The organism is Citrobacter sp. BDA59-3 (assembly GCF_015167655.1).
Taxonomy (GTDB): domain Bacteria; phylum Pseudomonadota; class Gammaproteobacteria; order Enterobacterales; family Enterobacteriaceae; genus Phytobacter; species Phytobacter diazotrophicus.
In genome coordinates this window covers 4,080,517-4,138,187 of sequence record NZ_CP063427.1, presented here as the reverse complement: position 1 = coordinate 4,138,187, position 57,671 = coordinate 4,080,517, and the positions used below count along the sequence as shown (strand labels likewise).

At 50.4% G+C, this 57,671-nt stretch carries 55 protein-coding genes, 1 tRNA gene, 3 rRNA genes and 1 other annotated feature (2 of these 60 only partly in view); of the genes, 24 read left to right on the top strand and 35 right to left on the bottom strand.

Annotation, left to right across the window (positions count from 1 at the left end; genetic code table 11):
• Both IP582_RS19385 and IP582_RS19380 read left to right on the top strand, forming a co-directional pair.
• A protein-coding gene (locus IP582_RS19385; RefSeq protein WP_193794160.1) for a terminase ATPase subunit family protein crosses the window boundary here: on the top strand, positions 1-425 show its 3' portion. The gene continues 1,342 nt to the left of window position 1, outside the view; only the last 425 of its 1,767 coding nucleotides appear in the window; its start codon lies off the left edge, out of view; the stop codon is at positions 423-425.
• A 47-nt stretch (positions 426-472) separates the two neighbouring features.
• Positions 473-1,465, top strand: a complete 993-nt coding sequence (locus IP582_RS19380; RefSeq protein WP_255520055.1) for a phage portal protein — start codon at positions 473-475, stop codon at positions 1,463-1,465.
• Here IP582_RS19380 and IP582_RS19375 read toward each other — a convergent pair.
• The 16 genes from IP582_RS19375 to IP582_RS19305 all read right to left on the bottom strand — a co-directional run bounded on the left by IP582_RS19375 (position 1,462) and on the right by IP582_RS19305 (position 12,151).
• Positions 1,462-2,106, bottom strand: coding sequence for a DUF1659 domain-containing protein (locus IP582_RS19375; RefSeq protein ID WP_193794158.1), 645 nt, complete (start codon positions 2,104-2,106; stop codon positions 1,462-1,464). The genes IP582_RS19380 and IP582_RS19375 overlap by 4 nt on opposite strands.
• Complete coding sequence (locus IP582_RS19370) at positions 2,103-2,516, bottom strand: STAS-like domain-containing protein (protein WP_193794157.1); 414 nt, start codon at positions 2,514-2,516, stop codon at positions 2,103-2,105. Before IP582_RS19370 ends, IP582_RS19375 begins: the two co-directional genes overlap by 4 nt.
• Positions 2,517-2,530: 14 nt before the next feature.
• Positions 2,531-3,679 carry a hypothetical protein gene (locus tag IP582_RS19365; RefSeq protein WP_193794156.1) on the bottom strand — a complete coding sequence of 383 codons (1,149 nt, stop codon included), beginning with the start codon at positions 3,677-3,679 and terminating at the stop codon, positions 2,531-2,533.
• A gap of 236 nt (positions 3,680-3,915) precedes the next feature.
• Positions 3,916-4,179, bottom strand: coding sequence for a hypothetical protein (locus tag IP582_RS19360; protein ID WP_193794155.1), 264 nt, complete (start codon positions 4,177-4,179; stop codon positions 3,916-3,918).
• 179 nt (positions 4,180-4,358) lie between these two features.
• Complete coding sequence (locus IP582_RS25410; RefSeq protein WP_228007913.1) at positions 4,359-4,541, bottom strand: hypothetical protein; 183 nt, start codon at positions 4,539-4,541, stop codon at positions 4,359-4,361.
• A gap of 223 nt (positions 4,542-4,764) precedes the next feature.
• Positions 4,765-5,103 carry a hypothetical protein gene (locus IP582_RS19355; RefSeq protein ID WP_193794154.1) on the bottom strand — a complete coding sequence of 113 codons (339 nt, stop codon included), beginning with the start codon at positions 5,101-5,103 and terminating at the stop codon, positions 4,765-4,767.
• 17 nt (positions 5,104-5,120) lie between these two features.
• Positions 5,121-5,822, bottom strand: coding sequence for a DNA adenine methylase (locus IP582_RS19350; protein WP_193794153.1), 702 nt, complete (start codon positions 5,820-5,822; stop codon positions 5,121-5,123).
• A 175-nt stretch (positions 5,823-5,997) separates the two neighbouring features.
• Positions 5,998-8,301, bottom strand: coding sequence for a replication endonuclease (locus tag IP582_RS19345; protein WP_193794152.1), 2,304 nt, complete (start codon positions 8,299-8,301; stop codon positions 5,998-6,000).
• Positions 8,298-9,485 carry a DNA cytosine methyltransferase gene (locus IP582_RS19340; protein ID WP_193794151.1) on the bottom strand — a complete coding sequence of 396 codons (1,188 nt, stop codon included), beginning with the start codon at positions 9,483-9,485 and terminating at the stop codon, positions 8,298-8,300. The genes IP582_RS19345 and IP582_RS19340 overlap by 4 nt, the downstream gene beginning before the upstream one ends.
• On the bottom strand, positions 9,482-10,339 hold the full coding sequence (locus IP582_RS19335) for a DNA adenine methylase (protein ID WP_193794150.1): 858 nt from the start codon (positions 10,337-10,339) through the stop codon (positions 9,482-9,484). The genes IP582_RS19340 and IP582_RS19335 overlap by 4 nt, the downstream gene beginning before the upstream one ends.
• Positions 10,336-10,560, bottom strand: a complete 225-nt coding sequence (locus IP582_RS19330; RefSeq protein WP_193794149.1) for a TraR/DksA family transcriptional regulator — start codon at positions 10,558-10,560, stop codon at positions 10,336-10,338. The genes IP582_RS19335 and IP582_RS19330 overlap by 4 nt, the downstream gene beginning before the upstream one ends.
• Positions 10,560-10,796 carry a DUF2732 family protein gene (locus IP582_RS19325; RefSeq protein WP_193794148.1) on the bottom strand — a complete coding sequence of 79 codons (237 nt, stop codon included), beginning with the start codon at positions 10,794-10,796 and terminating at the stop codon, positions 10,560-10,562. The genes IP582_RS19330 and IP582_RS19325 overlap by 1 nt, the downstream gene beginning before the upstream one ends.
• Before the next feature lie 70 nt (positions 10,797-10,866).
• Positions 10,867-11,214 (bottom strand): hypothetical protein, encoded by a 348-nt coding sequence (locus tag IP582_RS19320; protein ID WP_228007912.1) that lies wholly within the window; start codon positions 11,212-11,214, stop codon positions 10,867-10,869.
• Entirely contained in the window at positions 11,195-11,410 is a 216-nt protein-coding gene (locus IP582_RS19315; protein WP_193794147.1) for a phage filamentation protein Fil family protein, read from the bottom strand. The genes IP582_RS19320 and IP582_RS19315 overlap by 20 nt, the downstream gene beginning before the upstream one ends.
• A 10-nt stretch (positions 11,411-11,420) precedes the next feature.
• Positions 11,421-11,930 carry a phage regulatory CII family protein gene (locus IP582_RS19310; RefSeq protein WP_193794146.1) on the bottom strand — a complete coding sequence of 170 codons (510 nt, stop codon included), beginning with the start codon at positions 11,928-11,930 and terminating at the stop codon, positions 11,421-11,423.
• A 35-nt stretch (positions 11,931-11,965) separates the two neighbouring features.
• Positions 11,966-12,151, bottom strand: a complete 186-nt coding sequence (locus IP582_RS19305) for a hypothetical protein (RefSeq protein WP_223878774.1) — start codon at positions 12,149-12,151, stop codon at positions 11,966-11,968.
• Positions 12,152-12,315: 164 nt separating this feature from the next.
• Here IP582_RS19305 and IP582_RS19300 point away from each other — a divergent pair, with 164 nt between their 5' ends.
• The 7 genes from IP582_RS19300 to IP582_RS19270 all read left to right on the top strand — a co-directional run bounded on the left by IP582_RS19300 (position 12,316) and on the right by IP582_RS19270 (position 20,077).
• On the top strand, positions 12,316-12,894 hold the full coding sequence (locus IP582_RS19300; protein ID WP_108702295.1) for a phage repressor protein CI: 579 nt from the start codon (positions 12,316-12,318) through the stop codon (positions 12,892-12,894).
• A 7-nt stretch (positions 12,895-12,901) separates the two neighbouring features.
• Positions 12,902-13,927, top strand: a complete 1,026-nt coding sequence (locus IP582_RS19295) for a tyrosine-type recombinase/integrase (protein WP_108700809.1) — start codon at positions 12,902-12,904, stop codon at positions 13,925-13,927.
• Between the two features lie 39 nt (positions 13,928-13,966).
• A complete protein-coding gene (locus IP582_RS19290) occupies positions 13,967-15,445 on the top strand; it encodes an AAA family ATPase (RefSeq protein WP_193794145.1) in 1,479 nt (492 codons plus the stop codon).
• A 5-nt stretch (positions 15,446-15,450) separates the two neighbouring features.
• Complete coding sequence (locus IP582_RS19285; RefSeq protein ID WP_193794144.1) at positions 15,451-16,338, top strand: HNH endonuclease; 888 nt, start codon at positions 15,451-15,453, stop codon at positions 16,336-16,338.
• A 597-nt stretch (positions 16,339-16,935) separates the two neighbouring features.
• On the top strand, positions 16,936-18,006 hold the full coding sequence (gene aroF, locus IP582_RS19280) for a 3-deoxy-7-phosphoheptulonate synthase AroF (RefSeq protein ID WP_039077557.1): 1,071 nt from the start codon (positions 16,936-16,938) through the stop codon (positions 18,004-18,006).
• 9 nt (positions 18,007-18,015) lie between these two features.
• Positions 18,016-19,137, top strand: a complete 1,122-nt coding sequence (gene tyrA / locus IP582_RS19275; protein WP_193794143.1) for a bifunctional chorismate mutase/prephenate dehydrogenase — start codon at positions 18,016-18,018, stop codon at positions 19,135-19,137.
• 67 nt (positions 19,138-19,204) lie between these two features.
• Entirely contained in the window at positions 19,205-20,077 is an 873-nt protein-coding gene (locus IP582_RS19270; RefSeq protein ID WP_193794142.1) for an SMP-30/gluconolactonase/LRE family protein, read from the top strand.
• On the opposite strand, the gene pheA is transcribed toward IP582_RS19270, so the two are convergent.
• From pheA to bamD, 4 genes are all read right to left on the bottom strand, one after another.
• A complete protein-coding gene (pheA, locus tag IP582_RS19265) occupies positions 20,074-21,234 on the bottom strand; it encodes a bifunctional chorismate mutase/prephenate dehydratase (protein WP_039077554.1) in 1,161 nt (386 codons plus the stop codon). The two genes, IP582_RS19270 and pheA, sit on opposite strands and share 4 nt — an antisense overlap.
• Positions 21,235-21,256: 22 nt before the next feature.
• Positions 21,257-21,382 (bottom strand) — a sequence feature (Phe leader region).
• Positions 21,334-21,381: a pheA operon leader peptide PheL gene (pheL, locus tag IP582_RS19260; RefSeq protein WP_103245904.1), complete on the bottom strand. Its 48-nt coding sequence runs from the start codon at positions 21,379-21,381 to the stop codon at positions 21,334-21,336. Its footprint overlaps the feature before it by 48 nt.
• A gap of 104 nt (positions 21,383-21,486) precedes the next feature.
• A complete protein-coding gene (gene raiA / locus IP582_RS19255; RefSeq protein WP_039077553.1) occupies positions 21,487-21,819 on the bottom strand; it encodes a ribosome-associated translation inhibitor RaiA in 333 nt (110 codons plus the stop codon).
• A 266-nt stretch (positions 21,820-22,085) separates the two neighbouring features.
• On the bottom strand, positions 22,086-22,823 hold the full coding sequence (gene bamD, locus IP582_RS19250; protein ID WP_039077552.1) for an outer membrane protein assembly factor BamD: 738 nt from the start codon (positions 22,821-22,823) through the stop codon (positions 22,086-22,088).
• A 130-nt stretch (positions 22,824-22,953) separates the two neighbouring features.
• Here bamD and rluD point away from each other — a divergent pair, with 130 nt between their 5' ends.
• The 9 genes from rluD to IP582_RS19205 all read left to right on the top strand — a co-directional run bounded on the left by rluD (position 22,954) and on the right by IP582_RS19205 (position 34,866).
• Positions 22,954-23,934 (top strand): 23S rRNA pseudouridine(1911/1915/1917) synthase RluD, encoded by a 981-nt coding sequence (rluD, locus tag IP582_RS19245; RefSeq protein WP_039077551.1) that lies wholly within the window; start codon positions 22,954-22,956, stop codon positions 23,932-23,934.
• Complete coding sequence (gene yfiH, locus IP582_RS19240; RefSeq protein WP_193794141.1) at positions 23,931-24,662, top strand: purine nucleoside phosphorylase YfiH; 732 nt, start codon at positions 23,931-23,933, stop codon at positions 24,660-24,662. The genes rluD and yfiH overlap by 4 nt, the downstream gene beginning before the upstream one ends.
• A gap of 129 nt (positions 24,663-24,791) precedes the next feature.
• Complete coding sequence (gene clpB, locus IP582_RS19235) at positions 24,792-27,365, top strand: ATP-dependent chaperone ClpB (RefSeq protein WP_193794140.1); 2,574 nt, start codon at positions 24,792-24,794, stop codon at positions 27,363-27,365.
• A gap of 458 nt (positions 27,366-27,823) precedes the next feature.
• Positions 27,824-29,365: ribosomal RNA gene (locus IP582_RS19230) — 16S ribosomal RNA — on the top strand.
• Positions 29,366-29,450: 85 nt separating this feature from the next.
• Positions 29,451-29,526 (top strand) — tRNA-Glu (locus tag IP582_RS19225).
• Between the two features lie 187 nt (positions 29,527-29,713).
• Positions 29,714-32,616 (top strand): 23S ribosomal RNA (locus IP582_RS19220).
• A gap of 99 nt (positions 32,617-32,715) precedes the next feature.
• Positions 32,716-32,831: ribosomal RNA gene (rrf, locus tag IP582_RS19215) — 5S ribosomal RNA — on the top strand.
• Together the 16S, 23S and 5S rRNA genes with 1 tRNA gene alongside form the textbook arrangement of a ribosomal RNA operon.
• A gap of 154 nt (positions 32,832-32,985) precedes the next feature.
• Positions 32,986-33,441, top strand: coding sequence for a DUF4385 domain-containing protein (locus IP582_RS19210; RefSeq protein WP_193794139.1), 456 nt, complete (start codon positions 32,986-32,988; stop codon positions 33,439-33,441).
• Between the two features lie 123 nt (positions 33,442-33,564).
• Positions 33,565-34,866: an MFS family transporter gene (locus IP582_RS19205; RefSeq protein ID WP_193794138.1), complete on the top strand. Its 1,302-nt coding sequence runs from the start codon at positions 33,565-33,567 to the stop codon at positions 34,864-34,866.
• On the opposite strand, the gene IP582_RS19200 is transcribed toward IP582_RS19205, so the two are convergent.
• From IP582_RS19200 to trxC, 5 genes are all read right to left on the bottom strand, one after another.
• A complete protein-coding gene (locus IP582_RS19200) occupies positions 34,863-35,186 on the bottom strand; it encodes a YfiM family lipoprotein (RefSeq protein ID WP_039079773.1) in 324 nt (107 codons plus the stop codon). The two genes, IP582_RS19205 and IP582_RS19200, sit on opposite strands and share 4 nt — an antisense overlap.
• A 47-nt stretch (positions 35,187-35,233) precedes the next feature.
• Positions 35,234-36,589, bottom strand: coding sequence for a CDP-diacylglycerol--serine O-phosphatidyltransferase (pssA, locus tag IP582_RS19195; RefSeq protein WP_193796310.1), 1,356 nt, complete (start codon positions 36,587-36,589; stop codon positions 35,234-35,236).
• 114 nt (positions 36,590-36,703) lie between these two features.
• Entirely contained in the window at positions 36,704-39,364 is a 2,661-nt protein-coding gene (pat, locus tag IP582_RS19190; RefSeq protein WP_193794137.1) for a protein lysine acetyltransferase, read from the bottom strand.
• Positions 39,365-39,396: 32 nt separating this feature from the next.
• Positions 39,397-40,095, bottom strand: coding sequence for a tRNA-uridine aminocarboxypropyltransferase (locus tag IP582_RS19185; RefSeq protein WP_193794136.1), 699 nt, complete (start codon positions 40,093-40,095; stop codon positions 39,397-39,399).
• A gap of 67 nt (positions 40,096-40,162) precedes the next feature.
• Complete coding sequence (gene trxC, locus IP582_RS19180) at positions 40,163-40,582, bottom strand: thioredoxin TrxC (protein WP_039079547.1); 420 nt, start codon at positions 40,580-40,582, stop codon at positions 40,163-40,165.
• A 203-nt stretch (positions 40,583-40,785) separates the two neighbouring features.
• Between trxC and IP582_RS19175 the strand changes: the two genes are divergently transcribed.
• On the top strand, positions 40,786-41,865 hold the full coding sequence (locus IP582_RS19175; protein ID WP_193794135.1) for a tRNA/rRNA methyltransferase: 1,080 nt from the start codon (positions 40,786-40,788) through the stop codon (positions 41,863-41,865).
• A gap of 84 nt (positions 41,866-41,949) precedes the next feature.
• On the opposite strand, the gene IP582_RS19170 is transcribed toward IP582_RS19175, so the two are convergent.
• The 8 genes from IP582_RS19170 to IP582_RS19135 form a co-directional block, all read right to left on the bottom strand.
• On the bottom strand, positions 41,950-42,366 hold the full coding sequence (locus tag IP582_RS19170; protein WP_223878775.1) for a desulfoferrodoxin family protein: 417 nt from the start codon (positions 42,364-42,366) through the stop codon (positions 41,950-41,952).
• A gap of 142 nt (positions 42,367-42,508) precedes the next feature.
• Positions 42,509-44,179, bottom strand: coding sequence for a medium-chain fatty-acid--CoA ligase (gene fadK, locus IP582_RS19165; protein WP_193794133.1), 1,671 nt, complete (start codon positions 44,177-44,179; stop codon positions 42,509-42,511).
• Between the two features lie 29 nt (positions 44,180-44,208).
• Complete coding sequence (locus IP582_RS19160; protein ID WP_193794132.1) at positions 44,209-45,540, bottom strand: aromatic acid/H+ symport family MFS transporter; 1,332 nt, start codon at positions 45,538-45,540, stop codon at positions 44,209-44,211.
• A gap of 62 nt (positions 45,541-45,602) precedes the next feature.
• Positions 45,603-45,887 carry a ferredoxin family protein gene (locus tag IP582_RS19155; protein ID WP_193794131.1) on the bottom strand — a complete coding sequence of 95 codons (285 nt, stop codon included), beginning with the start codon at positions 45,885-45,887 and terminating at the stop codon, positions 45,603-45,605.
• Positions 45,884-47,176 carry an FAD-dependent oxidoreductase gene (locus IP582_RS19150; RefSeq protein WP_193794130.1) on the bottom strand — a complete coding sequence of 431 codons (1,293 nt, stop codon included), beginning with the start codon at positions 47,174-47,176 and terminating at the stop codon, positions 45,884-45,886. Before IP582_RS19150 ends, IP582_RS19155 begins: the two co-directional genes overlap by 4 nt.
• A 42-nt stretch (positions 47,177-47,218) precedes the next feature.
• The gene (locus tag IP582_RS19145) at positions 47,219-48,154 is read right to left on the bottom strand and encodes an FAD-binding protein (protein WP_193794129.1); all 936 of its coding nucleotides are present in this window, start codon (positions 48,152-48,154) and stop codon (positions 47,219-47,221) included.
• Positions 48,155-48,174: 20 nt separating this feature from the next.
• Positions 48,175-48,939: an electron transfer flavoprotein gene (locus IP582_RS19140; RefSeq protein ID WP_193794128.1), complete on the bottom strand. Its 765-nt coding sequence runs from the start codon at positions 48,937-48,939 to the stop codon at positions 48,175-48,177.
• Between the two features lie 11 nt (positions 48,940-48,950).
• A complete protein-coding gene (locus IP582_RS19135; protein ID WP_039079555.1) occupies positions 48,951-50,096 on the bottom strand; it encodes an acyl-CoA dehydrogenase in 1,146 nt (381 codons plus the stop codon).
• Between the two features lie 494 nt (positions 50,097-50,590).
• Between IP582_RS19135 and IP582_RS19130 the strand changes: the two genes are divergently transcribed.
• From IP582_RS19130 to IP582_RS19115, 4 genes are all read left to right on the top strand, one after another.
• A complete protein-coding gene (locus IP582_RS19130) occupies positions 50,591-51,757 on the top strand; it encodes an acyl-CoA dehydrogenase family protein (RefSeq protein WP_039079556.1) in 1,167 nt (388 codons plus the stop codon).
• Between the two features lie 124 nt (positions 51,758-51,881).
• Positions 51,882-53,240: an MFS transporter gene (locus tag IP582_RS19125; RefSeq protein WP_193794127.1), complete on the top strand. Its 1,359-nt coding sequence runs from the start codon at positions 51,882-51,884 to the stop codon at positions 53,238-53,240.
• A complete protein-coding gene (locus IP582_RS19120) occupies positions 53,237-54,451 on the top strand; it encodes a CaiB/BaiF CoA-transferase family protein (RefSeq protein ID WP_193794126.1) in 1,215 nt (404 codons plus the stop codon). Before IP582_RS19125 ends, IP582_RS19120 begins: the two co-directional genes overlap by 4 nt.
• Positions 54,452-54,591: 140 nt before the next feature.
• A complete protein-coding gene (locus tag IP582_RS19115) occupies positions 54,592-55,503 on the top strand; it encodes a helix-turn-helix domain-containing protein (protein ID WP_193794125.1) in 912 nt (303 codons plus the stop codon).
• A 48-nt stretch (positions 55,504-55,551) separates the two neighbouring features.
• On the opposite strand, the gene ung is transcribed toward IP582_RS19115, so the two are convergent.
• Complete coding sequence (gene ung / locus IP582_RS19110) at positions 55,552-56,241, bottom strand: uracil-DNA glycosylase (RefSeq protein WP_193794124.1); 690 nt, start codon at positions 56,239-56,241, stop codon at positions 55,552-55,554.
• A 315-nt stretch (positions 56,242-56,556) separates the two neighbouring features.
• Between ung and grcA the strand changes: the two genes are divergently transcribed.
• Positions 56,557-56,940: an autonomous glycyl radical cofactor GrcA gene (gene grcA / locus IP582_RS19105; RefSeq protein ID WP_039079560.1), complete on the top strand. Its 384-nt coding sequence runs from the start codon at positions 56,557-56,559 to the stop codon at positions 56,938-56,940.
• Between the two features lie 46 nt (positions 56,941-56,986).
• On the opposite strand, the gene srmB is transcribed toward grcA, so the two are convergent.
• Positions 56,987-57,671: the 3' portion of an ATP-dependent RNA helicase SrmB gene (gene srmB / locus IP582_RS19100; protein WP_193794123.1), read on the bottom strand. Its footprint extends 650 nt past the window's final position; 685 of the gene's 1,335 nt are visible here — the last part of the coding sequence; its start codon lies beyond the right edge, outside the window — the gene reads right to left on this strand; the stop codon is at positions 56,987-56,989.

The window sequence follows — 57,671 nt, the reverse complement described above, 5'->3', positions numbered from 1 at the left end:
GCGGAATGGATTTCCGGGCGCAGGCCGCAGCCATACAAGAGATCACCAGGCGTTATAACGTGACCTACATCGGTATTGACTCTACCGGCGTGGGTGATGGTGTTTACAAAACAGTGAAGCAATTTTTCCCGGCGGCCCGCGAATTTATTTATAACCCCAACGTGAAAAATGCCCTGGTGCTTAAAGCCTGGGACATTGTTAACGCCCGGCGCCTGGAGTTTGACGCGGGCCTTACCGACATTGCGCAGTCATTTATGGCAATTCGCCGGGCTACTACCGCCAGCGGCAACCGCCCAACCTATGAAGCATCACGCAGCGAAGAGGCCAGCCACGCCGATTTAGCCTGGGCGACGATGCACGCACTCTTTAACGAACCGCTGGAAGGAACCACCGCCAGCAACCAAAATATTGTGGAGATTTTCTGATGGGTAAACGTCATTACAGAAAAAAAAGCGCACCGCGCCAACCCGAAATGACAATGGCCAACACTGCCAGTTCTGCCCATGCAGAGGCGTTTTCGTTCGGCGATCCGGTTCCGGTGCTCGACCGGCGTGAACTGTTTGACTATCTCGAATGTGTTCAGGTTGACCGCTGGTACGAACCGCCGATCAGTATGGATGGCCTGGCCAGGACTTACCGGGCGGCAGTTCATCACAGTAGCGCCATCCAGGTTAAGTGCAACATTCTTACCAGTACGTTTATACCGCACCGATTCCTGTCACAGCAGGCATTTTCACGCTTTGCTCTCGATTTTCTGACGTTCGGTAATGCTTACCTCGAACAACGTGTAAATCGTCTGGGGCAGACGTTAAGCCTGCAACCGGCACTGGCGAAATATACCCGACGCGGTGTTGACCCCGACCAATATTGGTTTACGCAATATGGATACAACAAAGAACCATACCCATTTGAGCAGGGGAGGGTTTTTCACCTTATGGAGCCTGATTTAAATCAGGAGATGTACGGGCTGCCGCAGTATCTGTCTGCTATCCCGTCGGCATTATTGAATGAGTCTGCCACGCTGTTTCGTCGTAAATACTATCTGAATGGTAGCCATGCGGGTTTCATCATGTATATGAGCGACCCGGCGGCAAATCAGGAAGATGTTGATAACATCCGCGAGGCACTTAAGAAATCAAAGGGGCCGGGTAACTTCCGTAACCTTTTTATGTATTCGCCGAACGGCAAGAAGGACGGAATTCAGATCATCCCTTTGAGCGAGGTTGCGGCTAAGGATGAGTTTCTGAATATCAAAAATGTGTCGCGTGATGACATGCTCGCTGCGCATCGTGTTCCGCCGCAGTTGATGGGGATAATGCCGAGTAATGTCGGTGGGTTTGGGGACGTCGAAAAAGCAAGTAAGGTATTTGTAAAAAATGAACTTGAACCTCTACAAAAGAGGATGACACAGTTGAATGATTGGGTTGGTATTGATGTAATAATGTTCGAAAATTATCTCGTCTAAACCAACCCCAAGATGATTGCTCTTGCTTCACTACATTTTTTAGATATAGCAAAGGCCTTAGTTTTATTGGAAGGCCTTTCTTCAGCCTCGAAGTCATCGCCAGTAGCTAAATCATAAACATCAGAAGAAAATGCTTCTAATTTTACTTTGTTGAAATTTTTGTTTTTTAATGGTAGGTTTTTTATTATCACTTTCATATTCTTATCTATTGTCATTAACATTGCTTTTATTATGATTTCGTTTGATGCATTACTTTCTTGATCTGGAGTTGTTGAATGATGTCCCTTAATCCAATATCGTACCGTAATATCCTCGAATTCTTTAATAAGTAAAAGCATTGCGTCACCTGATTTAGAAAGACGCGTCGATTTGGATTCTATTATCCTTTGGACTAAGTTAAACGCAAAGGCACTAAATGCGCCGACTAAAGCAAGAATAAAACCATCCGAAAAGGTACTGTTTCCAGAGGAACTAATTGCGTGAGTAACAGAAGAAAACCCACCATTGATAACATGAATCAAGTTGATATTATCAACGCTGTTGTTTGATAGAAAAAAACCATATTGGTGAGGATCGAAATCGACCCTTTTGAATAATTCTTCGGAATTCATCATGTAATGATAATCATATGAGGAATTCATTTTGTATGCTCCTTCCGTCTCTTTATTTTTTCCAGATATTCAGGTTTTGTGCTTTCATATCGTTTTGAATTAAAAACGGCTTCGTTAATATACTGTAGAATTTTCTTTTTAAATAAATCAAAGTCGGGATCGTTCTGAATTAATAATAGTTTATTTATTAAGTCTGCTTTATCCATGTAACCATATTTTACTATTCCAGCAAAACCTTCGACTAAAAAAGATGAACCATAACCCTCAACGTCATCATCTAAAATAATTTTGATTCTTTGGCTTCCCTTAAGTTCTTTTAATGTAGGCCAGAGTAATTCTTCTCTAAATTGCTCTCCACTACTTTCCGTCATATCTATATAATATCTTCCAGAAGGCGTAGAAGAAAAATCTTTTCCGATATTAATTTCAAAATCATTCATAATAAATCCTCATCTCAATCAAGAGACACACTCCATATGATAAGTGTACCACAGATTGGTGATGCAAAACTCTCAGTTTTGACCTTGGTAACCCCCTGATTCATAGAGTGTTTGTAAAGTCCTTTAAGGCTCATGATTGATAAGTATCCATTTTCACGTTGCCTTATAAATTCAAGAAGATCTTGTAACCCCTTACCTCTGTCATTTTCATCAGTACTGGTTCTGTCAAGTTCAACCGCAGCTTTCAATAACTCTTCGTCTCTAAACCTTTCCATTACGGGGATTTTGGCTAAGACACTAAGTGCTTTTTCCCAAACCTTAGATGCGGGTAATGTTTTTGGGATTCCAACCCCTTGATCATAGAATACTATTTTCAAAACTTTACTGTCGATATCATATGATCCAGTCAGATACCAATTCTTATCATATTCTTTAAATCCTGAATCTACAGGATATGCGTGATGCGAAACATTAGTTATCGCTTCGCTTAAACCGCTATGCAAAAATATCCATTTTTCAATGGCCTCACCAACTAATTCAATGATCTCTCGTTTTAAAACTTTTGTCTTAGCAATTTCTCCACATTTCCCCTTTAAATATTTTACGAATCTTTTTCCATTATCAGATGACTTCAATTCTTCAAAGTCTAACTTAAGGTTTCGGCTTTTTTTAAATAATTCGAAGAACCCTAATTCATAAAAGTTACGTAAAATATCTTTATCCCAGCCGTCTATTCTTGGTGTCAATCTCTGCCTTATTGCATCATCCCACTTTGATAATTCTGCTGTCAAAACAAGTGCAGCAGAAGTGGAGATTTTTTTCAAATTGTGAAAATTAACCGATGCCAATTGATAGCTTGCATTTGGTAAACCTTTTCGTTCCGATAACATTCGTATGGCATTAATGTGTTGAACTGTCACTGCATAATTATCTGAAAAATCCATTTCAGGTGGTAAGGTTAGGATCAGCCCTTTTTTATTTTCATTTATAAGTTTAACATCTAAACCTTCGGCTGACTGTTTTTCAATCCAATAATTGGCTTGTCTCCATTCCATTTCGTAATGAAAACTTTTCCCTTTAACCCTAGCTCTGTGACCTCCCGTTCGGAACAATATTGAGCGTTTGACGTCCCTCAATCTTTGTCGCGGAGTTATTTTTTTCATATAAAATTCCATTTTCTAGGATTTAGCTGATTGTGCGATTGCTATTGCGCACTGTCAATGGGGAAAAGTTGAAGTGTGGACTCGTAGCCCCGCCACGCCCGCCCGCTTTATGCATGGTTTTTCATGCATGTGCATGGATAACGACAAAGCCCGCCAGTGCAGGCGGGCCAGAGGATAAACGATCCTTTTCCGATCATTCATTTTCATGCAGCATAGTCATGCACAACATGCGAGAGTCAAAAAAGCGGCATTTGCGGGTCATATTCGACAGGTATCGACCGCCGATATTGCTCGGCCTCGTAGTAAATAATGAATCTGTCAGCCTCGTTACCATGGATAGGATGGTCAGGCCCGAGCATGAAATACCCGTCAAATGTCCGGCCCAGCCAGTAGTCTGTGAAACCTGCACGCTGAAACAAAACCCAGCCGCCGGGTTTATAGTTTGGTAGCGCCTGGCCCTGGCGCACGGTCTGAAATCTCTGCTCTTGATTACCACCCATGCTCTAACGCCTCGCGTCGCTCGTTGTTCAACCCCACAACGGCCTAAAACAAGTTTTAGTCCGCTGCGGCGTTATCATTAACTGCACCGATGCTCGCCCTCCCTCACATCTCTATCCCAGAAATCCGCAATCAGCGCCGTTCGTAATTTTTTCTTGTTATCCAACGTGATGTATTCCATTCATTCGGCTCTGTAAAAAATACTCTCTTCGCGTTCATCGCTTTCATTGTGTGTAAGGTCAGCGATTAAACTCAGGGCCAATTTAAGATCTGACGGCTTGCAGTTTGCAATAAGTGAAATTTCTGCAATAAATTGCACGCACGCCATTTGATGCTGCAAACGACTAACATCCTCTACAACCATGAAATCCCTCCCAGCAAGGATACTGTATAAACATACAGTAACACGTAATTGCAAAAAGAGAAAAGGGGGATTTACGGATGAAAATGCATTTTTTGATATGGCTGTTTTGCGTGACTTATTAGCCACCTACGGAAAATATGAAGTTTGTCTTACTGATTGAGTGGAAATTGGTCGTCTGATGAAAAGGGGAATTTTGCCCGCTAAAGCGCGGGCGCGTGACATGTCACATAATGAGTTTTACCTCATGCCATCCGTTTGTAGCCCAGCATTTAGAATCGCCCTGGCATGGGCACGACGCAACCGGGAGGCTGTCGCCGCATTTCCTGCATTTCCGGGTGCTTATCGATTTAATGCGCCCACGTGTGCGGGCATCATCCTGCCGGATCAGCATGGCAATATATTCGCCGGTGTCGTAGGGTTCCTTACCGGGTCGGCGCGCGACGCAATTTCGCGCCAGCATTTCCCTTTCTTGCTCATCCAACACCACTTCAATTTTCTGCTCACCGGCGGCTGTTTGCCGGGCACGTTGCGCGGCTTTACGCTGTGCTGATGTCTTCGCCATTGGAAACCTCGTTGTAATCAGGATGCAGCGTCAATCTGGTTTAAAGCAACCATGATCGCTAGGCGCTCAGATGCTGGCAGAGCCGCGTATTTATCTGCCCAACGTTTGGCTTTGCGCTTAATACGACTCCGGTCGTTATAGTCTTTTCCGGCAAATATATGTGAATAGGCGCTGCCTGCGGCAAAGTTCATCCAGATTTTCTCTGTTCTCACGCCGCCACGGGTCATGGCCTGAAATTCACGGGTGCGCCAGCCGGGTAGCGCGTTGTCATAAACGGAAGACGGATAACCTGACACGATAACGCTAACGTTTTCTGGCAACGAAGACAGACACTGCAACAGGCGGTAATGGTCGTTTAATGTGTATTCGTGGCGATACCGTGCGGAGCTGGATCGCGTTGTTGGCAAATAGGGCGGGTCGGAATAAACCAGAACCTGACCCGCACTGGCAAAGTCGAATTTTTGTAGGAAATCGACAGCATCACCAATATCTATAAACAGGTTGTCTTTCAGTGCATCCAGAAATTCAGGGTTGTCATTGTTGAATGACTCGATAGTCTCCATGTCGATATCGATCCCCCAATTTTTCAGGGCGGGCGGTTTACGCAGCATGACAGCACCACCCCCGAGGTGGGTTTCAATGTATGTATCATGCGGTGGCATTTCCGCGATGATTTTCTGATAGACGCCGCTGGCGGCCTTACTTCCCAGATAGCTCATTATTTTATCTCGGCTGCAGCAATGTCATTTCTGGCAATACTGCAGCATGGTTAAAAATGACGGTACTCGATGAAATGGCCAACACGATCAAAACTGACTGTGTTCGTGTCTGGTACCGCATTGTTACTTCTGGCCATGCGGTACCGAAGTGCCACCTGACTGTGTGTATTTCTTTTCATGTCATATCCTTGTTGGTTGAATAAGCAGATCGCAGCCTTGTCACCAGTGTGTTGACCGTCTCTGCCGTTGATTGCGGTATTTTTTCTCGCGTTCGATAAAGCGCGCCGTCGCTTCGGGCGCAGTAAAAAACGCCGTTCAGAGCTATGCGCTGGCCCGCCATCAGCAGGCCTATTTCTGTTTCCCCGATATCCCAGCCAATCGACCGGGCAAAATCCCGGATTCGTTCGGCTTGCTCGCCCGGTTGATACCGCGCTGGAATCAGCTTCCGGCGCTCGAGCTTCTGTCGTTCCTCTTCATGGAATTCATTGGAAAGCCGCGCTGCGACTGCTTTTTTCTCTTTCCTGGTCAGGGTTGAGTAGTCCACGCTCGATCTGACACTGTCATCTCCGACCATGGACAGGGGAACTGATGGCTTTTCAACCGTTCGCGGCTCTCGCGTACAGTTATTGACAGAACTCCGAGGGGCGGCGATGCCGCCTGGAAGGTCAAAATCTAAACCGCGCGCTTCATCTTCTTTGCGCTTCGGTACGATTTTGTATTGCGTGGTACGGGTAAAAATAAGGGACGATTCACCCTTGAATGGGCTGTAAATACCGGAAATGGTCGTTACATCGTCTCCGTAGATATTGCCGTTTTCGGTGACTTCATAACTCAGGCGTACGCGCAGGCAATCACGGGCAACGAGTGGGCCGCCTTGCGCCGTGATGTAACCAGCCCAATTCCCCTCATCAGCGGCGGTGTGCGCTTCGGCAATTTCGGGGTGCAATACCAGCTCACGATCGCGCAGGCGACGCAGCTCGCGATAGACCGTCACTGGTGCGCCTCCTATTTGCTGAAACTGCCTGATGGCCCATCGCGATGACCAGGCGTTAACACGACGGGCCATCTCTTTCAAAGGCTCTCCGGTTTCGTCGTCCTTCTCATCATCCAGTGCGTATCCGTCGATGTTTTTGGAAATGTATTTAGCGATGTAGCCCGTTGCGCTGCCGTGTTCTTCCTCGATCGGAACAGCTTTGAACCTGTTTTCCTGCGCGCCGGGTTCATGACCATCAGTCGACAGGGCATACTCGCGAAAAATTCCGCGTACCTGCTCTACATGCTCCGGGCGCATGAAAAGCAACAGATGCCAATGTGGGGTAGCGTCATGGTGTGGCTCGACAACGCGAAATCCGAAAACACGGATGCCATGCCGCTTCCACGAGGCTCTTGTTTTTGACCACACTTTGCACAGGTAATGCTGCGTGTCGCGTGGTGATGCGCCAGTGTATTTATCGTTGCGACGGCCATCTTTTAACGTTGCGTGATAGCACGATGGGGCGGTGAGAGTGTAGAACTCCCCGGCAAGTCCTGCGGTTTTTGCAAGGTCTTCAAAACCGCGCATTCTAACCATTAGCTCGCTACGGCGAATTGCCGGGTTAGCGATGCTGCCATGTACCTTATCTGCCAATGAGATGCGTTCGCCGGTGTCTTCGTCTTCCAGCTCCATTGCGTTGATGTATTCGCGGTTGGCTTTTTTCTGCGCCTGCCATTCATGGACGCATGGATCACTGGCGTAGGGCGCAGATTTTTTTTGAACATACCCGGTTGCAACCATCAGGTGCTCGCGCCAGCGGGCATGCATACGCCGCAGGCGGTTCAACCACCATGTTGAAGACTGGAGGCGGGCGACGGCGCTTAATGCCGTTTCCGCTTCCAGTGTTTCGTCGCAATATGCGCGCCAGCATGGAACGCTTGTGTTTAGATGTGACGCAAGAAAACCCATGCGCCCATAGCCTGACAACGTAGCAAAATGAGGATCAGACAGGCGGGCCATCTGGAAATCAAACTCTCTCATAAACTCGCTGCCCATGATGTCAGCGAGGTTATGAGACAGCCGTTTCAGTTCTTTTTTCCCTGCCCAGAGCAAGCGCCAGAACTGATCGCGCAGGGGCATCAACACCGCAGGAAAAGCGCCCTGTGGCAAATAACGGTCATTGACGCTGTCGTATCGGCTCAAAACGTACCGTTCAAACGTGTTTACTAACCAGGCATCAGCGGCGCTTTTGCCTTTTTGATCCTGTTTTTCCAATTTCTGCGCATAGAACCTGCGGATGTAATGCGGCATAGCCGCCAGGCGGCGGCGTAGATATTTTGCGTTATCCGGCTTCTCATCCTGATCAACCAAATCCTGTAGCGGCAGCCATTTACGGCTACCGTCTGGTGTAAGGTAATGGAACCCCGTAGCGGATTTAGTGAACTCGACCCCGCCGATAGCCGGGCGGGGAGCGTTCCACGGATAGGTAAAAGCAGCATCAGTCATAACACCGCCTGCATAGCCGCTTCTATAAATGCCGCGGCGGCATAAGCGTTTATGGCGTTTCCATATCCCTTGATTCTGCCGACTCGGTTGCTGCTTGCCACTCTTGCCACCCCGGACTCGACTCGTCCCAGGCGTGCGGCAGCCCCATCAACCAGCGGGAATGTGCCGGGTTCAACTGGACGCCATTTACCATCTCGACAAAAGAGCCAATCCGCATCTCGCCAAAAACCGTTAACCTCAAGGGCAATGGGGGAAGCGACGTCACATTGATCCCCGAGCCCTTCAAGTTCCCTCCACACAGAACTACCGTTTTCCTCAAACTGTCCGTGTTCACCGAGGCATTGCAACCGGTTCTTGCTGTCGAGCCAGCTATCGAGGTTGGCCATCCGGATAATTTCACTGCGCCCGAAAGGTTTTGTAGCCCCCGGGGTGTTTCCGGCTGTGGGTTGGTGTTGCATGTTGGCGTAGGCCACCCCGCAAACTTGACCTGCTGCGTAAGGCTGCTGCCCGTCATGTTCGGTGTTACTCCTGTCCCGCCCCGGTTCCCGTCGGAATGACTTGGTTTTGTCCATGCTGCCAACACGGCAAAATCCTGTAGATTGGGTTGTCGCCCGGCTTCCTTGCGCGCTATCACCTTCAACCAATCTTGGTAACAATTTTTGATGTTGCTGGCTAACGGACTCGGCCACCCAGTAAGCTCGCTCTCTGATGTGCGGCGCGCCGATGCTCGCTGACGTAAACGGCGTAATCCCGAAGGCGTATCCCACTCCTTCCAGGTCTGATTGAACAAGATCGAACCATGAGTTTGCGTTACCTGCTGCAACTTGCTCGCCAAAAGCATACTGAGGCCTGCACTCGCTGATGAGATGGAAGAATGTGGGCCATAAGTGCCGCTCGTCAGCAAACCCATCTCCTTTGCCTGCCGAGCTGAAAGGTTGGCACGGGCAGGAGCCTGTCCATACTGGTTTGTCGTCCGGCCAGCCCGCGAGTCGCAAGGCATGAGACCAGACACCAATCCCGGCAAAGAAGTGGCATTGTGTAAAGCCTTTAAGGTCATCAGGTCTGACATCTTCAATACTCCGCTCGTCAACTTCACCCGCGGCGATGTGACCGCCGGCGATTAAATTGCGCAGCCACTGCGCTGCAAATGGATCGATTTCGTTGTAATACGCAGCTGGTTTCATGCCTGAACCCCGGCAGACCAATCACGACCTTTAGCCAGGTCGACACCTGACCAGATCGGGCGATGGCGAGAAACAGCAATAATCTCGTTTGCGATTTTGCCGCCTCCGGCATCAATGTTGATGCTGCGCGGGGCCGTTATGCGGTGAAGGGTAAATGTGTGATAAAGCGATGCCACCAGAGAGGTGTCAGCATTGGATGCTATAACCGGATAGCCTTGTGATGACCGGCGAACCAGAATGGACGCCAGATGATACTGCTCGTCCTCCCCAAAACCGCTAGTGTGATAGTTGCTAAACGTTCCGTCATATGGCGGGTCGCAATAAATCACATCACCAGTTTTCAGCATTCCCAGCGTTTCGTCGAAACTCGCGCAGATAAAAGTCGCGCGTTTTGCTTTTTCGGCAAATGCGCGAATTTCGGTTTCCGGGAAATAGGGGCCTTTATAATTGCCAAAGGGCACATTAATTCGCCCGGATTTATTGTATCGGCAGAGGCCGCGATAACCATGGCGATTCAGATAGAGGAAATAAACAGCCCGGTGTAAACAGTCCAGCCCGTTGTCATAATTGAATGCTTCGCGGACACGGTAATAGCTTTCTGCAAGGCTATGGCTACCGAACATCGCGCGGGCCAGTTCTATGAATTTGTCCGTGTCGCTGCTTATGACACGGTACATATTGATCAGATCCGGATTGATATCTGCAATGAGGTACGCCGGATAATCAGTTGCCATCATCACAGCACATGAACCTGCGAACGGTTCCACCAGGCGCGAGCCAGCGGCGGGCAGGTGCTCTAACAACTCATGCATAACGGCGGTCTTATTACCCGCCCATTTCAGTATTGTGCTCATAATCCACCCCTGTAGTGTTTGCTTTTCAGTTCGCTGATGGTCTGGCAGGTTACGCAGCACTCAACGCCTGGCACGGCAATACGGCGTGCTTCCGGGATGGGGGCGCCGCAGGCATCACAGAAGAAAAGAGAAACCGCAGCTTGTTTGCTGCGGGCGTTGCTGATGTGGCGATCGCGTTCTTCCTGCTCTCGCTGTTGGATGAGATCCATTGCGTCGGCCATCAGTGGATCTCCGCAGCTTCGTTGCGGTATTTTTCCGCTTCCTGCCGCAACAGTTCGGCGGCTTCGCGGTGGCCCATTTCGCCGGAAACGATGTGAGCGGCGAGTACCTCCAGACGCGAGGCGGTTACATCCGCGCGGCCCTTGCGTTCCTCAAGACGGGCAGCCATTAGCAAAACGGTTGTAAGCCCGGCATCATCCGGGCCTATTTTGGTGTGGCGGGTTTCAATATTTTTCATAAAGCGAACTCCAGATTTAGGGCAAAAAAATCCCCGGCGGGTTTACGCCATGATTTTTTTTGCGGGTTAATTACTCAGGTAATTTGGTTTCGTACTCTGAAATCCAACGCGGGAGAATTTGCCCCCATCGTGCAATTTCATTCATTGATTTGATGATTAGCAGCCTGCGCGCCTCATCAAAATATTCAAACGGCTCCCCGATTTCCTTCGCCTGAAAAGTGCCTGGCGCATTACGGTTAGCCAGTGTTAAAACGACAAATTTAAAATCGGCTGACATGCGGTTGAAATAACGCAGTGCCTTATTACTCGTTGCTGCCTGATACCAATGATAACGCTGAAAAAACTCCTCTCCGGACATTGGGGGCGGTGCAACGTCAGCATTATTAAGCGAACTCGCGTTAGTAGTACTGTTGCTCATAACGCCTCCAGAAGAACTTCAATACCCGGGCTGCGAACGGCCTACGGGTTTTTGAGTGCAATTCACTTAGCAATGCAGACTGGTCACGGCTGGGATGCCACCGCTTGCCATCCTTACCCATGATCCAGCCATTGCCGTAGTCCATTGATGGTGACTGGCGAACCAGTCGGGATGCGAAACTCGGGCCTGTATCCATAGCGTCAGCCTCAAAGCAGACCGAACGACGCGCCGAGGCCCGTCACGGTATCAATGGCACTTGCCATCGCTGGGTTTGTTTTCAGCCGGGCATCAACTGCCATGGCAGCCAGCGCAAGGCAGCGCATCCCCGAATTTGCGCTATCAACGAGTGAACGGCGGGATAGCAACGTCATACGTGGATTAGCAACCGTATTGGCCGCAATCTGCCCGATATGAGCTGTGGCCTGCATTACATAGGTTGAAAGCTTGTCCTTCGTCAGTTCGTTAATGGGGGTGCATGGTAGGCAATGCATCTGCGCCAGGAAGCCATCGACCAGCGTCGGGTCTTCGGTCAGGTCGGTCAGGAGCCAAATATCTTCAACGTACAGGTGGTGCGGCTGTTCCGGGTTCAGCTTGTTGCGCAGGGTCTGCTCGTTCATTCCTGCGCGGCGCGCCAGATCAGCCAGGTTATGGCGTAAAGCAAAAGCCCGACAGGCTTCGGCGTAGTGCGGCTGTATGGAAACTTGAAAATCAAACATGTTGGTTTCCCTTTCAACTTGCATAATCAAGATGGTCAAACGGCGACGTACTTGCAATTAATACCCTGCTGGAGCAGACGGGCGCGAAAAGCAACCATGTTGATACGAGCTGCACCACCGTCTTTTTTACGAGGCATTAGGAGCAAGTCTCCATCGGCAACCATTTGTTTTACAGTCCGAATGCTGTAGCCGTAGCGTTCAGAAAATTCGTCATAAGTCATGAGGTCCGCGCCGGACGGGATTGCAATTTGTGGGGGCATAAGTGATCATCCTCGATTGATTGTCATTACTGTGCATTGGCGTGCATTTTTCAGGTTCAAGCAAAATCTAATCTTATTTATTTAAGGTGTCAAATCGGATTTTTGCGATAACTCGGATTTTTAAGATGAAGCTAGACGAACTACAGGGTGGAAAAGCTGTGTTACAGCGCATGCTGGACGCTTATGGTTTCACTATGCAAAAGCAGCTTGGTGATATGCACGAACTGTCATCCGGGACGATCAGCACATGGATAAGACGAGATTATTTTCCTGGGGATGTGGTGGTTGCTTGTGCTCTGGATACAGGAGTGTCACTGCGCTGGTTGGCGACAGGAAAGGGGAGTAAGTACGATACAGACCACACTCAAGGTAAAATGAAGACGTTAGCTCGCTTCGATATCCAAGCCGGCCACTTGATAGAAAATGACAAATGGATTGTTGATGCTTCGCTTCTTTCAGATGCGGTAACAAGTCCTAAATATATTTGTAAGGGACAGAATTCCTGGATTGTCGATTTTGACTCGACTGATATTTCTAACGGCCGTTGGCTTCTAAGTATCGATGGTGATCACGACATTTACGACGTTGCTAGAATCCCGGGTAACAAAATTAAAGTAAGCAACTCGGATACTGATTTTCAGTGCGCAGTTTCAGAGGTTGAGTGTATTGGTCTGGTGTACCTCACCTTGAGCAAAACAAGCTAAAAGAATTATGGCGATAAAAAAACTAGTATCTGGTGAATGGCTTTGCGATTTCCGCGTCGACGGGGCTGCCAGTCGTCGTGTTCGAAAAAAGTTTTCAACCAAAGGTGAAGCGGTTGCTTATGAACATTATTATCGCGAAGAGGCGCAAAATAAGCCGTGGATGGGAGAGAAAGAAGACCGTCGACGTCTGAGCGAACTGATTGAACTGTGGCATAACCTTCACGGTCAGTCACTCGCGGCTAGTAAATCACGATTAGCTAAACTGCATATTGTTTGCCGTGGTCTGGGGGATCCGATAGCGAGTCAGCTTACCGCAAAAGATTTTGCTCACTATCGAGATAAACGCCTCAAAGGCGAAATCGACAATGGGTATCACGCGAATCCTGAAAAATGGATTGCTAAACCTGTCACCGTGAATCGGGAGCAACAGTACCTTGAAGCAGTGTTCAATGAGCTAAAGCGGTTGGGCGAATGGAATCTTCCAAATCCTCTTGAGGGTGTGAGAATTTTCAAAGAAGCCGAAAAAGAAATGTCCTGGCTTACTGACTCTCAAATTCGTGAAGTACTTGAGGCTTGTGAGTCCTACGGGAAAATTTACTTAACCCGGATCGTCAAAGTGTGCCTCGCGACCGGTGCTAGATGGAGTGAGGCCGAACGCCTAACGCGTTCACAGCTTTCACCTCACAAGATTACATTTACAAAAACGAAGGGGAAGAAGAACCGCACTGTTCCGATTCCTCGTTGGTTGTTTGACGAGCTAGCTCCTTTGCAGGGAAAAATGTTCCATCCTTGCTATCAGGAGTTCAAGAAAATGCTTGCTCTAACTGATATACGGTTAGCCGAAGGCCAAAAAACTCATGTTTTACGGCACACATTTGCGAGTCATTTTATGATGAATGGTGGAAATATCTTGGTGCTTCAACGGATTTTAGGCCATGCCAATATCCGTGAAACCATGCGATATGCGCATTTTGCACATGACCATCTTGAAGACGCTGTGGAGTTAAATCCATTGGTAATGATATATAAATAGGAAGTGTGTGATTTCAACTTCTTGATATTCGGGAGATATATGAAATTTAAAATTGGAACCCCTGAACGCAGTAATAGTGCCTATTTTTGCCTAACTCCAAATATAAGGTGGAATGACTTTTCATTCGTGACAACGTTTTACCTTACCTTCTGTAATTCTACTGATTTTAGTGAAATAGGGGAGGTCAAGATAGGGTTTAAAAAACAAGAGGTAAAACAACGTACTATCGATTATTTATCAGATGAATTTGAATGTCTTTCGGATGACTTTTTCTCTTTAGGACAGTCGCCTGAGTATTATCAGCACCTAAATAGTTTAAGTAATGATGTTAAAGTTCATGTATTATCGTCTTTACGTGATATTGCTTATGATGAAAATATATTTGAGGAGTCAATATCCGAAAAGGTTCTTATTGATTCTTTGACGCGATATGTAAGTGAATCGACTATCAAAAGTCAGTTTAAAGATATAATATCAACTGGTGTTGCACTTAAAAAGTTTGGGTTTGTGCTGAATTTAGATGAAGATAATGAAATCTATTTTTCTGTTATTCCAAACTCAAAACCCCCCAGTAATATACATGTTGTGATCGGACGTAATGGGGTTGGTAAAAGTCATTTATTGAGAAGAATTGTCAATCATATCGATAAAGCTGATGGTATAGTTACAAAACCAAATGGAGATGATATTCGAGCATATGATTTTGGGCAATTGCTATATTTTTCTTTAAGTATATTTGATAAGCCATTTGAATATGTGAAATTTAATGATTCAAAAATAAAGAAAGATAGGACTAAGAAAAAATATATCGGGTTGTATAATACTGAAACACGTAAACCAAAAGATATAGGTGAAGATCTTGCAAAAGAATTTGCTATCTCATTAAACGGATGTTTGTTAGGTTCCGGAGTTAGAAGAAAATCTTGGCTTAAGGTTATGGAGCATCTTCAGTTAGATGTGAACTTTAAAGAGTTAAGCTTGAATGAGCTTGTGGAAATTAAGGATGAAGAAACGCTAGTAGAACTCGCAACTGCTTTATTCAAGACATTAAGCTCTGGACATGCTGCGGTATTATACTATTTAACTCATGTCGTCGAGTTGGTAGAAAATAGAACAATATGCCTTTTTGATGAACCTGAAAACCATTTGCATCCACCGCTATTGTCTGCATTCATACGAACACTATCAACATTGTTAGCTGATAATAATGGTATGGCTATAATGGCAACGCATTCTCCAGTTGTTCTTCAGGAGGTACCAAGATTATGTAGTTGGAAGTTACATCATGTCAATAATGAGAGAGTTAATGTTCGTCACCCGAATATCGAAACATTTGGTGAAAGCGTTGGGGAAATTACTGCTGAGGTTTTCAGCCTTGATTTGCGCAAAACAGGGTTTTACGAACTTCTTGAGAAGGATTCATTAGCTGCTGGCAACGTTAACCATGTTCTTTCAATGTATGAGAATCAAGTCGGATTGGAAGGTAGAGCAGTTATTTATGCGACGATTAAAGGATGAGATAAATGGAACATACCTTTGATGATGTCTATAAATTATGTGTCTCTGGGAAAAGTCAAAAAAAGTTGACAAGTAATGATGTTTTTATTAATTCTTACTTAAGAGCTTGTCATCGTATTTTTTACATTTATGCTTCCTACGGGATTTATTATTTGTATAAAGATGTGTCAGAAAGTAATGGGTTTAATAAAAAGGCATTAATTTCTCTTTATCAAGATAAACTTGTTGGGAAAAAGCGTGCAGGACGATATTACTATGAGCTTTTGTTAAGCAGAACATATGAGGATAAATGCCAGATTTGTTTTCACGGAGAGGCTGAAACACTGGATCATTACTTGCCAAAAGACTTATACCCATCTCTTTCAATCTCACACTATAATCTTTATCCAGCATGCCATATCTGCAATGGTAAAAAAGGGGATTGGTTTCCATCAACACCAGAACAGCAACTTATTCATCCACAGTTCGATGATATTTATAAGGGTGATTGGTTACTAGCTAAGTTTGATAAATATAATCATCGTGTTGTGTTTATGATAAATACTATTAGATTTCATGAAAATACATGTGAATATAAAAGGCTAAAACTTCACCTTGAAAAACATGGGATAATACAAATATATGAAGGATTAGCAATGAGAAAAATTCAGGACATTGTCCGTACAGCGATATGCTATAGCCTACCTTTACAACAAGTTGTCTCCAGTGAGTTACAAATACTTTTTGACAATTTCAACAAACAAAAAGAGTCTAATTCGCTTTATACTTTTGAACACTGGAAATATGTTACGTGTAGGGCACTGTCACAGTCAGAGTTTTTTTTGAAAAATGGAAAGGATATATTTGGAACACAACATGCGTACCATGCACCCTCTCACCGATTCCGGGGGTAAGTGGTAGGATGTCCATAATCTGTCCATGCAATACGTTTGCAATCGCATTTGGTTGCATGGGTATTACATGTAATTAACTGTTTTTAATTATAAATGTGTGGATGTAAATGGCTTCGACTAAAAGCGTCTTAACTAAGATTCGCTTTCGCGACATCCTGTTAGAAAGGGCTGGCCTGTGGGCTGGCCCTTTTTTTATGCTTTAAAAAGGGCTATGGAATTGCATTTACCCGCATGACACGCAGTGGAAATGTTTATCCAAAGCCCCAGCCTTAGCATCATGTTCTTGCTCCCCCAGTCCACACAATGGCTTCGCCGTCGAACAACAATGTAACGTCCATACGATGGATGCTTATGGCTTCGGTAATGGTTTGTCCTGCCTGATACTTTTGCGCAAGCATTCATATGCAGTCTTACAGACTCCTGGAGAATGCATCTGTATTAAATTATTTACAGATTGATGCCATGTAATGAGGCTATAAATTGACATGTAAAGATAAATGTACGTATTTTGGATTGAATTCTTTACTGATTGTGATATCGTGTCACCTCCTCACTGAGGCATAACTATCGCAAACGAGTCATACAGGATCACCAATCATGCAAAAAGACGCGCTGAATAACGTACACATAACCGACGAACAAGTTCTGATTACTCCGGATCAACTGAAAGCCGCTTTCCCGCTGAGTATTGCTCAGGAAGCGCAGATCGCGCAGTCCCGCCAGACGATTTCCAACATCATCGCCGGAGAAGATCCGCGTTTGTTGGTCGTTTGCGGCCCCTGCTCAATTCATGATCCAGAAACCGCACTTGAATATGCTCGTCGATTTAAAGCACTTGCCGCCGAGGTCAGCGATAGCCTCTATCTGGTGATGCGCGTCTATTTTGAAAAACCCCGTACCACCGTCGGCTGGAAAGGGTTGATTAACGATCCCCATATGGATGGCTCGTTTGATGTTGAGGCCGGGCTGAAAATTGCTCGCCAGTTATTGGTGGAACTGGTCAACATGGGGCTGCCGCTGGCAACCGAAGCGCTCGACCCGAATAGCCCGCAGTACCTGGGCGATCTGTTTAGCTGGTCCGCCATTGGTGCACGCACCACGGAATCACAAACCCACCGTGAAATGGCTTCCGGTTTATCAATGCCAGTGGGCTTCAAAAACGGTACCGACGGTAGCCTGGCAACAGCGATTAACGCGATGCGCGCTGCAGCAATGCCGCACCGTTTCGTCGGTATTAACCAGGCCGGCCAGGTCTGTCTGTTGCAAACGCAAGGCAACCCTGATGGTCACGTGATCTTGCGCGGTGGTAAAGCGCCAAACTACAGCCCTGCGGATGTCGCTCAGTGTGAAAAAGAGATGGAGCAGGCGGGACTCAAGCCAGCACTGATGGTAGATTGCAGCCATGGCAATTCGAATAAAGATTACCGCCGCCAGCCAGCAGTGGCTGAATCGGTTGTTGCGCAGATCAAAGACGGAAACCGTTCAATTATTGGCTTGATGATTGAAAGTAATATCCACGAAGGCAATCAATCATCCGAGCAGCCGCGTAGTGAAATGAAATACGGTGTATCCGTCACCGATGCTTGCATTAGCTGGGAAACCACTGAGGTGTTGCTGCGTGAAATCGGCAATGACTTGCGTAGTAGCCTTGCGGCACGTCTGGCTTAAGAGGGTGTTATGGTTGCAGAGCTGACCGCGTTACGCGATCAAATAGATGAAGTCGATAAAGCGTTGCTGGAACTACTGGCTCGCCGTATGTCGCTGGTTGCCGAAGTCGGTGAAGTAAAAAGCCAATACGGCCTGCCGATCTATGTTCCGGAACGCGAGGCCTCGATGCTGGCGTCCCGTCGTCAGGAAGCTGAAGCCCTGGGGGTGTCACCGGAGTTGATTGAGGATGTTCTGCGTCGCGTTATGCGTGAATCCTATTCCAGTGAAAACGACAAGGGGTTCAAAACTCTCTGTCCTTCGCTACGACCGGTCGTACTTGTCGGCGGCAACGGGCAAATGGGGCAGTTGTTTGCCAAAATGCTGACGCTTTCTGGCTACCAGGTGCGTATTCTGGAAAAAGATGACTGGGCACAGGCGCAGGCAATTGTCGCTGATGCGGGCATGGTCATTGTGAGTGTTCCTATTCATATCACTGAAAAGGTGATCGCCCAGTTACCGCCGTTACCGGACGACTGTATCCTTGTCGACCTGGCGTCAGTAAAAAGCGGTCCCTTGCAGGCGATGCTGGAAGCACATAAAGGACCTGTCGTCGGTCTGCATCCGATGTTTGGCCCTGACAGCGGTAGCCTGGCGAAACAGGTTGTCGTGTGGTGCGATGGTCGAAACCCGGATGCTTACCAGTGGTTCCTGGAGCAAATTCAGGTATGGGGTGCGCGCTTACATCGGATCAGCGCCGTAGAACATGACCAGAATATGGCGTTTATCCAGGCGTTACGCCACTTTGCCACTTTTGCATACGGGCTGCATCTGGCCGAAGAAAATGTACAGCTTGAGCAGTTACTGGCACTCTCGTCGCCTATTTATCGCCTTGAACTGGCGATGGTTGGCCGCTTGTTCGCGCAGGATCCACAACTCTATGCCGACATTATTATGTCGTCGGAAAATAACCTGGCGCTTATCAAGCGCTACTACCAGCGTTTCGGTGAGGCGATTAGCCTGCTGGAGCACGGCGACAAGCAGGCGTTTATTGACAGCTTCCGTAAGGTGGAACACTGGTTTGGCGATTATGCTAAACGTTTCCAGAATGAAAGCCGCGTCTTGCTGCGCCAGGCGAATGACAGCCGCCAATAAATAAAAAGCCGTTTATACTGAAAAGCCAGTGGTATACCGCTGGCTTTTTTCTTTTTAAGGGACAGATATGGCTGAACCGCAACTGCTGTTTGATTATACCGGGCATCTCCCGGAATGCCCGACATGGAGTGAAGAGGAGCAGGCGCTCTGGTGGGCCGATATCCTTGAAGGCGAGCTCCATCGTTATCATCCCGCTACCGGTGAGCACTCGGTGCTTTGTTTTCCCGAGGAGGTTGGCTGCTTCGCATTGAGAGAGAAGGGCGGTTTTATTGTCGCGATGCGCAATGCTATCTGGCTCGCCGATAAGCGAGGGTTGCTGGTACAGAAAGTGTGTGATAACCCGTCAAACCCGCAACTGGCGCGTTTTAACGACGGTGGCACCGATCACCTTGGCCGTTTCTATGCAGGAACATTCTGGGGGCCGGGCGATTACAACGGCGCGCTTCTGATGCGTATTGATAATGACCTTAAACCCAGAGTTATCCAATGCGACATTCAAGGCCATAACGGTCTGGCGTTCAGCCACGACAAGCAGTGGATGTTTACGTCTGATACGCCAAACGGGGTTATCTATCGAACGCCGCTGGATGATCAGGGGGAGCCTGGTGTGCGCGAAGTCTTCCGGCGATTTCAAGTCGGTGAAGGGATCCCGGACGGTGCGGCAATGGATGTTGAAGGCTGCTACTGGAGCGCAATGTTCGATGGCTGGCGTATTGCACGGTTTTCACCGCAGGGAGAGCAACTGGCAGAGTATCGCCTGCCGGTACGTTGCCCGACAATGGTCTGCTTTGGCGGAACCGATATGAAAACGCTGTTTATTACGACCACGCGGGAGAATATGGATGAGCAGGAGATAGCGGATTATCCTCTTTCGGGGGCGATCTTCACCCTGCCGGTTGAGGTGGCAGGAATGAAGAAGTCACCGTTTATAGAACGTTAAGCCGGATCGACAGGTACGACGTTTTCACTGGGGTAACAGCCGAGCACCTTAAGCGAGCGGGTAATGGATGTCAGCTCACGCAGAGCTTTTTGCACATCCAACGCGTGTAAGTTCGCCTGAATATCCAGGTAGAACATCTCTTCCCACGGGTTGCCGTGGATCGGGCGCGATTCCAGTTTAGTCATGATCAGGTTGTGATTACGCAGTACCAGTAATGCTTCAACCAGCGCACCGGCCTGTTGACCGGTTGCAATCAGCAATGTGGTTTTGGCCGGGACCTGATCGGAGACATCAATCGCTTTGCGGGCAAGTACCACAAAGCGAGTGATATTCTGCGTTTGGTTTGCCAGATTGCGTTCCAGTACCTGTAATCCATACAACGCCCCGCCGGCTTCGTTACCCAGTGCGGCCACATGCGGAGAGTTTTCCTGTGCCACACGTTCCATGGCGGAGGAGGTACTTTCGCAATATTCAATTTTCCAGTGCGGGTAGCGATTCAAAAACTGACTACATTGTTGGAAAGGCTGCGGATGGCTGTAAACGGTCTGGATTTTATCCAGGTCGGTGGAACCGGATACCAGGACGCAGTGGTCAATAGGCACGGTTAGCTCACCCACAATCGACAGGCTGGTGTGTTGTAGCAAATCGTAAACGTCATTGATGGCCCCGGAACTGGTGTTTTCCAGTGGCACGACCGCGTAATCAGCCTGACCTGTTTCAACCTGATTAAAGATATCGTGAAATTTCAGACAGCCGCTCTCAATAAATTGCTCGAAATGACGAGCGGCATACTGACGCGCAGCCAGATGAGAGTACGAACCTTTCGGGCCGAGGAAAGCGATACGGGCAGAATGTGGGTTAATTTTGTTGAGATGCTGCTGGAGCAGCGCCTGCTGGGTAAGAACGGAATCTTCGATAATAAGCTGGAACAGGCGAGTGATGTAATGGGCGTCGAGGTGATGCGTTTTACCTAATTGAATTAGACGTTCCAGCAGGTCACGTTCACGATCAATATCCCGGACAGGGCGGTGAGAAGCCAGTTTTGCTTTACCTACCTCAACCGCCAGTTGACGCCGCTCGGCCAACAGCGAAAGTAACTGCTCATCCAGGGCGCTTATTTTTACACGTAAATCCAGTAAAGGGTTATCCGCTGTCATGTTGTTGCCTTAATTGTTATCAATAAAAAAGGCCTCCCGGAGTGGGAGGCCTTGTTGTTCGTCTTCGCATTCTTTATCACAAAACGAATCGCCTCCCGGTCAGGGGAAGGTAAAAAAGAATGCGAAGAAGAACGGAACATGTTTCATGAAAATTTCCTTTTGAGTGTCAGACTAAAGTACCTGTACTGTTTTCTCTCTGTCAATAAAAAACGCGCCCGAAGGCGCGTTGCTGATTAACTCAATGCTGTGAGGTTATTCTTCTTCAACGAAGTCCGCATCTTTCACCGAGGTAGTGGCGCGACGCGCTTCACCCTTGTGCTGCACTTTATTGAGCTGCCGTTCCAGCTTGTTGATCAAATCGTTAATAGCAGTATACATATCTTCGTGTTTTGCGCTGGCGACCAGATGTCCGTTTGGCGTATTAATAGTGGCATCTGCAATGAAGCCCTGCGGTTCTTTCGACAGGATGATATGTGGATTAATTAGATGTGTTTGCCATTTTTCCAGTTTGGCGAGACGGTCTGCGACATGTTGGCGAATTGCTGGGGTGATTTCCATTTGTTTGCTGGTAATGTTCACTGTCATAAATTTTACCTCTTGTCTTTCCGTCTTGGTGATCCCAGCATACCTCGACCAATGTCAAAATGTGTGATTTAAATCACATTATTTTGTCACTTTTTGTCAAGGGAGATGTTTTGTGAGGCAGGACAGGAAGAGGGCAAATATTACTTGTCGAAGGCCGGAATACCCGTCATAGTTGATAGGATGACTTGAAGCTAAACCGCTTCAGCTCTGCCTTGCAGGCATAAAAAACGGCAGCTCATGGCTGCCGTTTTGCGTTTTGGAATGACTCAACTACTGGAACCATTGCTGGCAATAATTTTTGCCACTTTATCGGCCTGAGCGGTCATCTGCATTTCACGGTAGGCATTTTCCATCAACGGCAGCGCATCGCGCGTTGCTTTGGTATCCGGGAAGTCACGCATCATACCTTCAACACGATTCACCACTGCGACCCATGCGCCGCGTTTGGTGTAGTACTCCGCCACAGAGTACTCATACTTTGCGAGGCGGTCTTTCAGGAAAACCAGACGTTTGGTTGCATCGGTAACGTACTGACTACGCGGGTAGCCACGAACCAATTTAGAGAAATCTTTAAATGCTTCACGCGCATGTTGCGGATCGCGATCGCTGCGATCAACGCCAAAGAAACCCTGCAGAGCGCTGTCATCTAACGCCATATTAGTCAGCCCACGCATATACATGACATAATCAATGTTAGGATGGGTTGGGTTCAGACGTATGAAACGGTCGATTGCGGCCTGAGCCAGCGGAAGATCGGCATTTTTGTAATAAGCGTAGATCAGATCCAGCTGCACCTGCTGCGAGTAAGGTCCAAACGGATAACGGTTATCCAACGCTTCCAGTTGCGTTATGGCTGCCTTCCAGTTACCGTCTTGCAGTTTTTGCTGGGCAGTCGCGTAGATTTCATTTGGCGGATTATCAGGCACCACTTCCTTTGAACCGGAGCAACCCGCCAAAGCCAGGCTCAACGTGGCGGCTGCCACCAGATATTTCATGCGCGTCATGACGATTAGACTTTCCTCAGAATGTGTATGCGGGAGATTGTCTTTCCTGCTCCCGACTAAGACCAGCTACAATAGCACACTATATTAAACGGCAAAGCCGTAAAACCCAACGTTAACGAAGAAGCTGTATATGGCACAACGAGTACAACTCACCGCAACGGTTACCGAAAATCAACTCGGTCAACGCTTAGATCAGGCTTTGGCCGAATTGTTCCCGGATTATTCGCGTTCGCGTATAAAAGAATGGATTCTCGACCAGAAAGTACTGGTCAACGGTAAAATGTGTGACAAACCCAAAGAAAAAGTGTTGGGTGGAGAAAGTGTTGCTATCAACGCTGAGATAGAAGAAGAGGCGCGTTTCGAACCGCAGGATATCCCGCTTAATATCGTCTATGAAGATGATGACATTATTGTTATTAACAAACCGCGTGATTTAGTGGTTCACCCGGGTGCTGGCAACCCCGACGGGACGGTGCTCAATGCGTTATTGCATTATTATCCCCCTATCGCGGATGTTCCGCGCGCCGGGATTGTTCACCGTCTGGACAAAGATACGACCGGTCTGATGGTGGTGGCAAAAACAGTCCCGGCACAGACACGCCTGGTGGAGTCTTTGCAGTTGCGTGAGATAACTCGTGAATATGAAGCAGTGGCGATTGGTCATATGACATCAGGCGGTACGGTTGAAGAGCCTATTAGTCGCCACCCGACCAAACGTACGCATATGTCTGTACACCCGATGGGTAAACCTGCGGTGACGCACTATCGCATCATGGAACATTTCCGTATTCACACGCGCCTGCGTTTGCGTCTGGAAACGGGGCGTACCCACCAGATCCGCGTTCATATGGCGCACATCACGCATCCGTTGGTCGGTGACCAGCTCTACGGTGGTCGCCCACGTCCGCCAAAAGGTGCGTCGGATGAATTTATTGCCGCGCTGCGTAAGTTCGACAGACAAGCGCTGCATGCAACGATGCTGCGCCTGTACCATCCAATCACTGGCATTGAGATGGAATGGCATGCGCCAATCCCGCAGGACATGATTGACCTGATTGACGCCATGCGTGCCGACTTCGAAACCCATAAGGATGATGTGGCCTGGTTATGACCAAACTGATTGTCCCTGACTGGCCGCTCCCCTCAGGCGTAGCGGCATGTAGCTCTACACGTATCGGCGGCGTGAGCCTGCCACCTTACGATTCGCTCAACCTGGGGGCGCACTGCGGTGACGACCTGACACATGTTGAAGAGAACCGTAAGCGGGCGTTTATGGCGGGAAATCTTCCGTCAAAACCGGTATGGCTTGAACAGGTGCACGGTAAGGATGTCCTTAAACTTACCGGTGAACCATATGCCAGCAAGCGTGCCGATGCCTCGTACAGCAATTCGCCAGGGACAGTTTGTGCCGTAATGACTGCGGACTGTCTGCCCGTACTTTTTTGCAATCGCGCGGGTACAGAAGTGGCAGCGGCTCACGCGGGATGGCGTGGGCTTTGTGCGGGTGTACTGGAAGAGACCGTGAACTGCTTCGCTGATAAACCCGAAAATATTCTTGCCTGGCTGGGACCGGCTATTGGGCCCGATGCTTTCGAAGTCGGCCCGGAAGTGCGCGATGCTTTTATGGCAATACAGTCTATTGCAGACAGTGCGTTTCGCCCGGCAGGGGAAAAATATTACGCGGATATCTACACCCTTGCGCGTCAGCGCCTGGCAAGCGTCGGCGTGACGCAAGTCTTCGGCGGCGATCGTTGCACTTTCAGCCAAAAGGATGATTTTTTCTCATATCGTCGGGACAAAAACACAGGCCGTATGGCAAGTTTCATTTGGCTGATATAACCTATCGAATCAAGACGATCCGGCACGTGTAACTTTCTTTTCGCATAATTCAGGTCATTCACCTTGAATAATTGAGGGATGACCTCATTTAATCTCCAGTAGCAATTTTGACCTGTTATGGGGGGAGTTATGCGTCTGGATCGTCTTACCAATAAATTCCAGCTTGCTCTTGCCGATGCCCAGTCGCTTGCACTGGGGCACGACAACCAATTCATCGAACCTCTTCATTTAATGAGCGCCTTGCTGAATCAGGAAGGGGGATCGGTACGTCCTTTATTAACCTCTGCTGGCGTTAACGCCGGGCAATTGCGTACGGCTATTGAGCAGGCGTTAAGCCGTTTGCCGCAGGTGGAGGGCACCGGCGGCGATGTGCAGCCTTCGCAAGACCTCATGCGAGTACTGAATCTCTGCGACAAGCTGGCGCAGAAACGAGGGGACAACTTTATTTCGTCAGAGCTTTTTATTCTGGCGGCGCTTGAATCACGCGGCTCGCTTGCCGACCTGCTGAAATCAGCCGGTGCGACGACGGCAAATGTGACTCAGGCAATTGATCAAATGCGTGGAGGTGACAACGTGAACGATCAAGGGGCCGAAGACCAACGTCAGGCCTTGAAAAAATACACGGTCGATCTGACTGAGCGCGCTGAACAAGGCAAGCTCGATCCGGTTATCGGGCGTGATGAAGAAATTCGCCGTACCATCCAGGTACTGCAGCGTCGTACCAAAAACAACCCTGTTCTTATTGGTGAACCTGGCGTCGGTAAAACCGCCATTGTTGAAGGACTGGCACAGCGTATTGTTAACGGCGAAGTCCCGGAAGGTTTAAAAGGCCGTCGGGTACTGGCACTTGACATGGGGTCGCTGGTGGCCGGGGCGAAATACCGTGGTGAATTTGAAGAGCGCTTAAAAGGTGTGCTTAACGACCTCTCCAAACAGGAAGGTAACGTTATTCTCTTTATTGATGAGTTGCACACCATGGTGGGAGCAGGGAAAGCAGACGGTGCCATGGATGCCGGGAACATGCTGAAACCGGCGCTGGCACGTGGTGAGCTTCACTGCGTGGGGGCCACGACGCTTGATGAGTATCGCCAGTACATCGAAAAAGACGCGGCACTGGAACGTCGCTTCCAGAAAGTGTTTGTTGCTGAGCCGTCTGTTGAAGACACGATCGCGATCCTGCGTGGCCTGAAAGAACGCTACGAACTGCACCATCACGTGCAGATCACTGACCCGGCTATCGTAGCGGCTGCAACTTTGTCGCACCGCTATATTGCCGATCGGCAGCTGCCGGATAAAGCCATCGACCTTATCGATGAAGCCGCTTCCAGCATTCGTATGCAGATTGATTCTAAACCGGAAGAGCTGGACAGGCTCGACCGTCGTATCATTCAGCTGAAGCTGGAACAGCAGGCGTTAATGAAAGAGTCGGACGAGGCGAGTAAAAAACGCCTCGATATGCTTAACGACGAGCTGAACGACAAAGAGCGTCAATATTCAGAGCTGGAAGAAGAGTGGAAAGCGGAGAAAGCGTCACTCTCCGGGACTCAAACGATTAAAGCCGAACTTGAGCAGGCAAAAATTGCTATTGAGCAAGCGCGTCGTGTTGGTGACCTGGCGCGGATGTCTGAGCTGCAGTACGGCAAGATCCCGGAACTGGAAAAACAACTGGAAGCGGCCACTCAGTCTGAAGGTAAAACGATGCGCCTGTTACGTAATAAAGTGACGGATGCAGAAATTGCCGAAGTGTTGGCGCGCTGGACCGGTATTCCGGTTTCCAGAATGATGGAAGGCGAACGCGACAAACTGCTGCGTATGGAGCAAGAGTTGCATCAGCGTGTGATTGGCCAGGATGAAGCTGTTGAAGCTGTATCGAATGCCATCCGCCGTAGCCGCGCCGGGCTGTCCGATCCGAATCGGCCGATTGGTTCCTTCTTATTCCTTGGGCCGACCGGGGTAGGGAAAACCGAACTGTGCAAATCGCTGGCTAACTTTATGTTTGATAGTGATGACGCCATGGTGCGTATCGATATGTCTGAGTTTATGGAGAAACACTCAGTATCGCGTCTCGTCGGTGCTCCTCCGGGATATGTCGGATATGAAGAGGGGGGGTATCTGACCGAGGCGGTCCGCCGCCGTCCTTATTCCGTCATCTTGCTTGATGAGATCGAGAAAGCGCATCCGGATGTATTTAACATCCTATTGCAGGTATTGGATGATGGCCGCCTGACCGACGGGCAGGGGAGAACGGTAGACTTCCGTAACACGGTGGTCATCATGACCTCTAACCTTGGGTCGGATTTAATTCAGGAGCGGTTTGGCGAACTGGATTACGGCCATATGAAAGAACTGGTGTTAGGTGTGGTCAGCCATAGCTTCCGTCCGGAATTCATCAACCGTATAGATGAAGTGGTTGTGTTCCATCCGCTTGGTGAAAAACACATTGCTTCTATTGCTCAAATCCAGTTGCAGCGTTTGTACAAACGCCTGGAAGAGCGTGGGTATGAAGTCAACCTTTCCGATGAAGCGTTGAAACTGCTGAGCGAGAATGGTTTTGATCCGGTGTATGGTGCACGGCCTTTAAAACGTGCGATTCAGCAGCAGATTGAAAACCCGCTGGCGCAGCAAATTTTGTCTGGCGAACTTTTACCGGGCAAAACAATTCAGTTAGTTGTGAAAGATGGTCGGATTGTGGCAGTGCAGTAAGTCACAAAACAGCAAAAACGAGCCTCCAGGGGCTCGTTTTTGTTTAAAAACCAGGCAAGAATTGCCTTCTCAATATCTGTTTTGCCTGGAAAATGAGCAAGCGATAATTTTTTTTAATTTTATGCTTGTCACTTCCTAAGAACTCCCTATAATGCGCCTCCACTGACACGGAACAACGGCAAATAAGCCGCCGGGTCAGCGGGGTTCTCCTGAGAGTCCCGGCAGAGAAAAGCGAAAATAAGCGCTTGACTCTGAAAGAGGAAAGCGTAATATACGCCACCTCGCAACGGTGAGCGAAAGCCGCGTTGCGCTGCTCTTTAACAATTTATCAGACAATCTGTGTGGGCACTCAAAGTGACATGGATTCTTAACGTCCCCGGACGATAAATGAATACCAAGTCTCATAGAGTGAACACGTAATTCATTACGAAGTTTAATTCTACGAGCATCAAACTTTTAAATTGAAGAGTTTGATCATGGCTCAGATTGAACGCTGGCGGCAGGCCTAACACATGCAAGTCGAACGGTAGCACAGAGGAGCTTGCTCCTCGGGTGACGAGTGGCGGACGGGTGAGTAATGTCTGGGAAACTGCCCGATGGAGGGGGATAACTACTGGAAACGGTAGCTAATACCGCATAATGTCGCAAGACCAAAGAGGGGGACCTTCGGGCCTCTTGCCATCGGATGTGCCCAGATGGGATTAGCTTGTTGGTGAGGTAATGGCTCACCAAGGCGACGATCCCTAGCTGGTCTGAGAGGATGACCAGCCACACTGGAACTGAGACACGGTCCAGACTCCTACGGGAGGCAGCAGTGGGGAATATTGCACAATGGGCGCAAGCCTGATGCAGCCATGCCGCGTGTATGAAGAAGGCCTTCGGGTTGTAAAGTACTTTCAGCGGGGAGGAAGGCGTTGTGGTTAATAACCGCAGCGATTGACGTTACCCGCAGAAGAAGCACCGGCTAACTCCGTGCCAGCAGCCGCGGTAATACGGAGGGTGCAAGCGTTAATCGGAATTACTGGGCGTAAAGCGCACGCAGGCGGTCTGTCAAGTCGGATGTGAAATCCCCGGGCTCAACCTGGGAACTGCATTCGAAACTGGCAGGCTTGAGTCTTGTAGAGGGGGGTAGAATTCCAGGTGTAGCGGTGAAATGCGTAGAGATCTGGAGGAATACCGGTGGCGAAGGCGGCCCCCTGGACAAAGACTGACGCTCAGGTGCGAAAGCGTGGGGAGCAAACAGGATTAGATACCCTGGTAGTCCACGCCGTAAACGATGTCGACTTGGAGGTTGTGCCCTTGAGGCGTGGCTTCCGGAGCTAACGCGTTAAGTCGACCGCCTGGGGAGTACGGCCGCAAGGTTAAAACTCAAATGAATTGACGGGGGCCCGCACAAGCGGTGGAGCATGTGGTTTAATTCGATGCAACGCGAAGAACCTTACCTGGTCTTGACATCCACGGAATTCGGCAGAGATGCCTTAGTGCCTTCGGGAGCCGTGAGACAGGTGCTGCATGGCTGTCGTCAGCTCGTGTTGTGAAATGTTGGGTTAAGTCCCGCAACGAGCGCAACCCTTATCCTTTGTTGCCAGCGGTCCGGCCGGGAACTCAAAGGAGACTGCCAGTGATAAACTGGAGGAAGGTGGGGATGACGTCAAGTCATCATGGCCCTTACGACCAGGGCTACACACGTGCTACAATGGCATATACAAAGAGAAGCGACCTCGCGAGAGCAAGCGGACCTCATAAAGTATGTCGTAGTCCGGATTGGAGTCTGCAACTCGACTCCATGAAGTCGGAATCGCTAGTAATCGTGGATCAGAATGCCACGGTGAATACGTTCCCGGGCCTTGTACACACCGCCCGTCACACCATGGGAGTGGGTTGCAAAAGAAGTAGGTAGCTTAACCTTCGGGAGGGCGCTTACCACTTTGTGATTCATGACTGGGGTGAAGTCGTAACAAGGTAACCGTAGGGGAACCTGCGGTTGGATCACCTCCTTACCTTAAAGAACCTGCCTTTGTAGTGTCCACACAGATTGTCTGATGAAAAATAAAAAGCAAGGCGTCTTGCGAGTGAGACTTCAGTGTCCCCTTCGTCTAGAGGCCCAGGACACCGCCCTTTCACGGCGGTAACAGGGGTTCGAATCCCCTAGGGGACGCCACTTGCTGGTTTGTGAGTGAAAGTCACCTGCCTTAATATCTCAAAACTCATCTTCGGGTGACGTTTGAGATATTTGCTCTTTAAAAATCTGGATCAAGCTGAAAATTGAAACGACACACGAAAGTGTGTTCGAGTCTCTCAAATTTTCGCGACACGATGATGTTTTACGAAACATCTTCGGGTTGTGAGGTTAAGCGACTAAGCGTACACGGTGGATGCCCTGGCAGTCAGAGGCGATGAAGGACGTGCTAATCTGCGAAAAGCGCCGGCGAGGTGATATGAACCTTTGACCCGGCGATGTCCGAATGGGGAAACCCAGTGCAATTCGTTGCACTATCGTTTGATGAATACATAGTCAAACGAGGCGAACCGGGGGAACTGAAACATCTAAGTACCCCGAGGAAAAGAAATCAACCGAGATTCCCCCAGTAGCGGCGAGCGAACGGGGAGCAGCCCAGAGCCTGAATCAGCTTGTGTGTTAGTGGAAGCGTCTGGAAAGTCGCGCGATACAGGGTGACAGCCCCGTACACGAAAGCACACAGGCTGTGAGCTCGATGAGTAGGGCGGGACACGTGGTATCCTGTCTGAATATGGGGGGACCATCCTCCAAGGCTAAATACTCCTGACTGACCGATAGTGAACCAGTACCGTGAGGGAAAGGCGAAAAGAACCCCGGCGAGGGGAGTGAAAAAGAACCTGAAACCGTGTACGTACAAGCAGTGGGAGCACCTTCATGGTGTGACTGCGTACCTTTTGTATAATGGGTCAGCGACTTATATTCTGTAGCAAGGTTAACCGTATAGGGGAGCCGAAGGGAAACCGAGTCTTAACTGGGCGTTAAGTTGCAGGGTATAGACCCGAAACCCGGTGATCTAGCCATGGGCAGGTTGAAGGTTGGGTAACACTAACTGGAGGACCGAACCGACTAATGTTGAAAAATTAGCGGATGACTTGTGGCTGGGGGTGAAAGGCCAATCAAACCGGGAGATAGCTGGTTCTCCCCGAAAGCTATTTAGGTAGCGCCTCGTGAATTCATCTCCGGGGGTAGAGCACTGTTTCGGCTAGGGGGCCATCCCGGCTTACCAACCCGATGCAAACTACGAATACCGGAGAATGTTATCACGGGAGACACACGGCGGGTGCTAACGTCCGTCGTGAAGAGGGAAACAACCCAGACCGCCAGCTAAGGTCCCAAAGTCATGGTTAAGTGGGAAACGATGTGGGAAGGCACAGACAGCCAGGATGTTGGCTTAGAAGCAGCCATCATTTAAAGAAAGCGTAATAGCTCACTGGTCGAGTCGGCCTGCGCGGAAGATGTAACGGGGCTAAACCATGCACCGAAGCTGCGGCAGCGACGCTTATGTGTTGTTGGGTAGGGGAGCGTTCTGTAAGCCTGCGAAGGTGTGCTGTGAGGCATGCTGGAGGTATCAGAAGTGCGAATGCTGACATAAGTAACGATAAAGCGGGTGAAAAGCCCGCTCGCCGGAAGACCAAGGGTTCCTGTCCAACGTTAATCGGGGCAGGGTGAGTCGACCCCTAAGGCGAGGCCGAAAGGCGTAGTCGATGGGAAACAGGTTAATATTCCTGTACTTGGTGTTACTGCGAAGGGGGGACGGAGAAGGCTATGTTAGCCGGGCGACGGTTGTCCCGGTTTAAGCATGTAGGCTGGTTATCCAGGCAAATCCGGATAACCAAGGCTGAGGTGTGATGACGAGTCACTACGGTGATGAAGTAACAAATGCCCTGCTTCCAGGAAAAGCCTCTAAGCATCAGGTAACACGAAATCGTACCCCAAACCGACACAGGTGGTCAGGTAGAGAATACCAAGGCGCTTGAGAGAACTCGGGTGAAGGAACTAGGCAAAATGGTGCCGTAACTTCGGGAGAAGGCACGCTGATATGTAGGTGAAGCCCCTGCGGGTGGAGCTGAAATCAGTCGAAGATACCAGCTGGCTGCAACTGTTTATTAAAAACACAGCACTGTGCAAACACGAAAGTGGACGTATACGGTGTGACGCCTGCCCGGTGCCGGAAGGTTAATTGATGGGGTTATCCGTAAGGAGAAGCTCTTGATCGAAGCCCCGGTAAACGGCGGCCGTAACTATAACGGTCCTAAGGTAGCGAAATTCCTTGTCGGGTAAGTTCCGACCTGCACGAATGGCGTAATGATGGCCAGGCTGTCTCCACCCGAGACTCAGTGAAATTGAACTCGCTGTGAAGATGCAGTGTACCCGCGGCAAGACGGAAAGACCCCGTGAACCTTTACTATAGCTTGACACTGAACATTGAGCCTTGATGTGTAGGATAGGTGGGAGGCTTTGAAGTGTGGACGCCAGTCTGCATGGAGCCAACCTTGAAATACCACCCTTTAATGTTTGATGTTCTAACGTGGACCCGTTACCCGGGTTGCGGACAGTGTCTGGTGGGTAGTTTGACTGGGGCGGTCTCCTCCCAAAGAGTAACGGAGGAGCACGAAGGTTGGCTAATCCTGGTCGGACATCAGGAGGTTAGTGCAATGGCATAAGCCAGCTTGACTGCGAGCGTGACGGCGCGAGCAGGTGCGAAAGCAGGTCATAGTGATCCGGTGGTTCTGAATGGAAGGGCCATCGCTCAACGGATAAAAGGTACTCCGGGGATAACAGGCTGATACCGCCCAAGAGTTCATATCGACGGCGGTGTTTGGCACCTCGATGTCGGCTCATCACATCCTGGGGCTGAAGTAGGTCCCAAGGGTATGGCTGTTCGCCATTTAAAGTGGTACGCGAGCTGGGTTTAGAACGTCGTGAGACAGTTCGGTCCCTATCTGCCGTGGGCGCTGGAAGATTGAGGGGGGCTGCTCCTAGTACGAGAGGACCGGAGTGGACGCATCACTGGTGTTCGGGTTGTCATGCCAATGGCACTGCCCGGTAGCTACATGCGGAAGAGATAAGTGCTGAAAGCATCTAAGCACGAAACTTGCCCCGAGATGAGTCTTCCCTTGGACTTTAAGTCCACTAAAGGAACGTTGAAGACGACGACGTTGATAGGCCGGGTGTGTAAGCGCAGCGATGCGTTGAGCTAACCGGTACTAATGAACCGTGAGGCTTAACCTTACAACGCCGAAGATGTTTTGGCGGATTTGAGAAGATTTTCAGCTTAGATTCAGAGTTGAGTACGCAATAAAAGATTGCGTACTGAGCACAAAGAATTTGCCTGGCGGCTTTAGCGCGGTGGTCCCACCTGACCCCATGCCGAACTCAGAAGTGAAACGCCGTAGCGCCGATGGTAGTGTGGGGTCTCCCCATGTGAGAGTAGGGAACTGCCAGGCATCAGACAAGTAAGAAGCCCATCCTCACGGATGGGCTTTTTGCGTTTTTATTCCTCGAAACAGATTCCGACAATTTTCCTTCTCTCCAGCCTGCATAGCATTGCCTTTTAAATAGCCTATCCTTATCCATTCGAGATGTTTAAGGAGACGATAGTTGACCAGCCATTCCTTCGATTACCAGCAAGATTTCGCCAGCATTAATTTTCGTGATCATCCTGAGCGCTATCAGGTGGGACGTGGTGAACAAGGCGTTTTGCTGGTTGAGCCCTATAAGAGTGAAATCCTTCCCTGGTGGCGTTACAAAGATCCTGAATCCGCCACAACATCAGCTGAAAAAATTTACCAATTATTTGAAACCTATCGACAGCAAAATGACTTTATTGGCATGGATATGGCCCGTAAATTTATACAAATGGGGTATACCTGCGCCCGGCGTTACGCCAACTATAAAGGGGGTAAAAAGTATGCTGAGGACGGTAGCATTCAGCAAAGAGGAAATGACCCGGTAAAAGCAGCCGCAGCGGCGATCTTTAAAAAATGGTGGGATAAGATCCGCCAGGATAAAGATTATCTCCGGCGCAAGCGCGAACATATCACACGCTGGGGATAAGCGCATTCTTAGGCTAACATTCTGAAATGATAGCAGGCAAATCATTAACACTGTATTAACTTTTTACCCCGGCGTAATCTGATTTATATAAAAAATCGAAGATGTCCAATCAAAGGGGGAAATATGGCAGATGTCACCACTCGTCCTGAGCATAAAACAACCGATTTGACCGATGTACGTCGCAGAGTGTGGGCAATCGTTGGTGCATCATCGGGAAATCTGGTGGAGTGGTTTGATTTCTATGTTTATTCATTCTGTTCGCTCTACTTTGCTCACATCTTTTTCCCTGCCGGAAATACAACGACCCAACTACTTCAGACTGCAGGCATTTTCGCTGCCGGGTTTCTCATGCGTCCGATTGGCGGCTGGCTATTTGGGCGTATTGCTGATAGGCATGGGCGCAAAACGTCGATGTTGATATCAGTATGCATGATGTGTCTGGGATCTCTGGTGATCGCTTGCTTACCGGGCTATGAAAGCATTGGTACGTGGGCCCCGGCATTATTATTACTGGCAAGACTATTCCAGGGGTTATCCGTGGGTGGCGAATACGGCACCAGTGCAACTTATATGAGTGAGATTGCCGTTGAAGGACGTAAAGGATTTTATGCCTCTTTCCAGTACGTAACTTTGATTGGTGGTCAGTTGCTGGCGCTTCTTGTGGTCGTTGTTCTTCAGCAGATCCTTGATGATGCTGAGTTACGTGCATGGGGCTGGCGTATTCCCTTTGCAATTGGCGCCGTACTTGCTGTAGTCGCGCTCTGGTTGCGTCGTCAACTGGATGAAACATCGAAAAAAGAGGTACGAGTATTAAAAGAGGCTGGGTCGCTTAAAGGGTTATGGCGTAATCGCCGGGCGTTTGTGATGGTGCTCGGCTTTACCGCAGGCGGTTCACTGAGCTTCTACACCTTCACGACGTATATGCAAAAATATCTGGTTAACACGACCGGTATGCATGCCAATGTGGCCAGCATTGTGATGACCGTGGCGTTATTTGTTTTTATGCTTATTCAGCCCCTGATAGGTGCCTTATCCGATCGCATTGGTCGCCGTGCTTCCATGCTCTGTTTTGGTGGGCTGGGGACGCTCTTCACTTTACCTATTTTAAGTGCGCTACAGTATGTCTCATCACCCTATGCCGCCTTTGCATTAGTGATGATGGCACTGCTCATCGTGAGTTTCTATACATCAATAAGCGGTATCCTGAAAGCCGAAATGTTCCCGGCACAGGTCCGTGCGCTGGGCGTGGGCTTATCTTACGCCGTTGCCAATGCGCTATTCGGCGGTTCGGCTGAGTACGTTGCGCTGTCGCTGAAATCGGCAGGTATCGAGACGGCCTTCTTTTGGTATGTCACTGTGTTTTGCGCGCTGGCATTTATTGTTTCGTTGATGCTGCACCGGAAAGGTAAAGGTATCCGTCTTTAGTGATTGGCTAGCTGCCAGACGGCGTAGCCCGTGGTAGCGCCTGCAACATCCCAGGCAAAATCTTTCCAGCTCCAGCCGCTTCCTGCCGGGCGGCTGTCCCAAAACTCTTTTGATGCGCCAAGGCTAACAGAAAACATCAGGCCATAAACGGCACTGCGATCGCGACTAATTCCCTGATGTTGTGCATACTCGTTGCCCGCAGCGGAGAGCATGGCAGAAGCAATAAAATGCTGTGCTTTATCCTGCCCGCTCCATTGGTCATTTGCCATGTGCGCGCATCCGGTTAAACACAGTACACTCGTCAATATTAAGCATCGCATCATAGAGGAACCTGAAAAAAAGCCCCATCAAATGACGGGGCCGGGTATTACAGAATGCGGCTGATAAGTTTATCAATACGAATTCGACGTAAGCGGCGAATGAGCTTGCGTACTTTTACCGGATAGTCGGCGATACTTTGCAGATCGCGATAATGGTTAACTACCGTGGTATGGGTACGGATAAGATCCAGCTCTTTGTCACGCTGAGCCGCTAATTCATGTTTCGGGTCGTGGATCAGAATGGCATTTTCCAGATCCAGACGCCACGCTCGCGGATTAAGGTTATTCCCCGTCAGCAGCACCCATTCGTCATCAACCCACATCCCTTTCAGGTGATAGCTATTGTCGTCGTCTTTCCACAAGCGCACGACCAATTGATCGGTATTGACGTAATACTGCAGACGGCTCAGGAAACGGCGCAGGTTAATTTCATACAGATAAGGCAGGGCACCAATAATTTTAAAAGGTTGATCTTCTGGAATAAAAAAGTCATTAGCCGTTTTATCGCCAACGATAATTTCGACTTTTTTGCCTTCACGCAGGAGCTGAATAATATTGCGTACCAGCACAGCAGGCAGGTTGAAATAAGGTGTGCAGATAACCAGTTTCTCTTCCGCACAGGGCATCAAATGGAAAATGGTCTTATTCAGCAGGCTGGTTTTTCCAAGTCCAACTAATGGCGTAACTGAAAGCTGATCGTTATCGGCATCGCCCTCAAAATGATAGGCCGCGTCGCGTAATTCCTGACGATACAGACGAATATCATTTTTGATTTCAGGGCTTTTAGGACGTTGCGCATTGTCGAGGCGGTTTACGCCGCGCCCTTCAATCAGGTTTTGTTTGACCCAGCCCAGCATGATATCCGCCATTTTGGGATTGCGGATAAGCTGGTAGCGGTCGTAGCGGTATTTATCGTGTTGGTGGAGATAGACATCGTTCAGGCTCGCGCCGCTATACAGCACGCTATCGTCGATAATGAAGCCTTTAAAATGCAGTACGCCAAGCGCTTCACGGGTATTTACAGGCACGCCGTAAACGGGAATATCAATGCCTGGGTTTTCCTGCGCCATACGGCAATACCAGTCGGCGTTGGTGTTGGATGCTGCCACGCCAATACGACCACGCTGTGCCCGGTGCCAGTCGACGAGCACGCAGATTTCAAGCTCAGGGCGCTGACGTTTGGCGTCATAGAGGGCGTTCAGGATACCTTTACCGCCATCATCCTGCTCAAGGTAAAGAGCGATGATGCAGATACGGCGTGTTGCGCTGGCAATTTTTTCCAGCAATGTCTCCCTGAAAGTAGCGGGAGAGTAGAAAAACTCTACATCATCAACTGATTGGGAAAGCTTGGGTAGTTGGGCAAGGTGTTGTTGATGTTTATTACGCTTAAATTTTGACAACATCACAGTGCGTTTCTTCTCTGTTTATTGAAAGGGCTTCTGTCCGATAACCCCGACAGAAGCGGACAATGATAACACCAGTACCTGTGAAAGTGGTCAACATTTCCAGTACCTTACTCAGGATTCACCGGTCTGCTTCAGATTCAGGGACAATCCAACGATCCCGTCCTCAAGCTGAATGTCGACCTCGAATCCCAGTTTACGCGCCAGAGTCACCATGCCGCGATTGTTTGGCATAGTAATACCATTCAAACGCTTAAGTCCGTGATCCCGAGTGTAACTGATGAGCTTTTCCAGTAACCGTCGCCCAAGACTCAATCCTTTCAAATCGGAACGAACCAACACAGCGAATTCGGCATCAATGTTATCCGGGTCAGAGATGGCGCGGGTTACGCCGAGGATCTCATCCTTTCCTTCTACCTGACGCACTGCAACAAATGCCATTTCCCGATCGTAGTCGATCTGCGTCATATTCGCTAAATCATCATGGGTAAATTCATTGATCTCGCTGAAATAGCGGTAGTACAAATCTTCTTTTGTTACCCTGGCGATGAACGCCTGTAGCTGCGGTTCATCCTCAGGAAGAATAGGGCGGAAAAGCGTGGTCTCGCCGTTTTTTAGCTCAACGGTCTCTTCTAGCTGCTGCGGATAGGGGCGAACCGCGAGACGACTTTCACCGTTGCCGCTAAACGCACCGACCGTGAGGGTGACATCAAGTGCCGTGAATTCATTGCCGGAGGCAAGCAGAGGATGAATGTCCAGGCGCTGGATTTCCGGACAGTGCACAACAAGGTTTGAGACCTGCACCAGGAATTGACTTAGCCCGGCGATATCCAGTGTGCGCAGGGCGCTACGCCCGCGGATCTTCTTATTTTTAATGGCCTGGATAACCAGATAACGCGCCAGATTCATATTCAGCGGTGGTAGCGCAACGGCGGCCTGCTCCTGTGCGCGCCACTCGACGCCGCCTTCTCCCAACATGATAAGCGGACCGAACACCGGATCGGATTCGACGACCACACGAAGTTCCTGTGCACCGGCACGGTTTGCCATGCTTTGTACCTGCAAGCCGTGAACACGCGCCTGCGGCCAGTTCATTTTGACGCGGTCGATAATCGCATCCGCGGCCTGCTGGACCTCTGCCGCGGTGCGCAGGTAAAGCATAACCCCCTGGACCTCAGATTTATGAGGAATATCCGGCGAGCGTAATTTTAGCGCTACGGGGTAACCAATCTGTTCGGCAATATGTACCGCTTCGGCGCTATCACCAGCAATCCACGTCGGCAGTGTCTGGATACCCCAGGCGCTGAGTATCGGCTGCACTTCATGAGTATCAAGCGTGGTTGCCCCTTCTGTGATCGCCTGTTGCAGTAACTGATGGGCTTCGGCCGTATTGGCCGTCAGGTGAGTAGGCAAGGCGGGCGTTTCACGTAATTGCTTCTGATTACGCCGGTATTCAACCATATGCATAAATGCGGTGATCGTCCCTTCTGGCGTACGGTATGTCGGCAGGCTCGCTTCGCTGAATAACCGTCGCGCTTCCTGGGAAGAATACTCGCCACACCAGTTTGTCAGCACCGTAACGTATTTACCGCGTGGATGTTTTTTCAGTGCCTCAATGAGCGCCAGCGCGCTCTCTCTGCCGGGGGCGGCGGCGCTCGGAGAATGAATAACCATCAGCGCATCAAAATCCTGGCTGTCGAGCAGGATCTCAAGCGCGGTGGTGTAGCGATCATTGCTGGCATCATCGCGTAAATCCAGCGGATTACCCACATTGACATAATCGGGTAATCCATTGCGAAGCCTTGCCAGCGTATCGTCACTCAACTTTGCCAGTTTGCCATTACGCGACCATAGTTGATCGAGCGCCAGCGCGGCAGGGGCGGCACCGTTACTGATGATCATCAGCCGGTCGCCGCGAAGCGGGCGCATGTGGCTGAGCGTTTCGACGGCGGAAAACAGTTCGTGGGTGTCTTGCACACGCAGCAGACCGGCACGCTGAATGGCGGCATCCCACGCCGGATCCAGCCCGGCGCGGGTTTGCAAAAGCCGCTGGGCTTCGGGGCTACGGCCGCTCTTGATAACCAGAATGGGTTTATTGCGTGACGCGCTGCGAGCCGCCGAGACGAACCGGCGCGCGTCGCTTAAATGTTCGAGATAGAGCAGAATGGCGCTGGTTTTCGTATCACGTGCCAGGAAGTCCAGCAGTTCATCGACGTCGATATCCAGGCTGTCACCCAGCGCAATAAAATAGGAAAACCCCATCTCACGTTGCTGAGCCCAGTCCAGGATGGTGTTGGAGACGGCGGCGGATTGCGAAATAAATGCAAGCTTGCCACGGGTAATCGGTACCGGGGAAAAGCTGGCATTAAGACCCTGCCAGGGCGCGAGTAACCCCATACTGTTTGGCCCGAGCAGGCGCATCTGGTAACGCCCTGCACAGTTCAGCAGTTCGGCGTGTTGCTCAGGGGTGGCAGAAAGAATAATGCAGGTTTTACAGCCCTTCTTACCAAGCTCTTCCAGCAAAGGCAGATTACGTTTTGCATTGGTACAGAGCACGGCGAGGTCCGGCACATAGGGCAGGCTGGCGATATCGGGCCAGGCCAGTACACCAAGTACGGCTTTGTACGCGGGTGTCACCGGTAAAACCGGCCCGGCAAAACCGCCAGCCAGAAGATTGCGCATCATCAGGAAACCGGCGCGATCCGGTTTCATTGATGCCCCGATCACGGCGATCGACTTGGGACGTAACAACGCTTCCAGCCCACGTTGGCTCATACCGGCCTCCAGTAAAGAGTGACCTGATGATTTTAAACGTTTTCTGGTTCTTTTGCTGTGACGCTACGCTGATGATTCGCTTTACCCGCCAGGTAACGTTCGCGAAAGAGGGAAAAATGGGCGCCCAGGCTTTTCGCGGCAGCTTGATCGTCTGCTAAATCGAGAAGCGCAATCGCGACTTCGACGGTGCAGTACTGATCGTCGGCATGCGACTCGCGCAGACGATAGGCTGAAATCCGTGATAAATCGACGGAGATAACCGGCAGGGCGTCCAGATAGGGGCTTTTGCGAAACATTTTGCGTGCTTCGGTCCAGGTCCCATCCAGCATGATAAATAGCGGCGGTTTTCCACAGGGCGGTGCGGATAATACCTGCCGTTCGTTTCCTGCATAGGATGCGGGAAAGACGACCATCGGCTGATAGTCTTCGCTGTTGCATAAATCAATAAGCGCCTGAGGTGGCTCAGTACGTGACCAGAGAAACGCCGTTGTGTCAGGCAGAATATCAGCGATAAGCCTGCCAGTATTGCTGGGCTTCATAGGTTCCGTATCGAACATCACCAGGCAGAACCGGCTGCGGGCCGTACTGGGTTGCAAGGTGTCGCAGAGGCACTGTTGTTTTGGCAGCAGGCAGCGCTGGCAGCGAATAACGCGATTGCCTCGGGCGAGGAAAGGGCGAGTGGAACGAGCAATACGCATTGCCCGGAGCGTGAGTACGGCGTTATCAGTCATGAGAATCGCGTGAAAAACGCCATTGTCGCAGAGCTGAAAACGGGGCACAAGATGTGCCCCGCCAGGATTAGAGAGATTCGTTAAGCCAGCTATTAAAAGGGGCTTTGGGAACGGCGCCGCTTAAGATGTCGACAACCTCGCCATTTTTGAACAACATAATGGTTGGGATACTGCGGATACGAAAGCGTGCGCTGAGTTCGCGTTCGGCTTCGGTGTTCACTTTGACGAAGCGAACTTTGCCGCTACGCTCTTCTGCCACGTCTTCAAAAATCGGTGCGAAGCTACGGCACGGACCACACCAGGGTGCCCAGAAATCGACAACGACCGGCAGGTCATCTTTCAGCAGTTTATCCAGTGTTTCGCCAGTGGCGTTAATCACATCGCCGTCGAACAGCTCATGTCCACAGCGTCCGCATTTTGCGACATCGCTAATGCGCGCTTCGGGGATGCGGTTAAGCGCCTGGCAGCTTGCACATACGGTATTCATAACTAACCTCGGGAGAGCAGTGGTACAGAGTGGCACAAGGCCGATATGTTTCTAATATGTTACATATTATTGATGAAGTGGTTTTAAACGACAACGCGTTTTATTCAATGAGTACAATAGTCGATAGCTTTTGAACGAATTAATGGCTAAGCGCCGACACATCAGGTAATCTGCGCGCTCGCGCAGCGCTGGTGGAGAAAAGCATGAACGATGAACTGAAAAACAAAAGCGGCAAAGTCAAAGTGATGTATGTCCGCAGTGATGATGATTCCGATAAACGCAGCCAAAACCCGCGTACCGGGAAAGGGCCTGCTCGTAGCGGATCGTCTCGTGCCGATGCTGGCCGTCGCCCCGCTCGCGAAGAGAAAAACAGTGGCCGCCGTCCTGCTCGCGAAGAGCGAAGCAATGATCGTGGTCGCGACCGTGACCGTCCACAGAGTGATTCCCCGTGGCGTACCGTTTCCCGCGCGCCGGGTGACGAGACGCCAACAAAGCCGGATCACGGCGGTATCAGCGGTAAAAGCTTTATCGATCCGGAAGTACTGCGTCGTCAGCGTGCGGAAGAGACCCGCGTTTATGGCGAGAATGCCTGTCAGGCACTGTTTGCCAGCCGTCCTGACTGCATCGTACGCGCCTGGTTTGTTCAGAGTGTGACCCCACGCTTTAAAGAGGCGCTGCGCTGGATGGCGGCTAACCGCAAAGCCTACCATGTGGTTGATGAGGCTGAGCTGGCAAAAGCGTCGGGTACTGAACATCACGGTGGCGTTTGCTTCCTGATCAAAAAACGTAACGGTACCAGTGTTGAGCAGTGGGTGGCACAGGCCGGCGCCGAAGATTGCGTTCTGGCGCTGGAAGATGTGGGTAACCCGCATAACCTGGGTGCGATGATGCGCAGTTGCGCGCATTTCGGTGTGAAAGGCGTTCTGTTGCAGGATGCGGCCGTTATCGAATCCGGGGCGGCAGTTCGTACGGCGGAAGGTGGTGCGGAGCACGTGCAGGCCATTACGGGCGATAGCGTTCTCGAGGCGCTGGATGCTTTCCGCAAAGCCGGTTATGCCATTGTGACCACATCCAGCCATAAAGGTACGCCGCTGTTTAGCGCCACGTTGCCGAAGAAAATGGTGCTGGTGCTGGGTCAGGAGCGTGACGGTCTTTCCGATGCTGCGCTTGATAACGCGGATCTGAGCATCTCGATTAACGGCACCAATAACGTTGAGAGTCTTAACGTGTCTGTAGCAACGGGTGTGTTGCTGGCAGAATGGTGGCGTCAAAACAAAGCCTGATAAAACCACGATCAGCATGCCTTCACGGCATGCTGATTTCTTCTCTCCTCTGTCTGTTCGCTTTACCCCAGAGCAGATGCATGATCAAAATGAATGCTTCCATAACCCATGCTGATTGCACCAACTGTATGCGGTGAACCCTCGTTTACAGTTAAATTTGCATCGGCTGCCTTTACAGACCGGACGATCGCAGTAGACGTACGCATCGTTTTCGGCCAGTGCGAAGGTGGCTTCTGGCAGATCGCCTGGCCTGAGGAATTTAAACTGGCCACCCTGAAAGGTATAAACGTAGATCCACAGCAGGCGGTGATCGTCTGTCATCGGATGTGGCGTTGTACCGATATTCACCGTCAGGGTATTTGATTCAAAGCCGCCGGAAATCGTCATCTGCGGCAGGTGGTCTTCTGCCAGTGCATCGTTTGTATTCTGCGGGGTTAATGCACTCAGCGTTTCGTCACAACAGCGTAGTTGTGTCTCGCCGCCGTTGTTATTAATGGTCACAAGAAATTGTCCGCACCGGGGACAGTGATAAAACCTGGGCTCTCCCTGGATAAAAGACGGCTTGGTGCTGTTTTTTATTCGTGTCGATGTTTTCGGCTGCGTTCTGTCGGGAAGGTTATTGTTAATAAGCACATTGGTATCCTTATTTGGATATGGCCTCGTCGAGTGCCGGGGATGCGTTTTCTCGGGAGGCAAGGGCCAGGCGCTGAACGATATCTTTGCGTAACATGAACTTTTTGACTTTCCCGGAGGCCGTTCGCGGTAAATTGTCGACCACGACCAGGTGCTCCGGATATTTATATTTAGCGATGCGTTTATGAGTAAAGAAACGGATGATGTCAGCCAGTACCAGAGGTTGTTCTTTATGGGTAAGTACCACATAAGCACATGAACGTTCTCCCAGCCGCTGATCTGGCATTGCGACGACGGCGGCGTCTTGAATATCAGGATGTTGCAACAGAATATCTTCCACTTCCCGGCTACTGATATTTTCACCGCCGCGAACAATGATGTCTTTTTTTCGCCCGGTAATTTTAAGATACCCTGCCTTGTCGACCCGGCAATAATCCCCGCTGTAATACCAGCCTTCATCATCAAGTGCCTGTGCCGTTAATTCCGGTTCATCGAAATAGCCGACAAACACATTCGGGCCGCGAGAAGCCTCTTCACCTTCGGTATATTCCGGCAGAGTGTTTCTCTTTTTATCGACGACTCTGATCTCCACTCCGTTCACCGCCGCCCCGTCTGTATTCACCTGGCGAATAAGCGAGTCTTCGGGACGGACGATGGCATGTGGCGCACTCTCCGTACTGCCATACACCCCCAGCAATGGAACTCCGGCTTTGTGGTAATCACGCACCAGTTTGCCCGGAATGGTAGTCCCGCCGCACAGAAAAAAGCGCAAAGAAGAGATATCGCACTGGCGGGCCTGCATCGCCTTAAGCAGGTCGCACGCAAACGGCGTTGCCCCCATAATGCAGGTGCATTTTTCCCGTTCAATGATCTCAAGGCACTGCTCCGGATTAAAAATATCCAGCAATACGCTGCGGGCACCCATCATAAACGGGGCGGTGACCCCATGCATAAAACCCGTGGCGTGGGCGAGTGGTGCTGGCATCAGCATAATATCCGTGCTGTTCAAATTAAGCGTTGCACAGTAGGCCCGTTCGCTGGCGATGATATTATTGTGCGTCAGCATTACCCCTTTAGGGTGGCCCTCTGTACCGGAAGTGAACAGCAGTGCGGCCAGGTCATCGCTTTTTGTCGCAATGGACTGAGCTAATGCTGGCGTGTTTGCCAGTATCTGGCTCAAAGACAATTCGTGCCGTGCGGGCTCCAGCTTATCGACCGCAATCACCTTCTCCAGCCAGGGAAGCAGCGGGCGCAGCGCGTGCAGCATTTGAATGGGACGAACATTTTTAAAGCGCGTTGCGATAAAGAGAATACGAGCCTGACATTTGTTCATGATCCATGCCAGTTCAGACTCCCGAAATGCCGGGAGCAGCGGCACGACGACGGCGCCGCATTTGAGACAGGCAAGATAGATAACGGTAAACTCACACCAGCCGGGAAGCTGCAGGGCGACCCGATCACCCGGCTGGATACCGTTTTCCACAAGCCACATCGCCATCGCGCCTGCTGCGTTATCGAGTTCACGGTAGGTATACGCCGTGCCGTGGTTGTCGCTGACGGCGATTTTATCCGCCGACGCCTTTGCCGACAGATGCCAGTAATCCGCCAGCGTCGCGTCACCCCAGTATCCTTGTTGTCGATAACGCATTTTCAGCGCCTCGTTGATTTTCATGGTTGTCATTCCGTCGTTGTCCCTGGACATAACCTGGCCTAATGAGTTTTGGCGATAGCTCTTCGTCGCTTTTTGCAATACAGCGCCAGCGCGCCTGCCACCAGAGGAAGCGGCAGAAACATAAAGACTTCACTGAATGTCCAGCCCGCCGCCAGCATGGCTGAACCCGCGCCTGCGCTGGTTATGGCACCCAGACGGCCAATTCCCGTCGCCCAGCTCACTCCGGTGGCCCGAATGGACGTTGGGTAAAAATGGGCGGCCAGCGCATAACAACCGGGGCTGATACCATTGACGGTAAACCCGAGTATCAGAACCAGAACACATAGCACCGGCAGTGACGGGATATGCATCCCCAGAATCAGTGCGCTGCAGGCGCCCCCCAGCAGGGTCAGAATGATGGCGCAATGCCTGCCCCAGCGGTCCATTTCAATGCCGATGCAGAAATTGCCCATCATGCCGCCAATCTGAAATACCGACCCCATGATGACGGCCTGTGACAGCGTCATCCCGGTGTCCCTGACCATCAGCGGCAGCCAGCTTGATAACAGATAGACACAGAACAAACCGGCAAACAGTGTTAGCCACAGCGCGAGGGTGCCAAAGGTGTATGGCGGATGCAGAAGCGATCTGGCAGTACTGGCATGTGCTTTTTGCGGCTCAGAGGTATAAAAATGGGTCTTTTCGTCGGCAATGCCGGGGACGAATTTATTCAGCAAGTGCGTCAGACGCTGTTTATTCGCGGGGTCTTGAACCAGATATTGCATCGATTCCGGCAGGTAACGTATCAGGATCAGCGCGAATATTAACGGTAATACCCCGCCGGTAATTAAGACGGAACGCCAGCCAAAGGTACCGAGTAATTGCTGGCTCAGCAGACCGCCCAATGCCGCACCGGTATTAAAACCGCAGTGGATTACGGTTGCCAGGCGCGAGCGATAACGCCAGGGGGCATACTCTGCCACCAGCGTGGTGATATTGGGCATCGCAGCCCCCAGCCCCAGGCCGGTAATAAAGCGAAAAAAGGTCAGGCTGGATAAATTCCACGACCACGCAGAAAGCAGGCTGCTTGCACCAAAAAATATGACAGAGCCAATGATGAGTTTTTTACGCCCGTAGCGGTCAGCCAGCGGCCCGGAAATAAGTGAACCGGCAGCCAGACCAAATAAGCCGCTCATCATCACCGGACCTAACATATGGCGGGATATCTGCCAGTCATCGATCAAGGCCGGAGCAATAAAACCTATTGCGGTAACATCAAAGCCATCAATACCTAATACAAAGAACCCTAAAAAAACTATCAGCCACTGGCGTCGGCTAATCGGGTGCTTATCCAGAACGGTACTGATATCAATTTTTTCCTGAGTTGACATAAATCCTCCCCGCACGGGAGAGTGACGTTCACCACAAAGGGTGACGCGAGCGAAAGAGGGGATCAGCCAAAACGAAATTCAACGCCGAAGTTCCCCTGCGGATATTCCCATTTCTCTAATATTGTCCCTTCGCACAACACACGACATGTGCCACATTCCAGACAGCCGGCATAATCAAAATGGATATTTCCTGCCTCATCCTCGCGATATAGCCCGGCAGGGCAGGCAGTGAGCAATTTACGAAATTGCGCTTTGTCAGGGGCGGCCACAAGAATGATGTGTGGGTTAGTTTCATCCACTCTGAATTTGTTGACGCCCAGTTTCACATCGACATTTACCGTGCTCATAATGCGCGCCCTCCAGCGATGCCGTCTTTTAATAAATTCATTAACCCGACGCGTTTTCCCTGTTTCAATATCGTCTTCCAGAAGGGCGTCGGTTTGGTGCCATCCACAGTGAAAAGTTCGGACATGATATTGGCCGCCATCTGTGGGTATTGCGTAAAGAGGCGCGGGTTTTCCATCAGGCCAGGCAACTTGCGATAGTGCCGCATATCCTGCAAGACGCAGCTTTTCTCCAGCGCCTGCGTGTATTTTTCAAGCCGGGCATAGCTGAAATCATTACTCTCTTTTGCGGCAATGATGGTTTGCGCTGCGATATTCGCGGCCTCAATCGCCAGATCCATACCTCGCACGGTAAAGCCGAGGTTCAGACACATCCCTGCGGCATCGCCTACGACCAGCACACCATCGCCAGCCAGTTTTGGCAGCATCTCGATTCCGCCTTCTGGTACCAGATGAGCGGAATACTCAAGCAGCGTTCCCCCTTCGATAAGGGGGCGCACCGCCGGGTGCTGTTTAAATTCCTCCAGCATCTGCGGAACCGATTTTTGCGCTTTTTCAATGCCCCCCAGGCCGTACACCAGACCCAGTGAAATGGATTCACGGTTGGTATAGAGAAACCCTCCGCCCATTAAGCCATCCGACGGGGAACCGGCAAACAGCCAGGCCGCGCCTTCGTCACCCGTTACGCCAAAGCGGTCTTGAATGGTTTGGGCTGGCAGTGAAATGAGCTCTTTAACCCCTACGGCGTAATGATGAGGGTTCGATTTTTGTACCAGTCCAATTGAACGACCTAACAGCGAATTTACCCCGTCGGCCAGCACCACCACGTTTGCCCCAAGGACATCCTCACCGGCCTGAACTCCGGTTACCCGCCCCTGCTGGTGGATTAACGCATCCACCCGCACGCCTGTGATGAACTGTGCGCCAACCGCCTCGGCTTGTTCCATCAGCCAGCTATCGAATCCATGACGCAGCACCGTCCAGGACGTTTTTTCCGGGTTCGCATCGCGAGACGGCGCCTGATAATCCAGCGTGACGGCGCTGTCATTGGTCAGAAAAGAGATCTTCTCTTTGGTGATTTTTCGCTCAATGGGGGCGCTTTGCGCAAAACCGGGGATGATCTTTTCCAGACTGTGGGCATAGAGCCGCCCGCCCGTCATATTTTTACTGCCTGCAGTATCCCCCCGCTCAATGACCAGTACGTCCAGCCCGGCTTTCGCCATCACATACGCGGCGGTGCATCCCGCCACTCCGGCCCCCACGATAATCGCGTCAAATTTTTCGTCCGACATACTTTTACTCCATTGCCGCCAGAAAGACTGGCGGCTTGCGTCTTATCGTTTTAATAATTCCGTTAACAGGGGGACGACCTTATAGATATCGCCCACCAGACCATAATCGGCGTACTGGAAAATCGGCGCGTTTTTATCTTTATTAACGGCGATAATCGTTTTGGCGCCATTGCCACCGACCATATGCTGGATCTGCCCGGAAATGCCCAGGGCGAGATAGATATCGGATTTCAGCAGCACGCCGGAAACGCCAACGTAACGTTCGCGATCCATCCAATGTTCGCCTTCGGCAATCGGACGCGAACAGCCCACTTCGGCATCCAGCGCAGAGGCCAGACCCCAGACCATTTGCAGGTCCTCTTTCGCCAGTAGGCCACGGCCAATACCGATGACACGGCGCGCTTTGCCAAGGTCGACGTTACTGGCCGTTTTTGACCGCCGTTCACGACAGAGCATTTCATTGGCGGGTGGGATGTAATCCACCTGAGTGAGTGGGGGAGTAGCGGCGTTTACTTCGGCCAACGGCTCATAAACACCGCTCGCCAGCGTGATGACGGCGACAGGGGTATTCACTTTTTCCCGCCCAAATGCCAGCCCGCCATACATGCGATGTTCGGCGTACAGGTCGTCGCCGTTGCGTTCCAGCAGGGTCACGTCATTCACCAGCGCGGATTGCAGCAGCACGCTGAGTTTTGCCGCCAGGCCTTTGCCACGGCGTGTCGCGGCTAGCAGAATCAGCGTTTTGCCGTCTTCTTTTCTGACAAGCGAGGCGAATGTTTCCGCATAGTTTTCGACGCGCTGCTTATCGGTTTTGCCACACAGCAAATAGACCGTGTCTGCCTGTTTAACCTCAGTGACGTCACGCTCATCCCATATCACTGCGTTAACGTGTTCACCCAGTTGCCGTGCGCCAGCGAGCAGATCTGCATAGCGATCGGCACTGTCGCTGAATACCCAAACATTATTGATTTTGCCCATGATGTGCTTCTCCACTGCCCTTAGCTCAACGCGTTGGTCAGATAATCACGCAGGCGAGAGACCTCTTCCTGCCCGTCGCCTTCAATGATGATGTGTTTGCGTTCCGTCTGTTGCGGCGCGTAGACGCCAGCTAATTCAGTCCGCGCTGAATCCGGTGCCCAGTCAATGTCACCCGCGCTCCATTGGGTGACGCTTTTCTTCCCGGCGCCAAGGATGGCTTTCATCGAGGGGATGCGTGGCAGGTTGATATCCGATGAGACGCACAGTACCGCCGGGAGTGGCACATCCAGCACTTCTATTTCATTTTCCAGCGTGCGCTCAACGGTGACGAAGCCCTCTTTGAGTTCAATTTTGCTGACGCCGTTCACCGCCGGGAGCTGCAACATTGCACCGACCAGCAGCCCGGTTTGCTGGGCGTACATATCGCCGGAACCTTCGCCACAGATCAGCAGGTCGAAGGCGATTTTCTGGCTCGCGGCAGCAATAGCGCGTGCGGTGTCATAGGGCAGGGAACTGGCCAGACGATCATCGTGAACCAGGTAAAGCGCATTGGGACCACGTGAAAGGGCGTCTTTACGCAGTTTGGCGTTATCGAGCGCTTTTCCCCCTACGCTCAGGGCCACCACTTCATGGCTTTCCCCCGCGAGCTGAACGGCGGCCTCAATTGCGTTGAGATCAAAGGGGCTGATTTTTTCCCCGGCCTTGTCTGTCGCCAGGGTTCTGTCAGCCGTGATAACGATATCCTGTTCCTCAGGAACCAGTTTGTAGCAGGCAATAAATCTCATGGCATATCCTATTATTTTTCATACTGTTTCAGGATCTGGCGAGCGGAGATGTAAACCATAATCTCGTCGGTGCCGCCGCCAATGCGGTTTACGCGGGTGTCGCGCCAGAAGCGAGATACGCGGCTGTCATCGGTGTAGCCGAGCCCGCCCAGAATTTGCATCGCATCGTCAATCACCTCGCAGGCCGACTGAGCGCAGTACAACTTGCACATCGGGGCGGACAGACGCATCGATAAATCGTTGTCGCACTCCCAGGCGGTGCGGTAGACCATGTTTTTCATGTTCTGAATTTTGATGGCCATTTGGGTCAACTTGAGTTGTATCATCTGGAACTGGCCAATGTTTTGGCCGAACTGAATGCGCTGATTGGCGTAGCGCGCAGCATCTTCGAAGGCGCATTCCGCCACCCCCAGCGAGTGGGCGGCAATGACCAGGCGTTCGATATCGAAGTTTTGCATCATATGGATAAAGCCATAACCTTCCTGGCCCACCATGTCGCTCTCTTCTAACTCAACGTTATCCAGAAAGACTTCGCAGTTGCTGACCATATGCCAGCCGACTTTATGCAGGTTGTTGCGTTTTACGCCGGGGGAATTGGGATCCAGCCACCATAAGGTGAAACAGCGCTTAGGATCTTCCGGCTCGGGATTGCGTGCCAGCACCAGCATGTAGGGGTAATCTTTTGCACCGGTGATAAAGGTCTTTTGACCATTCAGATACACTTTGCCGTTCTTACGGGTGTAGGTGGTGGCGATGCGATTGTTGTCTGAACCGGCCTGGGGTTCGGTAAATGCCAGAGAGTAGGCGGGGATCCCCGTCAGGCCCACCTCGGCGGTTTTGGCCAGTTGCTCTGCGTTACCAAACCGCTGCATGTTATGGATGCATTGCCCCTCGGTCATGATGTAGGCCGGGGCGCCCATGCGGGCAATTTCTTCGAGCACCAGTACCTGGGTCATCATATCGGCGGGCACGCCGCCCAGCTCTTCGGGAATGCCCAATAAACCAATGCCGCTTTCGGCTAAGGCATTGAAGAACTCGCGCGGGAAAGTCCGTGTCTCATCGCATCTTTTGAAATACTCTTCGGGAAAATTACGGGTAATCAACTCCCGAATACTTGCTAATAGTAATTCCTGTTCTTCGGTCAGGCTAAAGTCCATGACGCATCCTCTTGATAGGTTCTCCGGTGGGGATTTATAAAATAAAGCACTCCCCGGCATTATTTATCGCCGATCATTCTGTCCGGTTCGCCAGCCTTTATAATTACTGGTTCGAATGTTGTTTTATCTGGAATAATAATTACAGGTGTCGTGAGGATATATAGACATATCTCACTTGATCCTGGACAAAACGAACATTAAAGCCCGTTTTGTGATGCGTATTGGTAATTTTTAAATTTTTTATCGCCTTATTATTTTATTTATCTATTTGTTTTTATTGTTATTTTGTGTGCTATCGCTACATCATGTATGTTCGATTTGTCCAATAATTGGTTGGATATGTCAATATCAAGCCTTTGCGCCACTTTTTATAATCCCGGTGTCAATTCGTGAAGAAAGACGAAAAGGGGCCCAGGATTTATTGCAACTTACATTGGTATCGTCTGAATTCTTCAATGGTTATTTAATCATTTAATATGAAGTGGGGTTGGTATATGGCTATTTTATCTCAACAGCAACTGGAAGCACTGAAACAAAAAGTCAGAAAAGTCACGGAAACAGAGTTGGAGGAAATCCAACTGGTGGTTGAGCGAACTAATGTCTTCCCGGACTCCTATTACGACGTATGTCGCAAAAATGATTTATTTCGCCTGGCCATTCCTGAAGAGTTTGGCGGTCTGGGACTGAACTGCGAGCAATTCTTTTCCGTCATGGAGGAGTTCTGCCGTGGCCCTGGCGGTATGCGTATGAACCTGCACCATGCTAACGGCCTGAACTGGCGCATCATGTATGACCATGGCGCCCCCGACCTTCGAGCTAAATGGCTGCCGTTACTGGCCAATAAAGATGCTTACATCAACTTTGCACTGACCGAAGCAGAGTGTGGTTCCGGGGCGGATATTCGGACAACTGCAGTAAGAAAAGGGGATAAATACATTCTCAATGGTACCAAGACCCTGATCTCCCATACGGATATTTCTGACGGTAGCTACGTTATTGCGGTAACGGATGAAAGCAAACGCAAAAAAGGGGGATTAACCGCTTTCTTTATCGAAACCAACACGCCGGGTTATTACATCGATCCGATGCCACACATGATGGGCTGCCGTGGCGCGGGCCATGCGTATCTGCGCTTTGAAAACTGCGAAGTGCCTGCGCACAACATTATGGGCAAAGAGGGTGATGGTCTGGATATCTTCATGGATGCGTTGGCGCACTCCAGAGCGATGATTGCTGTTACCTGCCTGGGCATGTCGCAGCGCTTCCTGGAACTGGCGATTGCCCGTGCGAAGGATCGTGTGACGTTCGGTAAGCCATTGGTAGCGCGTCAGGCCATTCAGCAAACTCTGGCAGACATGGGCACTCAGGTTCATGCCCTGCGCGTAATGCTGCGTGATTGCGCGCAGAAATTCGATCGCGGCGAAGACATTGAGATGGTTTCGGCGATGTGCAAACTGCATGGTATTGATACGGTGCGAACTGTGTCGGATAGCTGCCTGGAGATCTTCGGTGGGATTGGTTACTTCGAAGATAACCCGTATGGCCCGGTGGAAAGAATGTATCGCGATGCACGCGCGCTGTGGTTTGAAGAAGGTCCGCGTACCGTTCAGCGCCTGACGATTGCACGTCCGCTGATTGCCGCCGCGGGTGAAATTCGCTAACCCGCCTGAGCCCATGCAACGAAGGGATATTACTGGGTGTTATTCCGTAATATCCCGACTGTGATCGCACACTGCGCGTGATTTCGTGGGTGCGATCATTCTTATTTTCTCGCGAGAGTGACCTATGAGTACATCACCTGGGAATAGACGTTGGGGCATTATTGTTCTGCTGATTATTGATTATTTCGTTATGTTTGTTGCCCGTAGCAGTATGTCGATGTGCGGGCCGGCACTGATGCATGAATATGGCTGGACCGCCATTCAGTTTGGCTGGGTCTCCACCGCATTTTTTATTGGCTACGCGATAACAATGTTGCCGGCAGGGCTGCTGGCTGACCGCTTTGGCGGTGGGATTGTGCTGGTAACCGGTACCTTGTGGTGGGTCGTTTTTACCTTCTTCACACCGCTAGGTTCCACGCTCGGCATCATGATGCTGCTGCGTATTCTGGTTGGCGTCGGGCAGGGGTTGCTGGTTCCGGCGAACTTTTCGCTGGCGGCCAGATGGGTGCCTAAAAGTGAATCCGGTAAAGCGACCGGGTTACTGCAGGTTGGTTGTCCTGCGGGGATCGCCTTTGCCATGGTGCTGGCGGCCTGGATTATTCAAACCTGGGGCTGGAAATCCGTTTTTTACATCGTCTCTGTGCCGGGGTTAGTGTGGTGCCTGCTGTGGTGGTGGCTGGGTAACAGTCGCCCGCAAATGGATAATCGCATCAACCGTCAGGAGCTTGCGTATATTCAGGCGGGGCAGGCTGTTGCTAACGCGGAACAATCCGCTCAGAAAGAGACGGCAGGGGGCGATCTGACGAAAGCCGATATCCTGTCAACGCCCTCCATCTGGGCCTGCGCGTTGTGTTACTTCTGTACGAATTATCTGTTTTTTCTCTTTATGACCTGGCTGCCGACCTATTTCGCGATGGGACGCGGTATCGATCTTAAACAAAGCGCGATTTACTCCATGCTCCCGTATCTGGTGGCCATTCTGGCCTATCCGCTCGGTGGTCTGGTCACGGACGCCGCCTGTCGGCGCTTTGGACAAAATATCGGGCGCAAGCTCTCTCCGGTTGCTGGACTGCTGCTGGCCGGGGTGTTTCTGATTCTGGGGACGCGAGCAAACAGCCTCTGGAGCGCGGCTACGCTCATCTCCGCCTCGAATTTTTTCCTCTGTTTCACCATGGCAGCGCATTTCTCCATTCCGATTATTTTCTCCCAGAAAAACACCGGCATGCTGGTGGGGTTGAACGGCGTATTTGGCACGCTGGCGGGTATTCTTTCGCCGGTTCTGGCGGGATGGGTTATTGATGTTTCCGGACAGTATGAGTACGCGCTCTATCTGGGGGCGAGTATCGCCATTCTGGGCGCATTCTTCATGCTTATCGCCCGGATTAAGCCCATTGAAAAGAAAGGATTGCACGGAAATTTGCGCGGCGCGGGCGGACTGGCGGGGCGACAGGGTTTTTCCAAAATGAAGGAGCATGAGTTATGAGGCCATTAGAAGGCATTAAAGTAGTGGATTTAACGTCATTCCTGGCGGCACCCACCGTGGCACGTATTCTGGGTGACTGGGGGGCGGATGTGATCAAAATCGAACCGCCGTCTGGCGATCCGGGACGTACTCAGGCTTCTGTGTTCAACATGCCTTACGAGGATGACGAAAACCCGGCATTTGATATCTCTAACGCTAATAAACGATTCCTGTGCCTGAACCTGAAAAAAGAGAGCGCGAAAGCTATTGCGTACCGCATCCTCTCGACGGCAGATGTCGTTGTGACCAGCTATCGCACAAAAGCGCTTGAACGGCTTGGGTTTTCCTGGGAAGAGTTGCACTTGCGCTTTCCACGCTTAATTTTCGCGCAGATCCTGGGGTATGGCGAAAAAGGGCCGGAAAAAGACACCGCCGGGTTTGATGCGACGGCTTACGTTTGTCGCGGCGGGATCCTTGGGTCAACCAATGAGCGCGGCGAAACCCCGATCAACTCGGTAAACGGCTTTGGTGATTTTCAGGCGTCCATGTGCCTGGTGTCGGGTATTTGCGCTGCGCTGTACGGGCGTACGCTTTCGGGAACGGGCGAGAAGGTGACGGTTAGCCTGCACCATACGGCGCTGTTTATGATGAGCATTGCCGTGACCTCAGCACAGTACGGCAACGTCTATCCGAAGTCGCGCTGTGAAGTCTCCAACCCGTTCAACAACACCTATAAGACCCGTGATGGGCGATGGATGGTCATTTGTATTCCGGAATACGATCGCTTCTTCAATAAGTTTATGGTGCTTCTTGGTCGTGAGGATCTGGTCGACAGTCCGGAATTTTGCCGTATTGCCGATGTGAACCAGTTTGGTCGTAATCGGGACATTATCAATATTATCAGTGAGCAGGTCGCCAAACGTCCGCTTAGCGAGATGATGCGGCTCTTAAAAGAAAACGATTTTGCCCATGAGAAAGGGTATACCCCGGATGAGATTCTGGAAGATGACCAGGCATGGGCGACCGACTGCCTGCGTCACGTTGAGTACCCCACGGGAAATAAACGGGTGCTGGTGACGCCGCCTGTTACGATCCACGGCATGGGAGAATCGCAGATCAAACCGTCCCGGCGACTGGGATATCACTCACAACAAATTCTGAATGAATATGGATACTCAGCTAAGGATATCGAGTCGTTACGTCAGGAGGGCGCAGTCATTTTACCCGCCTGACGATCTCGGTTTTTAAATCGTTTGCTGCGCTGGTCTTCGAGTGCTGAACGCAGATATTCCGGAATAAATCCGCTGTTTTCGCAGTTCCCGACAGACCAGCCAGGCCGTGCAGCAGCACTGAGAAGAGTAGAGGAGCATTGATGGCAACCACTATTCCTACTTATGCATTATACGGTGAGCAGTCTGGGCTAAGCTGGGAGAATTTTTTCAATGTCGAGATGATCTCCTTGCGATCAAAGGATCTGAACTGGCGGGCAAGCCCGCATGTACATGACTCGCTCATTCAGGTGTTATTCATCCAGCGAGGGCAGGTCGAAGTATTGATGAACTGCACGCGACAACTGGCCAAAGCCCCCTGTCTGATTCTGGTCCCCGCGCAGACTGTTCACGGTTTTCACTACACGCCAGATACCGAAGGACTCACCATTACTGCTTCGCAGCGGCCGCTTGAGTCGGTCATTGGCGTGCTGGCACCCGATATCCTCAAGCTGGTGCATAAACCGTGCATTATTTCGCTGGAATATTTCCCCGAGGAGAAGGATGCCATCTGGGCGTTTTATTACTCCATGCTGAATGAATTACGCGTGCCCATGATTAACCAGACAGCAATGTGCGCGTCGCTGTTTATCTCTATGTTTGTTCATCTATCGCGGATTACCGAGCCCGGTTTCGCCGATCAGCAGATGGACAACTCGTCGCGCAAGGCATCGCAGATCAACAAATTCCTCGCCATCGTTGACCAGAAATTTCGCCAGCGGCTGACGGTGAATGATTACTCCTGTGAAATGGGAATGTCACCCGGACATCTCTCGCGTCTGTGCCGTTTAACGCTGGGGATGTCGAGTCTGGATGTGATTAATATGCGGGTGATTCAGGAGGCGCAGCGCGAGCTGGTTTATACCTCAAAGACCATCAAACAACTGGCTGCCTTTCTGGGATTTAACGATGAGGCCTATTTTACCCGTTTCTTTCATAAACATACGGGCGTAAGTCCCAGTCAGTTCCGGGAACGGGCCGTGCGGGAAATTGCGACGGGAGAAGAGTACCTGTAAATGCGTTCAACACATCCCGCCATTGCTGCGGGATGTGAACTGCAATATTTATTCACTTTCCGCCGGTAACACAGGCATCCAGTCGATCGGTGTCTGGCCGTGTTTTTCCAGCCATTCATTTGCCAGAACAAAGTGCTTACACCCGAAGAAGCCCCTGTGTGCGGATAACGGTGACGGGTGGGGCGCTTTCAATACATGGTGGCGTTTACCGTCGATAATTGACCCTTTCTTCTGCGCATGCGATCCCCAAAGTAAAAACACCACGCCTTCACGGTGTTCATTGATGAGACTGATGACTTTATCGGTAAAGGTCTCCCAGCCAAGACTGGCATGGGAGTGCGCCTGCCCGGCGCGCACCGTTAAGACAGTATTGAGAAGCAGCACGCCCTGATGCGCCCAGCTTTCCAGATAACCATGCGTCGGACGAACGAACCCGGGTACCGACTGTTCGAGCTCTTTATACATATTCAGTAATGATGGCGGGATGGCGATACCGGGACGCACCGAAAATGCCAGCCCATGGGCCTGACCGGGGCCGTGATAGGGATCCTGACCGAGGATCACGACTTTGACATCGCCCAGTTCAGTAAAACGGAACGCATTGAAGACATCTTTTTGCGGCGGATAGATGGTGACACCGGACTGCCGTTCTGTCGCTACCGCGCTGAGGGTATTGATAAAGTAAGGCTGTTGTTTCTCTTCTGCCAGCACATCATGCCATGTTAATGAGGTGGTCATCCCGCTCTCCTGCCAATTTCAGTGACTGTAGCTTAACTGCTTCTTCCGCTGGCGCAAAATCGACACGTAAAACAGAACGTTAGAAGCTTAAAAAAATTTGAAAATTTACAAAAATTTTAAGAGGTAGAAAGTTGCTAACTTGATGTAAAACAATAAATTCCGCCTATCACCTTTTTCGCAGTGTGGTTTTTATTGATTTTAATCAAAGAATCGGGGGTGTGTGGAGGGTATATATACACTCAAGCAACAATGGTTTTACCAATTGGCCGCCACAAGGCCGATCAAATCAAAAATAATGCCTAAGGGAGGCACATCATGATTACGGGTATCCAAATTACTAAAGCGGCAAATGATGATCTGTTGAACTCTTTCTGGTTGCTCGACAGCGAAAAAGGCGAAGCGCGCTGTGTTTGTGCAAAAGCCGGTTATTCCGAAGATGAAGTCGTTGCCGTGAGCAAACTGGGTGACATTGAATACCGTGAAATTCCGATGGAAGTGAAACCGGAAGTCCGTGTAGAAGGCGGTCAGCATCTGAACGTAAACGTGCTGCGTCGCGAAACGCTTCTGGATGCTGTAGAACATCCGGAAAAATACCCACAGCTGACCATCCGTGTTTCTGGCTATGCCGTACGTTTCAATTCTCTGACGCCGGAACAGCAGCGCGACGTTATCGCTCGTACCTTTACTGAAAGCCTGTAATCCGCAGGCTGCAGAAATAAAAACGCCGGGCTATCCCGGCGTTTTTTTATTCTTCGTTATTTTGTTGTTCTGTTGCGGCGGCGCTTGGCTTACGGCGCTTACCAATATTTTTAGTATCGCGGTGGCGCTGTTTAACGCGCGGCTTCTCTTTTTCTTTCTCTTTTTTCTTCTCTGCACGCTTAGCCAGCACTTTCTTCGACGGCTTGCCGGTCATTTTTTCGCTCGGCGCGCGCGTAATGGGGCGCAGTTCATCAATCACGCGGATTTTCAGCGGTTCTTCAACGTAGCGACCAATCTTCTGCAATAGCAGATGATCGTGAGTTTCGACCAGTGAAATCGCGGTCCCTTTGCGTCCCGCACGACCGGTACGGCCAATGCGGTGCAGATAGGTGTCACCACTGCGCGGCATATCGAAGTTAAACACATGGCTCACGTCAGGAATATCGATACCACGGGCGGCGACATCAGTGGCAACCAGCACATTAACGCGACCGTCGGTCAGGCGTTTGATGCCTTCAACGCGTTTCGCCTGTGCCATCTCGCCTTCGAGATAGCAGTTGTTGATACCCGCTGCACGCAACTGCTCCGCCAGTTCATGGACACGCTCGCGTTTACGCACGAAGACGATTGAACGGGTTACGCCGTCTTGCTTGAGCAAATGCTTGAGCAATTCCAGCTTGTGTTCGTAGTTGTCCGCGCGGTAGTACCACTGGTGGATCTTTTTACGCTCG

Bases quoted from the DNA above. Each gene is read 5' to 3' on its own strand.
- IP582_RS19380 (WP_255520055.1), top strand. From the start codon at position 473: ATGACAATGGCCAACACTGCCAGTTCTGCCCATGCAGAGGCGTTTTCG.
- IP582_RS19375 (WP_193794158.1), bottom strand. From the start codon at position 2,106: ATGAATTCCTCATATGATTATCATTACATGATGAATTCCGAAGAATTA.
- IP582_RS19370 (WP_193794157.1), bottom strand. From the start codon at position 2,516: ATGAATGATTTTGAAATTAATATCGGAAAAGATTTTTCTTCTACGCCT.
- IP582_RS19365 (WP_193794156.1), bottom strand. From the start codon at position 3,679: ATGAAAAAAATAACTCCGCGACAAAGATTGAGGGACGTCAAACGCTCA.
- IP582_RS19360 (WP_193794155.1), bottom strand. From the start codon at position 4,179: ATGGGTGGTAATCAAGAGCAGAGATTTCAGACCGTGCGCCAGGGCCAG.
- IP582_RS25410 (WP_228007913.1), bottom strand. From the start codon at position 4,541: ATGGTTGTAGAGGATGTTAGTCGTTTGCAGCATCAAATGGCGTGCGTG.
- IP582_RS19355 (WP_193794154.1), bottom strand. From the start codon at position 5,103: ATGGCGAAGACATCAGCACAGCGTAAAGCCGCGCAACGTGCCCGGCAA.
- IP582_RS19350 (WP_193794153.1), bottom strand. From the start codon at position 5,822: ATGAGCTATCTGGGAAGTAAGGCCGCCAGCGGCGTCTATCAGAAAATC.
- IP582_RS19345 (WP_193794152.1), bottom strand. From the start codon at position 8,301: ATGACTGATGCTGCTTTTACCTATCCGTGGAACGCTCCCCGCCCGGCT.
- IP582_RS19340 (WP_193794151.1), bottom strand. From the start codon at position 9,485: ATGAAACCAGCTGCGTATTACAACGAAATCGATCCATTTGCAGCGCAG.
- IP582_RS19335 (WP_193794150.1), bottom strand. From the start codon at position 10,339: ATGAGCACAATACTGAAATGGGCGGGTAATAAGACCGCCGTTATGCAT.
- IP582_RS19330 (WP_193794149.1), bottom strand. From the start codon at position 10,560: ATGGCCGACGCAATGGATCTCATCCAACAGCGAGAGCAGGAAGAACGC.
- IP582_RS19325 (WP_193794148.1), bottom strand. From the start codon at position 10,796: ATGAAAAATATTGAAACCCGCCACACCAAAATAGGCCCGGATGATGCC.
- IP582_RS19320 (WP_228007912.1), bottom strand. From the start codon at position 11,214: ATGAGCAACAGTACTACTAACGCGAGTTCGCTTAATAATGCTGACGTT.
- IP582_RS19315 (WP_193794147.1), bottom strand. From the start codon at position 11,410: ATGGATACAGGCCCGAGTTTCGCATCCCGACTGGTTCGCCAGTCACCA.
- IP582_RS19310 (WP_193794146.1), bottom strand. From the start codon at position 11,930: ATGTTTGATTTTCAAGTTTCCATACAGCCGCACTACGCCGAAGCCTGT.
- IP582_RS19305 (WP_223878774.1), bottom strand. From the start codon at position 12,151: ATGACTTATGACGAATTTTCTGAACGCTACGGCTACAGCATTCGGACT.
- IP582_RS19300 (WP_108702295.1), top strand. From the start codon at position 12,316: ATGAAGCTAGACGAACTACAGGGTGGAAAAGCTGTGTTACAGCGCATG.
- IP582_RS19295 (WP_108700809.1), top strand. From the start codon at position 12,902: ATGGCGATAAAAAAACTAGTATCTGGTGAATGGCTTTGCGATTTCCGC.
- IP582_RS19290 (WP_193794145.1), top strand. From the start codon at position 13,967: ATGAAATTTAAAATTGGAACCCCTGAACGCAGTAATAGTGCCTATTTT.
- IP582_RS19285 (WP_193794144.1), top strand. From the start codon at position 15,451: ATGGAACATACCTTTGATGATGTCTATAAATTATGTGTCTCTGGGAAA.
- aroF (WP_039077557.1), top strand. From the start codon at position 16,936: ATGCAAAAAGACGCGCTGAATAACGTACACATAACCGACGAACAAGTT.
- tyrA (WP_193794143.1), top strand. From the start codon at position 18,016: ATGGTTGCAGAGCTGACCGCGTTACGCGATCAAATAGATGAAGTCGAT.
- IP582_RS19270 (WP_193794142.1), top strand. From the start codon at position 19,205: ATGGCTGAACCGCAACTGCTGTTTGATTATACCGGGCATCTCCCGGAA.
- pheA (WP_039077554.1), bottom strand. From the start codon at position 21,234: ATGACAGCGGATAACCCTTTACTGGATTTACGTGTAAAAATAAGCGCC.
- raiA (WP_039077553.1), bottom strand. From the start codon at position 21,819: ATGACAGTGAACATTACCAGCAAACAAATGGAAATCACCCCAGCAATT.
- bamD (WP_039077552.1), bottom strand. From the start codon at position 22,823: ATGACGCGCATGAAATATCTGGTGGCAGCCGCCACGTTGAGCCTGGCT.
- rluD (WP_039077551.1), top strand. From the start codon at position 22,954: ATGGCACAACGAGTACAACTCACCGCAACGGTTACCGAAAATCAACTC.
- yfiH (WP_193794141.1), top strand. From the start codon at position 23,931: ATGACCAAACTGATTGTCCCTGACTGGCCGCTCCCCTCAGGCGTAGCG.
- clpB (WP_193794140.1), top strand. From the start codon at position 24,792: ATGCGTCTGGATCGTCTTACCAATAAATTCCAGCTTGCTCTTGCCGAT.
- IP582_RS19205 (WP_193794138.1), top strand. From the start codon at position 33,565: ATGGCAGATGTCACCACTCGTCCTGAGCATAAAACAACCGATTTGACC.
- IP582_RS19200 (WP_039079773.1), bottom strand. From the start codon at position 35,186: ATGCGATGCTTAATATTGACGAGTGTACTGTGTTTAACCGGATGCGCG.
- pssA (WP_193796310.1), bottom strand. From the start codon at position 36,589: ATGTTGTCAAAATTTAAGCGTAATAAACATCAACAACACCTTGCCCAA.
- pat (WP_193794137.1), bottom strand. From the start codon at position 39,364: ATGAGCCAACGTGGGCTGGAAGCGTTGTTACGTCCCAAGTCGATCGCC.
- IP582_RS19185 (WP_193794136.1), bottom strand. From the start codon at position 40,095: ATGACTGATAACGCCGTACTCACGCTCCGGGCAATGCGTATTGCTCGT.
- trxC (WP_039079547.1), bottom strand. From the start codon at position 40,582: ATGAATACCGTATGTGCAAGCTGCCAGGCGCTTAACCGCATCCCCGAA.
- IP582_RS19175 (WP_193794135.1), top strand. From the start codon at position 40,786: ATGAACGATGAACTGAAAAACAAAAGCGGCAAAGTCAAAGTGATGTAT.
- fadK (WP_193794133.1), bottom strand. From the start codon at position 44,179: ATGACAACCATGAAAATCAACGAGGCGCTGAAAATGCGTTATCGACAA.
- IP582_RS19160 (WP_193794132.1), bottom strand. From the start codon at position 45,540: ATGTCAACTCAGGAAAAAATTGATATCAGTACCGTTCTGGATAAGCAC.
- IP582_RS19155 (WP_193794131.1), bottom strand. From the start codon at position 45,887: ATGAGCACGGTAAATGTCGATGTGAAACTGGGCGTCAACAAATTCAGA.
- IP582_RS19150 (WP_193794130.1), bottom strand. From the start codon at position 47,176: ATGTCGGACGAAAAATTTGACGCGATTATCGTGGGGGCCGGAGTGGCG.
- IP582_RS19145 (WP_193794129.1), bottom strand. From the start codon at position 48,154: ATGGGCAAAATCAATAATGTTTGGGTATTCAGCGACAGTGCCGATCGC.
- IP582_RS19140 (WP_193794128.1), bottom strand. From the start codon at position 48,939: ATGAGATTTATTGCCTGCTACAAACTGGTTCCTGAGGAACAGGATATC.
- IP582_RS19135 (WP_039079555.1), bottom strand. From the start codon at position 50,096: ATGGACTTTAGCCTGACCGAAGAACAGGAATTACTATTAGCAAGTATT.
- IP582_RS19130 (WP_039079556.1), top strand. From the start codon at position 50,591: ATGGCTATTTTATCTCAACAGCAACTGGAAGCACTGAAACAAAAAGTC.
- IP582_RS19125 (WP_193794127.1), top strand. From the start codon at position 51,882: ATGAGTACATCACCTGGGAATAGACGTTGGGGCATTATTGTTCTGCTG.
- IP582_RS19120 (WP_193794126.1), top strand. From the start codon at position 53,237: ATGAGGCCATTAGAAGGCATTAAAGTAGTGGATTTAACGTCATTCCTG.
- IP582_RS19115 (WP_193794125.1), top strand. From the start codon at position 54,592: ATGGCAACCACTATTCCTACTTATGCATTATACGGTGAGCAGTCTGGG.
- ung (WP_193794124.1), bottom strand. From the start codon at position 56,241: ATGACCACCTCATTAACATGGCATGATGTGCTGGCAGAAGAGAAACAA.
- grcA (WP_039079560.1), top strand. From the start codon at position 56,557: ATGATTACGGGTATCCAAATTACTAAAGCGGCAAATGATGATCTGTTG.